Genomic DNA, 57671 nt, shown 5'->3' with positions numbered 1-57671 from the left:
CGCATCGAGCTCGGGGAAGTGGAGGCGGCCCTGGAAGCCCATCGGTCGGTGGCCCAGGCGGCGGTGAAGGTGGTGGACGGGGCAGATGCGGGCGCGCGGCTGGCGGCCTTCCTGGTGCCGGCGGACTCCGAAGAGACCCTGGAAGAGGCGGCTCTGCGTCGGGATCTGGGGGAGCGGCTGCCCGCCTACATGGTGCCGTCGAGCTTCACGGTGCTGGAGGAGCTGCCCCTCACCGCCAACCGCAAGGTGGACCGCCGGCGGCTGCCGGAGCCCGGCGGCGCGGGACTGGCCCGGGCGCCCCACTTGCCGCCCCGCACCCCCGACGAGGAGGCGGTGGCGGCGATCTGGAGCCAGGTGCTGGACCGGGACGAGGTGGGGGCGCTGGACGACTTCTTCCTCCTCGGTGGCCACTCGCTGCTGGCCACCCGGGTGGTGGCCCGGCTGCGGGAGAGCTTGGGCGTCGAGCTACCGGTGGCGACCCTCTTCGACGCCTCGACGGTGGAGGCCCTGGCTCTGCGGGTGGCGGAAGCGCGAGACGAGGCCCGAGAGGGGGGCGGAGCGGGCGGCGAGGAGGAAGTGCCCCTGACCGTGGTGCCGGCGGAGGAGCGTCGGCGCCTGCCGTTGTCCTTCTCCCAGCTGCGCCAATGGTTCCTCGACCAGCTGGAGCCCGGCACCCCGGCCTACAACCTGCCCACCGCCGTGGCCCTGGTAGGAGATCTGGACGAGGCCGCCCTCGAACGGGCCCTCCAGGCTCTGGTGCAGCGCCACGAGATCCTGCGCACCCGCTTCGTGGCGGCGAGCCCGGAGCCGGTGCAGGTGGTGGAGGAAGATTTCGAGCTGCCGCTGCATCGCTTCGACCTGCGGCCGCTGCCGCCGGCGGAGCGGGAGGAGGCCTTCCGGCAACGGGCAGAAGAGGAGAGCGCCCACTCCTTCCGCCTCGACGAGCTGCCGCTGCTGCGGGCGGCGCTGGTGCGCATGGAGGAGCAGGAGTGGCGACTGCTGCTGACGGTGCACCACATGGTCACCGACGGCTGGTCCTTCGGTATCTTGCTGCGGGAGGTGGCGGAGCTCTATGGGGCGATCGTGGAAGCGCAAAACCCCGCCGCGGCGCTGCCCCCGCTGCCGCTTCAATACGGCGACTACGCCAGCTGGCAGCGGCGGCGGTTGCAGGGGGAGCGCCTCGAGGCGGAGCTGGACTTTTGGCGCCGCAGCCTGGCGGACGGCGGCTCGCCGCCCCTGGCCCTGCCCACGGACCATCCCCGGCCGGCGATGCAGAGCTTCCGCGGAGACCAGATCCCCTTCGTGGTGGAAGGGCCGCTGCGGCGCCGCTTGGAGGAGCTGGCCCGCCGCCACGCCGGCAGCCTGCACATGGTGCTCACCGCGACCCTGGAGGCGCTCTTCTACCGCTACACCGGCCAGACCGACCTCACCGTCGGCACCTTCGTCGCCGGCCGCACTCGGCCGGAGCTGGAGGGCCTCATCGGCTTCTTCGTCAACACTCTGGCGCTACGCACCCGCTTCGCCCCGGACGCGCCCTTCGAGGAGCTTCTGACCGGCGTTCGGAGCACCACCCTGGGGGCCTACAACCATCAGCAGATTCCCTTCGAAAAACTCCTGGAGGAGGTGCAGCCGGAGCGGGACATGAGCCGCACGCCCCTCTTCCAGGTCATGTTGGTGCTGCAGAACGTGCCGGTGAGCAAGAGCCTGGAGGTGCCCGGCGTCGAGCTGCGTACCGCCGAGGCGGGGCATCTGGGGCGCGCCAACTTCGATCTCACCTTCTGGATCTTCGAAACCGTGGACGGCCTGCGGGGGCAGCTGGAGTACAACCGCGACCTCTTCGAGCCGGCGAGCGTCGAACGCTTCCTGGCCCACTACCAGGCTCTGCTCACGGCGGTGGCGGAGGAGCCCGGGGCACGGCTCTCCCGCCTGCCGCTGGTGGCGGAGGCGGAGCGGCGCCAGCTGCTGGAGGAGTGGAATCGGCCGCTGGTGCCTCGGGAGCCTGAGGCCGCGTCCGGGACGGTGGTGGAAGCTTGGTTCCGCCGGGTGCAGGAGGCGCCGTCGCTGCCGGCGCTGCGGGAAGGATCTCGGCGGCTGACCTACGGCGAGCTGGCCACCGCAGTGCAGCGGCTGGCGGCGCGTCTCGCCGACGCCGGGGCCGGGCCGGAGACGGTGGTAGCCCTCTCCTTCCCCCGCGGCGTCGAGCAGATGGTGGCGGTGCTGGCGACCCTGGCGGTGGGAGCCGCCTACGCGCCGCTGGACCCGGCGCTGCCACCGCGGCGGTTGGAGGCGATGGTGGAGGATTCCGGCGCGCGGCTGCTGCTGATCGGCGCAGCGCAAGAGCCACCGCTGGCCGCCGACTTCCTCGAAGAGCGGGGGCTCGCGGTGCTGGCAGTGGGGGACGAGGATTCCCGCGAGGTTCCGATGGAGAGGGATTGGCGGCCGGTGGCGCCGGACCCTCAGTCTCTGGCCTACATCATCTTCACCTCCGGCTCCACCGGCCGCCCCAAGCCGGTGGGAATTTCCCACGGCGCCCTCGCCAACCACACCGCCGACGCCGTCGCCACCTATGGTGTGGGAGCGCAGGATCGGCTGCTGCAATTCGCCTCCCTGAGCTTCGACGCCAGCGCCGAAGAGATCTATCCGGCCCTCACCACCGGTGCCGAGCTGGTGCTGCGGGACGAGGAGATGCTGGCGACGCCGGGGGACTTCCTCGCCGCCTGCGGTCGGCTGGGGATTACCGTGCTCAACCTCCCCACCGCTTACTGGCACGCGCTCACCGCCGACGGCGGAACGCTGCCGGAGTGCGTGACGCGGGTGATCATCGGCGGTGAGAAGGCGCGGGTGGATGCCCTGGAGGCCTGGCAGGAGCGCCATGGGGAAAGCTCGGCGCTGTACAACACCTACGGCCCCACCGAGGCGACGGTGGTGGCGGCGCGGTGGCAGGCCGACGGAGACACGGACTTGGCGGCGGAGGTGCCCATCGGCCGGCCGCTGGGCGGCTGCCGCCTCTACGTCCTGGACCGCGACGGCGAGCCCCTACCGGTGGGGGTGCCGGGGGAGCTCTACATCGCCGGCGCCGGCCTTGCCCGGGGGTATTTGGGCCGCCCCGGGGACACCGCTCGGGTCTTCCTGCCGGATCCCTTCGGCGCCGCGGCGGGGGCGCGGCTGTACCGCACCGGCGACCTCGGCCGCTGGCGTCACGACGGCCTGCTGGAATGCCTGGGCCGCCAGGACCACCAGGTCAAGGTGCGGGGCTACCGCATCGAGCTGGGGGAGATCGAAGCCTGCCTGCGGGCGGAGACGGCGGTGGCGGAGGCGGTGGTGGACGTGCGGAGGACGGCGGATTCGAGCCCGGAGGCTGCCTCGGCGCGGCTGGTGGCGTGGGTGGTGCCGGCGCCGGAAGCTTCCCAAGAAACCACCCAGCTCGATGCCGACGCCCTCCGCGAGGCTCTGCGGCAGCAGCTTCCGGAGTACATGCTTCCGGCGGTCTTCGTGCCCTTGGACGAGATGCCCCTGACCACCGCCGGCAAGGTAGATCGCCGGGCGCTGCCGGATCCCGACCCCGCCGCCCGCACCACAGGCCGTGAGTTCGTGGCACCGGAGACGCCGTCGGAGCAGACCCTGGCGGCGATGGTGGAGGAGCTCCTGGGGGTCGAGGGGGTGGGGATCTACGACAGCTTCTTCGACCTCGGCGGCCACTCCATGCTGGCGACTCAGTACCTCTCCCGCATCCGCGACGCCTTCGAGGTGGAGCTGCCCCTGCGCACCCTCTTCGAGGCACCCACCGTGGCCTCCCTGGCGGTGAGCGTGGAGGAGGCGATCCTGGCGGAGCTGGAAGCGCTGGAGGCTCTGCTGGAGGACGAGGAAGACGATGAGGGGATGCAGGGCTGATGAGCTCGCGGGATTCCTCTACGGCGGCACCGACGGCGACCTCCAGCGTCGCCGAGGCGGCCCATGCAGACTGGACCGCCGAGCGGTGGTCCGGGGAGCCGATCCACCAGATCGTAGCTCGCCATGCTCGGGACCGGCCGCGGTCGACGGCGGTGTGCTGGATCGGAGAGGACGGTGCCGAGTACACCTGGACCTACCAGCAGCTGGACCGGTGGTCGACGGCCTTCGCGCGGCATCTGGCTCGAAGCTTCACCGGCGATCCGGAGCCCCGGGTAGGGGTTCTGCTACCGCCGGGACCGGCACGCATCGGTGTTATGCTGGCCATCTGGAAAGCCGGCGGGGTCTTCGTGCCCATGGAGCCGGAGGATCCTCCCCACCGGCTGCGCATGCTGGCTTCGGACGCCGGGGTGCAGACGCTGGTGGTGGACGGCGAGGGGGTTGCTCCGCAGGTCGTCGCTGAGGTCAGCGCCGCCGCTGGGCTGGCTACGGAAGGGGTTCTGGACCTCTCCTCCCTCGAGGTCGCGAAGCTTTTGGACAGGGACGAGCCTGCGGAGAGCAGCGCCGATGCCGCGTTGCCGGAGGAGACCGATCCCGCCCGTCTGGCCTACATTTTCTTCACTTCCGGCTCCACCGGCCGTCCCAAGGGAGTGGCCATTCCCCACGGCGGCATCGCCTGCTATTGCGCGGCGGTGCGCCAGACCTACCCTATGGGCGAGGCGGATCGGGCCCTGATCATGGGCTCCTACTGCTTCGATCTTTTCCTCCAGCAGGCGCTGCCCAAGCTCACCGCCGGGGTCGGGCTGGTCCTGAGCGGGGCGCCGCCCTGGGCTCCGGAGGAGCTCTTGGACCGCGTCATCGAGCACGGCATCACCATCGCGGAGGTGACCACCGCCTATTGGCAGCAGTGGGCTCAATTCCTGCCGCTGATGGAGACAGACGGTGAGTCGGCGGCAGGACGGTCCACGAATCACCCCTTGCGGCTGGTCTCCACCGGCGGCGACGCGATGTCCGCCTCGGCGGCCCGGCGCTGGCACCGGACGGTGCTCCGCGGCGTGCCGGTGGCCAACATCTATGGCCCCACCGAGGCGGTGGTCAGCGCCACCCAATATCCGGTCCGCGCCGAGACCGTCGAGGTGGACTGCGCCGAACGCACTCCCATCGGCAAGCCCTGGCCTCTGCGCAAAGTTCTGCTCCTCGACGAACGGGGGCTGCCGGTGCCTCCGGGAGAAGTGGGGGACATCGGCTTGGGTACCGAATCCGCTCCCGGTCAGCACCTGGCTCGGGGCTATTGGTGCCGGCCCGCCCTCACCGCGGAGCGCTTCCGGCCCGACCCCGAGAGCGAGATCCCCGGAGCTCGGATCTACCTCACCGGCGACCTCGGCAGCTTCCGCTCCGGTGGGCTACTGGACTTCCATGGGCGGCGGGACTTCCAGGTCAAGCTGCGGGGCTTTCGCATCGAGCTGCAGGAGATCGAAGCGGAGCTGATGGAACACCCGGCGGTAGGGGAGGCGGCGGTGCGGGTGTGGTCCCCCGAGTCGAGAGAAGGGTCTGGGAATCGAAGAGAGAGCGGTGAGCTGACCCGAGAGCGGCTGGTGGCCTACGTGGCTCCGGCTCGGGGCCAGGTGCCCCTGGAGGAAGGACTGGCCGAGACACCCGCGGCGGAGGACTCGCTGCTGGTGACTCTGCGTCACCACCTGCTGGAACGGCTGCCGGGGTACATGGTGCCGGCGGTTTTCGTCTTCCTCGACGAGCTGCCTCAGAACAGCGTCGGCAAGCTCGACCGCCGCGCCTTGCCGGATCCGTCGCCGGAGGCGCTACATCGCTCCGGGGCCGGCCAGCGACCTCGGGACAGCGCCGAGGAGTTGGTGGCAGAGATCTTCCGAGACGTGTTGAGTCTGGATGATGTGGCGGTGGACGAAAACTTCTTCGACCTGGGGGGGCATTCGCTGCTGGCGACGCGGGTGATGGCGCGGGTGCAGAGCACCTTCGGCGTCGATATGACCCTGGAGGAGCTCTTCCAGCGGCCGACGGTGGAGGGGTTGGCGCGCACTGCCACCGCCGCCCGCCGCGGCCGCACCCTGCCGCCGCTGGAGCCCGGCCCCTCGGACGAGGGGCTGCGGGACGACGCCCCGCCTCTCTCCTACACCCAGGAGCGCTTCTGGCTGCTGGCCCAGATCCACCGCGGCACCAGTCAATACTGCCTGCCCTACGCTCTGGAGGCCCGGGGTGAGCTGAGCACGCGGGCTTTGGAGGTGGCCCTCGAGCGTCTGCTCCACCGCCACCGGGTGCTGCGGGCGGTGTTCCCGGCGCGGGACGGCAAGCCGGTGCAGCGCATCCGGCCGGCAAGCCCCCTGCGCTTGCCCATCGTCGACCTCTCTCGTCTCGCGGCCGGGATTGAGGATCGAGCCGAAGATCGGGCCGAGGTGGAAGCGCGGGCTCTCGCCGCCGCCAACGCCCGGCTGCCGTTGGACGTGGAAGCTGGCCCCCTGACCCGCTTCGCCGTCCTACGGTTGAACCGCCGGTGTCACGTGGTGCTGCTCAATCAACATCACATCGTCGCCGACGGTTGGAGTCTGGGGGTGATGATCGAAGAGATCTCCGCCGTCTACAACGCCCGGCTCCGGCAGCAGGAACCGGAGCTGCGAGAGCTACCGGTGCAATATGAGGATTACGCCCGCTGGCAGCGCAGCTGGCTCGACGGCGAGGCGTTGGAGAGCGAGCTGGCAGCGTGGCGACAGCTGCTGGGGGAGCAGGTGCCACGGCTCCAGTTGCCGGGCATGGGGGGCGCGCAGGGTTCGGCTCTGGAAGCCTTGGAGCGCTCCGTGCCACAGGAGCTGGAAGCGCGGCTGCAGCGGCTGGGGCAGACCCACGGAACGACCCTCTTCATGACCTGTCTGGCAGCTTTGGGAGCGGTGTTGGGGCGCTGGGGACGGGAGCAGAAGGTGGTGGTGGGGACGCCGGTGGCGAATCGCCAGCGGCAGGAGGTGGAGGGGTTGATGGGCTGCTTCGTCAACACCCTGGTGATGCCGGTGGACTTGCACGGCGATCCGGCGGTGGCGGAGCTGCTGCGCCGGGTGCGTCGCTCCACCCTCACCGCCTATGCCCATCAGGATCTGCCCTTCGAGCGCCTGGTGCAGGCCTACAACCCCGACCGCGGCGATCTCAACCCCCTCTTCCAGGTCTTCTTCACCGTTCAGAGCCTGGAGCTGCCCCAGCTGCGGCTCAGTGGTCTGGAGGTGGAGCCCTTGGGCACCGGCGGTGCCGGCGGCAACGCTCGCTTCGATCTCTGCCTGGTGATCAGCCAGACCGAGGCGCGGACCGCCGCGGTGCTCAGTCACCGCAGCCTGCCGCCGGCGGTGGCGGAGGGGATCTTCGACGACTTCTTCCGGGTCTTGGAAGAGCTGGCGACGGCTGCCGATGAAAAACAGGCTGAGGACTATCTGGAGGAGCTTGCCCTTAGCCGGCTGCCGTTGATTGACGACGAGGAGCTGGAGCGCCTGCACCAGGCGGAGACCGCCGGCGCCGGGTCGGCCGAGGCGAAGCCGGCCCAGTCCGACCAGCTCGCCCAGCCCGCCCAGGAGGCCGACGCCGCGGAGAAGCGGCGGCGGGAAGCGAAGCGGGTGGCGGATCGCCGCAGCAAGCTGGCGGCCAAGCTCGACAAATTGCCGCCGGCTTTGCGGGCGAAATTCGAAAAGCGGCTCCAGGGAGCTCCCGACTCACCCGGCTCACCCGACTCACCCGACTCACCCGACTCACCCACCGTAGCCTCCGGGCCTCGGCGGTCGCAGGAGGTGTCTGAGGAACCCTCCGCTGAGGCCGGAAAGGCTCCCACAGCAGTTCCTCGGGAGGGGGAGATCCCTCGTCGGCAGACCGGCGACCGGGCGCCGCTGAGCTTCGCCCAGGAGCGGCTGTGGTTCCTGGACCGGCTGGAGCCGGGCTCCGCCACCTACAACATTCCCCTGGTGGTGCCGTTTCCCAAGGCTCCGCAGGTGCGGCCTTTGCTGCAGGCCCTGGCCGCGGTGACGGCGCGCCACGAGGTGCTGCGCACGACCTTCTTGTCCCCGCGGGATGCCAGTTCCCAGGCCGAAGGCTCCGGGGCGGCAGACTCCGGGGCAGCGGTGCAGATCATCCACCCCGCCGATGCGGCCCTCCCGAACTTGCCGCTGGTGGATCTCTCCGGGCTGCCCGCCGCTGGGGCGCAGGCGGCGGACCAGGCCTTGCGGCAGGCCGATGCTCTGGGCGCTTTCGATCTCCAGCACGGCCCCCTGCTGCGCGCGCGGCTCCTGCTGCTCCCCGGCGGCGGCGCTGAGCTGCTGATCAACCTGCATCACATCGTCTTCGATGGCTGGTCGTCGCCGATCCTGGCGCGGGAGCTGGAGGCGCTCTACCTGGAGCACGCGGGGGGACCGCCGGCGCGGCTGCCGGAGCTGCCGATTCAATACGGTGACTACGCCGCCTGGCAGCGCCGCTGGCTCCAGGGCGATCGGCTGGAGGCTCAGCTCGGCTATTGGCGGCAGCGCCTGGCGGAAGCACCGCCGGTCCTCGAGCTGCCCACGGACCACCCGAGGCCGCCGGTGCAGACCTACAGCGGATCCCAGGTGCGGGTGGAGCTGCCGGCTTCGGTGGGGCGCGGACTGGCGGCGCTATGGCGGCGCCCCGGGGTCACCGACTTCATGATCCTGCTGGCGGCCACCTACCTCTTCCTCTTCCGCTTGACCCGCCGCCGGGATCTGCTGGTGGGCACCGCCATCGCCGGCCGCAACCGCAGCCAGCTGGAAGCGCTCATCGGCTTCTTCGTCAACACCCTGGTGCTTCGCACCGCGACGGACGGCTCGAAGAGCTTTCAGCAGCTGCTGGATGCGGTGCGGGAGACCACTCTCGGTGCCTACGAGCATCAGGATTTGCCCTTCGCCCGGCTGGTGGAGGAGCTGCAGCCGGAGCGGGATCCGGGCTACTCACCATTCTTCCAGGTGATGCTGGTGGTGGAGGAGGCGGCGGCGCAAGCCGGCATCGAGACGACTTGGATGTTGGCGAAATTCGATCTGACGGTGGTTTTCGAGCACCACCGCGCCGCTGCCGACTCCGACGATGGAGGAGCCGAGAGGTGGTCGCTGATCCTCGACTACAACACCGACCTCTTCGACGCCACCACCGTCACTCGCTGGGCAGGAGGATTGAGCCGGCTGTTGTCTGCGGCGCTGGAGTCTCCCGAGCGCTCTCTCGGCGAGCTGCCGTGGCTCAGCCGGGCTCAGCGGCATCAGCTGCTGGCTGAGTGGAACGACACCGGTGCCGGCGATGGGACGGCGCTGGTGCCGGACCTGGTCGTCGAGCAAGCGCGGCGGCATCCCGACGGGACGGCGCTGGTGTTCGGAGACGAGGCCTGGAGCTACGGTGATCTGGAGCGCTGGAGCCGCCGGTGGGCGCAGGCGATGGCAACCTTGGGAGTGCGCGGCCAGGTGGTGGTGCTGTCGATTCCGCGGACGCCCCTCTTCATGGCCGCGGCGCTGGCGGTATTGCGGGCCGGTGGTTGCTATGCCTTCCTCGACCCCTCGTGGCCCTTCCAGCGGGGCCGGACCCTGGTGGACGACAGCGACTGCCCGTTGGTGCTCACCACCACGGACTTGGCTTCCCGGGTTCCCGAGGGACCGGTCGTCTGGGCGGTGGACGAGCCGGTCCCGTCTCTTTCGGAGTCCTCGGCGGAGAGTGGGGATCTGCCATCCATCGATCCTCGCGACCTGGCCTATGTAATCTACACCTCGGGCTCCACCGGCAAGCCCAAGGGGGTGGCGGTGACCCACGGCGGGCTCGCCAACCTGATGGCCTGGGTTCGCGACCTGCACCGCCTCGAGCCCGGTGAGCGATCGTCCCAGATCGCTTCCTTGAGCTTCGATGTGTCGGTCCTGGAGACCTGGAAGGCGTTGACCTCGGGAGCCGAGATGCACCTGGTGGCGGAGGAGTTGCGGCTGGATCCGGTGGCCCTGTCGAAGTGGGTCGAGAAGCAGGGAATTCACTCCTTCTTCGCCCCGACTCCCATCGCCGAGCAGATCTTCCAGCTGCCGGCCTCGAGCTTGACCTCCGTGCGCATCCTCACCACGGGGGGTGAGCGTCTCGACGGCTGGCCCCAGGTAGGCGCTTCCTACCGTACGGTGGACTACTACGGTCCGGCGGAGGCCGCGGTGGTGACCAGCTCTCGTACCGTCGAGCCCCGAGGCTCCGGTGCGGTGCACAACATCGGCCGGCCTCTGCCGGGGCTGCGCGCCTGGGTGGCGGCGCCGGATCTTCGTCCAATGGCTCCTGGGACGGTTGGAGAGATCGTCGTCTCGGGGATCGGCGTCAGCCGAGGCTACGTCGGCCAGCCCGGTCTCACCGCTGAGCGCTTCGTTCCCGACCCCACGGCTCCAGAGTCTGGTGCCCGCCTCTATCGCACCGGCGACCTGGGCCGGACCATGGTGGACGGTCGCTTGCGCTACGAAGGCCGCCAGGACCACCAGGTCAAGCTGCGCGGACTGCGCATCGAGCTCGGGGAGATCGCCGCCCAGCTGACCGCTCACCCCGCGGTGCTTCAAACGGAGATCTTGCTGTGGGGCGCCGCGGGTCTGGGGGAAGGTGATCTGCGCCAGCTGGTCGCCTATGTGGTGGCCGCCGAGACCGAGGACTTTGCCCAGGCCGAGGATCCGCAACCGTTGATCGCTTGGTTGCGGGAACGATTGCCAGAGTACATGGTGCCCACCGCTTGGGTCTTTCTCGAGGCCCTGCCTCTCACCGTCAACGGCAAAACGGACCGCCGAGCCCTGCCGGCTCCGACGGCTCCCAAGGCTTCCGCCGTCGAGGGCTGGCGCTCACCGGAGGAAGAATTGGTCGCCCAGGTCTGGGAGCAAGTTCTGGGGCGCCCGGTCGTCGATGCCGGCAGTGACTTCTTCACCCTCGGGGGGCACTCCCTGTTGGCGACTCAGGTCGTGGGCCGATTGGAGCAGGTGCTGGGCTGCGAGATGACGCTCCGCCGCTTCTTCGAGGCTCCGACGGTGCGCGGGTTAGCGACGGCGATTCAGGATCTGCGGGCCGCGGGAACGGCTTCCGCGGCGCGGCGGCCTCCGCTGGCTCCCCAGCCTCGGGAAGGCGCAGGCTTCGAAGGCCCTCTCTCCTTCGCCCAGTCGCGGCTTTGGTTCCTCGATCGGTTGGAGGCTCCCGACAGTCCCGGCCGAGCCGCCTACAACATTTCTCTGGCTCAGGATCTGGACGAGACGCCCTCAAATCAAGATCTGGAGCGTGCCTTGAGATGGCTCATCGAACGCCACGAGAGTCTGCGCACCACCTTCGCCGAGCGGGACGGCGAGCCGGCGCAGGTGGTGCATCCGCCGCCGAGCCCAGCCTCGGGATCGGGGCGGCCCTTCCGGCTGCCGGTGGTGGATCTCGGGAGGCTGGGCGAATCTCCCCTCGGTGACCGTGGGGAAGCCGAGGCGCGGCGCCTGGAGGAGCTTGCCGGCACCCTGCCCTTCGATTTGGAGCGCGGCCCGCTGCTGCGAGGGTTGGTCCTACGCCGGCGCCAAGGCTCTCCCCGAAGACTGCTCCTGACCCTGCACCACATCGTCTCCGACGGCTGGTCCATGGGGGTCCTGCAGCGGGAGGTGCAGACTGCTTGCGAGACCTTGGCGGCCCACGGCCGGTTGCCGAAGGAGGGAGAGATTTCTCCGTTGCCGGTCCAATACCCGGATTACGCGCTCTGGCAGCGTAGCTGGCTGCGGGATGAGGAGCTGGAGCGGCAGCTGAGCTTCTGGCGCGACGCGTTGGAGGACGCTCCCGTCGAGTTGGAGCTGCCTCGGGACCGCCCCCGGCCGCCGGTGCAGGACACTCGCGGCGCTGCCATCGAGCGGCGCCTGGGAGGGTCGTCGGCGGATCTCGGTGGCCGCCTGGACGCCGTCGGCCGGCGCTGCGGCGCCACCGCCTTCATGGTGGTGACGGCGGCGGTGGGAGCGCTCTTGGCGCGGGCCGCGGTGCAGCCCGAGGTGGTGTTGGGTACGCCGGTGGCCGGGCGTCGGCACCCGGCGCTGGAAGATCTCATCGGCTTCTTCGTCAACACCCTGGTGCTGCGGATCTCTCCGGCCTCGGCGCGGACCTTCCAGCGACTGGTGGAGCAGGTCCGCCCCCACGCCCTGGACGCCTACGCCCACCAGGACCTGCCGTTCGAGAAGCTGGTGGACGAGCTGGGCATCGAGCGCTCCCTGACCCGGCCTCCGCTCTTCCAGGCGATGGTGGTGTTTGAAGACGGGGGGGAGGAGTCGGAGGACGCACTACAGCCGGCGGGAGGGCGTGTTCTGGCTCCACCGCGGCCGGCGGCGGCCAAATTCGACCTCAGCCTGTCGGTGGAGCGCCGTGGCAAGAGTCTGACCGCCCGCGCCGAATACGCCATCGCCCTCTTCGACCCCACCACCATCCACCGCCTGCTGGGGCAGCTGGACCGGCTGCTGACAGCGGTGCTCGAAAAGCCCGAGGCTGAGCTCTATGACCTGCTGCTGCTGACTCCGGCCCAACGACATCAGCTGGCGGTGGAGTGGGCTCAGGGCGAGCCTTCGAGGCAGATCGAGCCCGGCGATAGCCTGCACCGGCGATTCTTCGCCCAAGCCCGCCGGACCCCCGACGCCGAGGCTGTGGTCTGGAAGACCGAGACCTGGACCTACGACCAGCTGGCCGCCGAGGTCGAGGACCTGGCCCATCGGCTGAAGGCTCTCGGAGTCCACCGCGGCTCCCGGGTGGCGGTGAGCCTGGAGAGGAACCCTCGCCTGGTCGTGGCCCTCCTGGCGACCCTCACCGCCGGCGCAGCCTACGTGCCGGTGGATCCCAGCTATCCCCTGGAACGGCGTCGGCTGATGGTGGCGGATTCGGGGGCGGTGCTGGTGCTGCTGTCGGGCTCTCCGGAAGATGAGAAAGGCGAAAATTCCTACCCGATTCCGGCGCTGTTGATGCCGGAAACCGTTGGAAATAAAGCTCCTTCCAAGGGTGGTACCCACTTGTTGGTTCCGCCCGAGGCGAGGGCTTCAGAAGGTGGTACCCACTTGTTGACGGGCCCCTTTTTGACGGGCCCTGGGACGGGGGTTTCAGAAGGTGGTACCCACTTGTTGGATGGCCCTTCTCAGAGGGGTGGTACCCACTTGTTGGATTCCTCGTTGGGTTCGTTGGGGGTTGAGGCTGGAGAGGGGGATCTGGCCTACCTGATCTACACCTCCGGCTCCACCGGCAAGCCCAAGGGCGTGGCCATCGAGCACGGCAGTGCCCTGGCCATGCTCGATTGGGCGGAGGGAGTTTTTGCGGCGCCGGAGCTGGCCGGGGTGTTGGCCTCGACATCCATCAGTTTCGACCTGTCGGTCTTCGAGCTCTTCCTGCCGCTCACCCGGGGCGGGACGGTGGTGTTGGTGGGGGATGCTCTGGAGTTGGCGGGAGAGGAGACGGTGGCAGGGGAGGTCGAGGTGACGCTGATCAACACCGTGCCTTCGGTGATGGCGGAACTGCTGCGGGTGGGAGCGGTGCCGGCGTCGGTGCGGACGGTGAACCTGGCGGGGGAGCCGCTGCCCCAGCCGCTGGTGGATCAGCTCTTCGCGTTGGGCACCGTGGAGCGGGTATGGAATCTCTATGGACCGTCGGAGGATACGACCTACTCGACCTTCGCTGCGATGCGCGCCGGCGAGGAAGGACCGGTGCCTATCGGGCGGCCGGTGGCGGGAACTCGGGCGGACGTGGTGGGGCCGGACTCTCCAGGCGAAAGCGGAGACCATCTTCCCCTGGGCTCGCCGGGGGAGCTCTATCTCGCCGGGGCCGGGGTGACGCGGGGTTATTGGGGACGGCCACGGTTCACCGCGGAGCGCTTCTTGCCGGACCCGCGGGCCGAGGAGCCGGGAGGACGCCGCTACCGCACCGGGGATCGGGTGTGCTGGAACCGCTGGGGCGAATTGGAGTACTTGGGCCGCCTCGACCACCAGATCAAACTCCGGGGCTTCCGCATCGAGCTAGGGGAGGTCGAGGCCGCCTTGACCTCCCTGCCGGGAGTGGAGGAGGCGGCGGTGACGGTGCGCGGAGAAGGCGGTGGCGCTCGGCTCGTGGCCTATTTTGCCGGCGAGGGAGACGAGGGGGAGCTCCACGGCGCCTTGGCGCAACGTTTGCCGGAGCACATGGTGCCGGCCTCCTGGGTTCACCTGCCGGCGCTGCCCCGCACCTCCAACCGCAAGATCGACCGCCGGGCGCTGGCGGCCATTCCGCTGGCTTCCCAGGAGACGGAGCCCGACACGACCCATCCTCCCCGGGACGAGCTGGAAGCCCGGCTGCTGGAGGTCTGGTGCCGGCTGTTGGAGCGCGACGACCTGGGGGTGCGCTCCGACTTCTTCGCTTCCGGCGGCCATTCCCTGCTGGCGGTGCGGCTGGTGGCCCAGGCGGAGCAGGCCTTCGGGCAACGGCTGCCGCTGACCAGCATCTTTCAGCACCCGACGGTGGAGTCGCTGGCGCAGCGTCTGCGGTCTTCCTCGGGATCCGATAGGTCGGCTCGGGAATCGCTGGTTCCTCTGCAGATTGCCGAGGAGTCTTCCGCTCCACCCCTCTTCTTGGTGCATCCTGTGGGAGGGACGGTGTTCTGCTACCAGCCTCTGGTGCGGGGATTGTCTGACGATTTGCCCGTCTATGGCCTGCAGACTCCGGACGATCTGCTGGTGGAGGAGGGCTCGGGACGGTTGGAGCGCATGGCGGAGCGCTACCTGCAGGAGGTGCATTCGGTGCAGCCCGAGGGGCCGTATCGGCTGGCGGGCTGGTCCATGGGCGGATCGGTGGCCTGGGAGATGGCCCGGCGCCTGCGGGAAGCCGGCGAGGAGGTCGAGTTTCTAGCCCTCCTCGACGTCGGAGCGCCACCCACCGCCGAGAGCCTGCGGGATCCGGAAGAGGCCGAGCTCCTGCGCGCCTTCCTCACCGACCTGGCCGGTGGAACCTTCCCATCGGTTCTCGAGGAGGTGCTGGCGGAGCCCGGCGAGGGCGAACCGTCCTGGCTCGCCCCGCTGCTGGAGCTGGCCCGGGCCGAGAGCCTGCTGCCCCCGGATGCCGGAGAAGCGGAGATCCTCCGACTCTGGCGAATCTTCCAGCACAACTACCGAGCCCTGGCCGGCTATGCTCCGGCTAACCTCGACATCCCGGTGCATCTCCTCACCACCGAGACCACCGCCGCCCAGGAACCCCTGGAGCGCTGGTCCGCCCTCGCCACCGCCGGGCTGCAACGCCACGCCCTCCCTGGCGATCACTACTCGCTGCTGCGGGAGCCGGTGGTGGGGAATCTAGCGCGGCAGCTGCGAGCGCTGCTGCGAGCTGGCTGAAGTGGGCTGAATTAGGAGCTGGTCGCCAGCTCCTCGCGAATGACCCGGCGGAGGGTATCTTCCAGTGGCTCTCGCTTCTGGCTTACATATTCGCGCAAGGCTGCATTGATCAGGGTCTGGTAGTTGCCACCGCCGGCTGCGTGGGTCTGACCTTTGAACCAATCCAGAAGATCCTGATCCAGCCGGATGGTGATGCGGGCTTTGTTCTTCGGTACGGGGACGACCGGTCCCCGCTTTCCTTGGCTGAAGTCGAATTCCTTGCTCATGGCTTGGCCTCGTATTGTCGGCGCTCCTTGCTCGTAGCGCGTCGGGCGGAGATCAATCGAATGCGGTCTCCGCGCCAGGTGAAGATCACCACCAGGAGTCGGCTGGTGTCGTCCATGCCCAGTGTCACATAGCGATCTTCATCATCGAATCGGTCATCTCGGACCGTAAGAGCCAACTCATCTTCTAGTGCCAGAACCGCATCGGCGAAGTCGATGCCATGCTTGCGTAGGTTGGCAGCGGCCTTCTTTGGATCCCATTCGAAGTCCACGGATCAGATTGTATGCACAAACGTGCTCTGCAGCAAGGCTTGAGAATTGGATTGTGACTTATAGCCTTGATCGATTGGAGAGCTCAACTCAACCCCCCCGCTCCCCCGCCACCACCGCTTCCCGCTCCTCCCGGGCCGCCGGGTTCTCGAATAGCGCGCCGTCGTAGTAGACGAGATCGAGCTCGGTGGTCTCGAGGATCTCGGCGGCTTCGCTGAGGCGGGAGACGATGGGCTTGCCCTTGATGTTGAGGGAGGTGTTGAGGAGCACCGCGGGGTGGCCGAGGGCGGCGAGCTCGTCGAGGATCTCGTAGACCAGGGGATTGTGCTCCCGGCGCAGGGTCTGGACCCGGGAGGAGCCGTCGGCGTGGGTGATGCCCGCCAGGGCCTCCCGATGCTCCGGCCGCACGTCGGCGGAGAAGCTCATGTAGGGGGAGTCGGCGGGGAGGTCGAAGTAGCGGTCCACCTGCTCCACCGCCACCACCGGTGCGAAGGGGCGGTAGGGTTCGCGGAACTTCACCTTCTGGTTGAGGGTGTCCTTGATCCCCGGATAGCCCGGCAGCGCCAGAATGCTGCGGTTGCCCAGGGCCCGGGGGCCGTGCTCCGACTTGCCCTGGACCACCCCGATGATGCGGCCGTTCGCCAGCAGCCGGGCCATCTCCGCCGGGTTGGTGGCGCGGTGGGAGAACTTTTCCCGGAAGGCGCCGGCGCCGGCTTCGTCGAGGAGCGGCACGCCGTCCCAGGCGCATTCCTCCACCCGGGTCTGGGGGAAGAGGTCGCACAGGCTCCCCAGGGCGATGCCGCAGTCGTTGGAGTTGGGCGGCACATAGAAGTTGTAGTCGGGGTATTTGCGCGCCAGGTTGCTGTTGCTCAGCACGTTGAGGGCGCAGCCGCCGGTGAGGCAGACATTGCGGGTCTCCAGCAGGTCGCGGTTCTCCCGGAAGACTTCTTCCATCAGCTCTTCCATGGCCAGCTGAACGTTGCACGCCAGATCGCGGCCGGCCTGGCCTTCCAGACAGTCGACCTCGAAGGGAATGCCCGCCTCCCGGGCGAAGGCCTCCAGGTCCGTGGGGTGCTGGAAGGAGCGCATGGCCTTGCGGATGGCTGCCAGGAGCTTTTCGTCCCGCCGGCCGTAGGCGGCCAGGCCCATGAGCTTGCCGGCGATGTCCAGACCGAAGGTGAATTGGAAGGCCTTGCGGGAGCGAATCTCGGCGATGAAATTGCCCAGGAAGCGGTAGCAGCCGCCGAGGTTGGTGTCGATGCGCTTCAACAGCCGTACTCGGCCCTTGCTCCCCTGATAGAGATTGATCCAGCCGTCGTTGCCGCCGCCGTCGATGGAGACGATGAGGCACTCGTCAAAGGGCGAGAGGGCATAGGTGCCGGCGGCGTGGGCGCGGTGGTGGGTGGTCTCGACGAAGCGGCGGGCGGGGACGTGCTCCTGAATCACCGGCTGGTGCTCTTCGGGAATCCAATTGCCGATGCAGAAGTCGAAGCTCTCGACGCCGGTGAGGCGGCCCACGGTCTCCAGCGTGCGGTCGAGCTGAACCCGGAATTCCTCCGGCTCCCGGGAGTAGGCGAAATAGCGCTGGCCGAAAAGGCGCTCACACTCCAGGATCAGCCGAACCTGGTCGTCGACGGAGACCGTCACGTTGGCGTCGTGGCGGGTGTGCAGGGACAGGATGCTCGCCATGGTTCATTCTTCCTTCAAAGCGATCAGAGGATCCACCTGGATGGCCCGCCGCGCCGGGAAATAGCTGGCGACGAGGACTACGGTGGCGATGACAAGGGAAACCAGGAAGTAAGTGGTCAAATCGAAGTGCAGCACGCCTTCCAAGAGATCCGAGAGCACCCGGGCCAGCGCCCAGGCGGCGAAGAGGCCGAGGCCCAGGCCCATCACCAGCAGCACCGCGGCGTTGCCGAAGACCAGCTGGAAGAGCTGGCCCTTCTGGGCGCCGAGGGCGCGCCGGATGCCTAGCTCGTGGGTGCGGCGGGCCACCGAATAGGAGAGGGTGCCGTAGACCCCGAGGATGGTCAGCACCAGCGCCAGGCCGGCGTAGAGCCCCATGAGGGTGGTGCTGAAGCGCTCCTCTTCCTCCTCCGCCCGCAGCCGCTGCTCGATGGTGGCGATGTCGAAGACGGGGATGGACGGACTGATGCTGGTCACCATCTCCCGCAGCTGGCGGGCGACCTCCCCCGGGGGAGCGGAGCTGCGCACCAGCAGGGCGAAGTTGGCCGGACCGAGCTGGGACATGGAAAGCAGGACGGTGGGGTTGGACTCGCCGCTCAGCCGATAGGCCAGGGCCTCCTGGGGATAGACCCCCACCACCGTGGTCCAGGGTGCCTCCACCCGGCCGCGGAAACGCTTGCCGATGGCTTCCTGCCCCGGCCACATGAGCTCGGCGAAGCCGTCGCTGATCACCGCCGCCCGGGTCGCCTGGGTGTCGTCGCCGCTGTTGATCTCCCGGCCCTTGATCAGCGGGATGCCCAGCGCCGCCAGGGCGTCGGCGCTGACCAGGTGCAGATCCGCCTGCAGCCGGCCATCCTCCGGCGATTGTCCCTCGGGATAGACCTCGAGGATGGTGCCGTTGATCCCCGGAATGCCGGGGTACCAGAGCAGGGCGTCTTCGGTGGCGGGGAGGTCCCGGGCGGCCTCCAGGATCTGGCGGTAGCGGGCGAAGACGTTGGACCAATCCGCCACCTCGTCCCCCACCAGCTCCAGGCGCATGGCGGTGAGATTCTCGCTGTCGTAGTTCATGCCCCGCTGGTGCAGATCCTGGAAGCTCTTCCACAGCAGCCCCGCCGCCACCAGCAGCACCACGGCGGTGGCGATCTCCACCACCAGCAGGGGGCGCAGGCTGCGGCTGAGGGCTGAGGAGCCTTGCTCCCGGCCGCCGGCGGGGCGCAGGCTGTCCATCAGCTCCAGGCCGCCCACCCGCAACGCCGCCGGCAGGGTCACCACCAGGCTGGTGAGCAGGGTCAGAGCCGCCAGCACCGCCAGCACCGTCAGGTCCACCTCGACGCTCACCAGCGGCGGCAGGGCCAGGGCGGCGGGCATCACCTGAGCTCCCCACACCGCCAGCAGGCAGCCTACGGCGCCGCCGGCCAGCGCCAGCAGCAGCCCCTCCAGCAGCACCTGGCGCATCAGCTGGCGGCGGCTGGCGCCGAGGGCGGAGCGCAGAGCCAGCTCCCGGTGGCGGTTGTGGGCGCGCACCAGGATCAGGCTGCCGACGTTGATGCAGCCGATGAGCAGCACGAAGAGGGAGCCGGCGAAGAGCAGGTTGAGGGTGCGGTCGAGGTTGCCGAAGACGTACCATTTGAGGCTGTTGACCAGCGCTCCGTACTCCTCGTTGACCGGGTACTCCTGAGCCAGGACTCCGGCGATGCGGTCCATCTCCTCGCGGCTGGCCTCCAGGCTGACGCCGGGCTTCAGCCGGGCCAGGATGCCGCCCATGGACTTCGACATGCGGTCTTCCAGCACGCCGGGTCCGAAGACCTCGGTGGTGGTAGTGAGGGGCATCCACAGATCCACCGGCTGGTGCGGCGCGTGGTCCTCGAAGGAGAGGGGAATGTCCACGTAGTCTTCCGGCAGCACGCCGATGATGGCGTAGGTACCGCCGTCCAGGGAGATGTTCTGCTCCAGGATGTCCTCCGCCTCCCGGAAGCGGTCGCGCCACAGGCGATGGCTGATCAGCGCCACCGCCGCTCCCTGGCGGTCCTCCTCATCGGTCCAGGTGCGGCCCTGGGCGGTCTCCACCCCCAGCAGGCGGAAATACTTCGCCTCGGTGTAATTGACCCGCAGCCGCTCCGCCGCGCTGCCGGTGAACATCACTCGGTAGCGGTAGTGCATGAACGACGCCATCTCCTCGAAGACCTCGTTCTGCTCGTCCCAATCCTGAGCGTTGCGGTAGGACGGGCTGTAGGCCACGCCGCCGCTGGGCAGGTAGGTCTCCTGCAACACCACGAGATCTTCTGCGTCCTCATAGGGCAGGGGATTGATGCCCAGGGCGTTGACCGCGCTGAGCATCAGCGCGCTGCCGCCGATGCACAGGGCAAGGACGGCGACCACGAGGCCGGTGAAGGCCGGCCGGCGGGCCAGCGAACGGAGGGCGTGTTGAAGATCTTTGCTCAGCATTCAGGGACTCCCTGCTCTTTAGACGGATCGAAGCGTCGCATGTTGCGCTGGACGAAGATACCGCGGCGCACCGAAGACTGAGCGCGGCGCTCTAGGACTGTGCTCCGGAGCTTCAACGGCTTGGCTCGCCCGAGTCCGTTGGAGGCTCCGGCGACCGGCCGGCGGCCATCCCCAAGCCCCAGTCTTGGACGACTCGGTACAGGTGTGCCCCTCGGAGCCCAGATTAGGACACGCGCGGGCCGAGAAGCCGATTCCACTGCCGCTGTTGCCGTCAACGCTGCCGCTGGGGAGCGGGGCGGGTATGCTATGCCTCGTCCGCCGCTGGGCTTTCTCTGATTTGTCCGGGTCTGATTTGTATTCGCCTGATCTGTTCTCGACCGTCTTGGGTGGCGCCCCGTGAGAATTCTTCGTTTCCTTCTTCGCCGAGCCCCGGGTCCGCTCTTCGTCGCGGTGCTGGCCGGCTTGCTCAGTGGTTCCAGCAGCGCCGGGCTGCTGGCCATGATCCACTCCATCGTCGAGGAGCCGGAGGCCGCCGCTGGTTCGCTGCGGGTGATTTGGGGCTTCGTCGGCCTGCTGGCGCTGGTGGCGGTGAGCCGGGTGGTCTCCGACGTCCTGTTGGTGCGCCTCGGCCAGCGCCTGGTGCTGGAGCTCCAGGTGCAGCTCACCCGCTCGATCCTCGCCACCCCCCTGGGCCGCCTGGAGCAGCTGGGCAGCCACCGCCTGCTGGCCACCCTCACCCATGACGTCGGCGCCATCAGCGAGGGCATGGTGCAGATCCCCACCTTGAGCGTCGGCAGCTCCATCATCCTCGGCTGTCTGGTCTACCTGGGCTGGCTGTCACCGCCGCTCCTGCTGATGCTGCTGGCGGTGATGGCGGTGGGCATCGTCACCTACCAGCTGCCGCTGCTGGCGGGGGAGCGCCGCTTCGCCCAGGCCCGGGAAGAGCAGGACGTGCTCTTCAACCGCTTCCGCTCCCTCACCGAAGGCATTCAGGAGCTCAAGCTCCACCGCCGCCGCGCCCACGCCTTCGTCGGCCTGGTGGAAGCCTGCAGCCGCGGCCTCTTCCGCCTCCACGTCGCCGCCATGACCATCTTCAGCGCCGCCGCCAGCTGGGGAGCGCTGCTCTTCTTCGTGGTCATCGGCGTCCTGGCCCTGGGCGGCGCCGCCTGGCTGGGCGTCGACAACCGCGCCATCCTCGGCTACACCATCATCCTGCTCTACATGATGAATCCCCTCCAGGGGGTGCTCAACTCGCTGCCCACCTTCGGCCAGGCCTCGGTAGCGTTGCAGAAGGTGGAGCATCTCCAGCTCTCCCTGGAGCAGCCCGTCACCACCGAGAGGCCGCGGGCGGAGTCCTCCCTAGCCTGGGACACGCTGCACCTCCGCGGCGTCAGCTACGACTACGGTGACGCCGACGGCCGCTTTGTGCTGGGGCCTCTCGATCTAACCTTCGAGCCTGGCGAGCTGGTCTTCCTGGTGGGCGGCAACGGCAGCGGCAAGACCACCTTCCTGCGCATCCTGGTGGGCCTCTACCCGCCCAGCGGCGGCGAGCTGCGGCTCGGCGACCGGGCTTTGGATCCGTCGGAGATGGAGGAGTACCGTCAGCTCTTCTCGACGGTCTTCGCCGTCCCCCATCTTTTTGACGCCCTACTCGGTCTCGACGATCCTCATCTGGACGAGAAGGCGGCGGAGTACCTGCGCCAGCTGGAGCTCGAAGGCATCGTCGAAGTCGCCGGCGGCGAGCTCTCCACCACCTCCCTCTCCCAAGGCCAGCGAAAACGCGTCGCCCTCCTCACCGCCTACTTGGAAGACCGCCCGGTCTACGTCTTCGACGAATGGGCCGCCGACCAAGACCCCCACTTCCGCGAGATCTTCTACCGCCGCATCCTCCCGGACCTCCAAAACCGCGGCAAAACCATCTTCGTCATCAGCCACGACGACCGCTACTACAACCTCGCCGACCGCATCCTCAAGCTGGACTACGGCAAGGTGGTGTACGACGGGGGGTACGAAGAGTCCCCCTACGCGTTGGGTGTTGGCTGAACCCCTCGATCACTTTCCCTCTCTCGATGATTCTGCAGGCGAGACTTGATTTCTCGCTGTTAATCTTCTGTTATTGGCTACAATAATTCTTTGCTGTTAATCTTCCCTGGCTGCATTCTTTACTGACATCTCTGGGTTCGGGCTTCCAAGTAAATCGGGTCCGTTCTGCTCATCCCGAGCGGGCGGAGAAGGGAGATTTGCCGATGCGCAGCGAACTCAAATATCTTGCACTAGTGCTCTGTCTACTTTGGTCTGCCCCGAGTCTCTATGGTCAGTCGGATTCACCGAATATCGTTTTCATCATGCTCGACGATCTGGGTTGGGCGGACGTGGGAGTCAACGGAGGCACTAACCCGACGCCGGAGATGGATACTCTGGCATCTCAGGGCTTTAATTTTACGAACTACCACACTATGGGGGCTCGTTGCAGTCCCACGCGAGCTTCAGTCCTTACCGGCCTCGACCCTATTACCTTCGGCATCGACGTAGGAGTTCCGGACGACGCTCCTCGCTCGATCCCCTCCACTATTCCGACCCTTCCTCAAGTTCTAGCGCTGCCGAACATCGACTATGCAACCTGGCATATCGGCAAATGGCACTTGGGCATTCTAGAGCCTCATCATGGGCCCTGCGGCATGGGCTTTGAGCGCTCCCGCCGCTTGATTCGGGATGACCGGACCGATCCGGAGGTCGAATTCGAATGTGCGGTGACTCTAACCTTTCAAGATAGCCACGCCACCCAGGTGCTGACCGACGAAGCGATAGATTTCTTCGAGGACCATTTGATCAACGTAGACCCTCGTCCTTTCTTCCTCAATCTCTGGTACTGGGCTCCCCACACGCCCTTGGACCCGCCCCCGGTCATCACCGCCTCGGTGCCTCCTGAGGATCGGCACAAATATCTGCCGGAATATTGTCCCCCGGGGATCGAGGACCCGCAGGGCGACACTGAGGAACGGCAGAACTTCGACGCTCTCGTCTGTTTTGTCGACTATCAGATCGGTCGCTTGGTGGACAAGCTGGAAGAGCTGGATCTAATGAGCGACACGCTCTTCATCGTTACCAGCGACAACGGCGGGACCCATCAGTCTTGGCATGGCCCCAATGGACCTTTCCGAGGCTCCAAGCCCGAGACCTTCGAGGGAGGAATCCGCGCCCCCCTGATCGTCCGTTGGGATGGGAACTTGGCTGCGAACCAGGAAGACGATTCGCTGCTCTACAGCTTCGATTGGTTCCCGACCTTCTTCGACCTCGGCGGCGGTGACCCTCTGTCCTTGCCCGTTGACGGGCGCAGCTTCGCTTCGCTGCTCAAAGGAGGGACCTATTCTCCCCAATCCATCCCTCGCTTTTGGGAGTCCCGGTTTTCTAAGAGCGAATTCCAGTCGACCAGCAACGTTCTAAACTGGGGCGCGATGCGCCAAGACCAGTGGAAGCTCGTAGTCGAGCCGACTGTGGGAGGGGATCATCATACGTATCTGTTCAATATTGACCTGGATCCTTACGAGCAATCGGACCTTTCGCTTGCCGAGCCGCTCATTACCTCGTGGCTCTATCAGGAATACATGCTGTGGAGAAAGGAGCAGTCGAGGATCCCTTTGACTCCCACCGCTAGCTCGACGAATGCAGGAGTGACGGTGACCACCGATCCCAATTCCGGAGAGGACATCTATCAATTCGACGGCACCGATGGCCTACTTCATCTGACTTACGACGAGCGGAAGAATTTTCATGACACCCACTTCAGCTTCGTGGTCGATGTCAAGCCGGATCAAACCAACGTCAAGCAGATGCTCGCTTCGAGCCAAGGGGCCTGGAAGCTTGTGCTGCGCCCGGATGGCACCGTTGCCCTCAACATTACGGGAGAGAACAACGGGCCGAATACGATTCTCGTCAGCGGTCAGCCCATTGCATCTGGGCAATGGCACCGAGTGGCCTTCACCGTCCGCAACTGGTGGCGAGGTGGTAGTGCTGCGAGTACCGTCCGGCTTTTCGTCGGCAACCAGCCCATCGTCGAGACGAACTTGATCGTCCCGGCGGAAACCAGTCCCCGCCCCGTCAGTTTGGGGGCCAAGCAATTCACCTATGAGTTTCCCTTTGCTGGGGAGATGAAGAATTTCTCGCTCCACACCATGGATCTGTACCCTCAGCAGATCCGCTAACCCGCCCGGGGTTATCCTCGCTCAATCGGCAAGGTCCAACTCTCAACCACCCTGGCCGGGCTGGCCCACTTCGGGCCGCCCGGCCGGATCCTCTTCCCACAGATCCCCCACCTGCAGCGCCAGCTTGCGCACCAGCCCCTTGTAGAGCAACACCGACCGCCCAAAGGCAACCTTCTCCAGGGTCGTGACGGCCACGTAGACCAGGGCGATGAGGGTCACCGCTAGCTGGAAGTCGGTGAAGAAGCCAACGGCTGCCAGCAGTACCCCGAACAGAGTCGCCGCAATGATCACGCTGCGGATCCGCCGGTGGGTGATGGCGTCGTCGAAGCAGCGGCGGAGGAGGTCGTGCTCTTCGTCGGTGAGGTCGAGGGCCGTGGAGTCGAGAGGTTGGTTTGGGTTGGTCATCGTGTCATCCAGTCTCAGTTGTAGCTCCGGATCGAGGGAGGGGGAGTGTGCGAGGAGAAGTGATTTAGGTGCCCGGGCGATCCGTCGGTTCGTAGGCCCGCAGGCGGAACCACCAGCAGGGTACCGCTTCTCGGTACCTCCGAAACGGCGCACCGAACTCGGCTTCCAGGTACCGTTCCTCGATGGGGCGCACGAAGAAGTTCCAGATCATACCGCCCGCCAGCACGTACGCCAGGGTCAGCGGCGAGTGCAGCCAAACGCCGACGCAGGCTCCTTGGGTCAGCCCCGCGACGGTCATGGGGTTGCGGATGTGGGCGTAGGGTCCGGTGGTGACCAGCCGCCGGGCTCCGTCCATCGGTAGGGGCGTTCCCAAGCCCGCTACTGCCATGGTCGCGCCGCTGAGCAGTCCGAGGGTTCCCGCCAGGGCGAACACCGTCCAGGGAATCGCCGGAGGAAGGCTGAAGGAGAGCCGGGGAATGCCCAGCGCCCGCTCGACCTCGATCAGCGCCCACGGCATGACCAGCAGAAAGAAGCTCCAAAAGAGCACCGTCTGCAGCCCCGTCTTCACCAGATTCCGCGCGGCGCTGCCCTGCGCGGCCCTTCGGAAGAAGCGGAGAGGATTGAAGCTAGCCATGGCGAGCGGCGGCGAGGGTCGTCAGGGCGGCCGGTCCGAGCATCAGCAGCGTGGCCAGCCAGGCATCGCCCGTCAGCAGGCTTCGTCCGAGGCAATAGAGCGCCGCGTAGAGCACCGCGCCGGCGGTGAGCCACAGGGCCACTTGGGCGCTGGCGCTGCCCCGGAGCACCAACCAGCCGCAGACCGCCGACCCTCCGACGAAGCTCGCGATTTCGGCGAGCCAAAAGGAAAACAGCACCCCTTCCGGCTCCCCAGCCGCCAGGAAGAAGCCGCGGGACTCAGGCCAGGCGAGCAACATGCCCCACCAGGCGACGCCCAGAATCGCTTGGAGAACAAGGTAGGCGGCCCAGACGGTTCGCTCTGTCACGCCAGGCTCCATCCGGACACCGACTCAGGCCTTCTGCCGAAGGGCCTGGGTGAGACCGCTGTATGCTCGTGGCTCAGCCTACCGGCGATCCTCAAGCTCCCTCTCCACTGCTTCATAAGGCGTACCCTAACCCATGAAGATCCACGACCTCCAAACCCTCTTCGACTACAGCTACTGGGCCAACGAGAAGCTCTTCCGAGTCATCGAGCAGCTCTCCCCCGACGAGTTCACTCGCCCGGTGGCGGGGAGCTACGGCTCCATCCGCAACACCCTGGTGCACGTCCTGAGCACGGAGCGGGGCTGGCTGGAGCGCTGCGGAGGCCCGGCGCGGGGGCCCAAGCTGGAAGCGGCTGCCTATCCCACCGCTGCTTCCCTGATCGAAGAGTGGCGCCGGGTCGAGGGCTCCGTGCGCGAGTTTCTGGCTGAGCTAGACGAAGAAGATCTCCAACGCTCCGCCGAATACCCCGGAGCCGGCGGCGCCATCCGCTCCATGCCGGTAGGCGAGCTCCTGCACCACACCGCCAACCACGCGGTCCACCATCGCGGGCAGGTTGCGGTGCTGCTGCGGGAGTTAGGGTATGCGCCGGGGAATGTGGATCTGCTCTTCTACTTCGCCGAGCAACATGGCGTGAAGGCCTGGTAGCCAAAGTCGCAGGAGGCTGCCAGCTCAACCAGTAGCCTCCTGAACCAGCCCCTGTCACCAACCCCCAGCCCCCCGGAAACTACTCTCCAACAACTCGCTCGGAACAATCTCCCCGGTGCGCCTGCGGGTGCGGCAGGAGAAAGGAGAGGGGATATGTGGGCTCGTCGACTGGCTTGGACGGTGTCTCTGGGGCTCGCTCTGGTCGCGGTGGAGGTGGGGGCGCAGCCGGATCCGCCGAATCTTGTGTTCATCATGCTTGACGACATGGGATGGAGTGATGTGGGGGTGTACGGGGGGAGCAATCCGACGCCGGAGATGGATGCGTTGGCGGCGGAGGGGGTGCAGTTCTTGTCGTACTACACCATGGGGACACGGTGCAGCCCGACGCGGGCTTCGTTCTTGACCGGGCTCGACCCTGCGGCTTTCGGCATGGACGTGGGGGTGCCGAAGGATTCTCCGCGGGGGGTTCCGGGGGGCGTGCGGACTCTGCCGGAGGCGCTGGGGGAGCCGGGGGTGGACTATGCGACCTGGCACGTGGGGAAGTGGCATTTGGGCATCCGGGAGCCCCACCACCGGCCCTGCGGCAAAGGCTTCCAGCGCTCCGTGCGGCTGCTGCGGGAGGATTACATCGATCCGGACGTGGATATCGACTGCAGCGGCATCGCGGTGCCTTCGGAGGGGCATGCGACGCAGGTGCTGACGGATCGGGCCATGGAGCTCATCGGGGAGCATGTGAGCAGCGGGGACTCCCGCAGGTTCTTTTTAAACCTTTGGTATTGGGCGCCGCACACGCCGTTGGAGCCGCCACAGACGGCGCCGATGCCGGGGATGGATCCGCAATATTTGCCCGAACATTGTCCGGAGAGGATCGAGGATCCCCAGAGCGATGCCGACGAGCGGCAGAATTTTGATTCCTTGCTCTGCTTTGCGGACTTCCAGATCGGCCGTCTGGTGGATTTCTTAGAAGAGCTCGGTCTGATGCAGGAGACGCTCGTGGTGGTCACCAGCGACAACGGCGGGACGCACCAGCCGTGGCATGGTCCCAACGGGCCGTATCGGGGGTTCAAGACCGAGACCTTCGAGGGTGGGATTCGGGCGCCGTTGATCATGCGTTGGGATGGAGCCTTGGACCCGGGGGAGGTCAACGATGCGTTGATTTACAGCTTTGATTGGTTCCCCACCTTCTTGGAGCTGGCCGGCGGCGATCCCAGTGGGGAAGCTGTCGAGGGGCGGAGCTTCGCCGTGCTCTTCGATGACTCCACCTACTCGCCGCCGCCCAGGGCGCGGTTTTGGGAGTCGAAGTTTTCGAAGCAGGAGTTTCAGAGCACTACTCACGTGCTCAATTGGGGAGCGCTACGGCGGGGGCAGTGGAAGCTGGTGGTGGAGCCGGTGGAGGATGGGCCGCATCGGGAGCATCTCTTCGACATCGTGGCGGATCCCTTCGAGACGACGGACCGTTCCGGCGACTTTCCCAACCGTACCGCCGCCATGATGGAGGACTATCTGGAGTGGCGGGGCGAGGTCTCGAGGGTTCCCCTGGCTCCCTACACCGAGGGCGGTGCCGGCATCACCACCGGGCCGGGGGGAGAGCTGGAGTATGAGTTCTCCGCCCTCGACCCCGGGCTGGTGCATCTGACCCACGACGATGGGAAGAATTTCCACGCTGCGCACTTCACCTTCGTCGTCGACATCCTGCCGGAGGCGACCAACGTCAAGCAGCTCATCGCCTCCAGCGCCGGAGCCTGGAAGCTGGTGCTGCGGGAGACGGGGATCGTCGCGCTCAACATCACCGGCGAGAACGATGGTCCCAACACCATCCTCGAGGCCACGGTGCCCCTCACCGCCGGGGAATGGCATCGGGTGGCCTTCACGGTGCGATATTGGCGTGGGCCGCTGAGCACGGCGCGGCTCTTCATCGACGATCGCCCGATCATCGAGGCGCCGCTGCTGGCGCCGCCGGAGACCAGCGAGCGGCCGGTGAGTCTGGGGGCGCGCTTCAACCTCGATCACCCCTTCGGTGGCCGCATGACCCGCGCCGCCCTGCACATGCTGGACCTCTATCCCCAGCAGATCCGCTAGCTGCCCCGCCCTGGGAGCGTTGGCCCCGTCGCTGGAGTTGTCGGAAGCCTATGCCGGCTTTTGGCCGGCTTCTGACTGGCTTGAGGACGGCGACCCGAACGCATAGGACTCGCAACGGATTCTGCTCCAGGGTGCGATAGCCCTCCGCTCCGTCCCACTGCTCTGGGTGAAGGCTTGATTTGCCAACCACCCAACCGTCTAGGAGCGCGAGCATGACCACTTTCTACGTTTCACCCCAGGGCAACAATTCCAACTCCGGCACCTCCTGGTCCGCGGCCCGTCAGACCATCGCCAGCGCGCTGTCCAGCGCCGGCAGCGGGGACCAGGTCTGGGTTGCCGCGGGGACCTACCAAGAGTCTCTGACGATGGTCTCCGGGGTCGCCCTCTACGGCGGTTTCCAGGGCACCGAGAGCTCCGTCGATCAGCGCGATCTGAGCTCGGCGAGCAGCACCACCATCATCGACGGCAGCGGGGCCAGCGCGGTGATCACGGTGCCCTCCAACGCTTCCACCTCCACCCGCATCGACGGCTTCACCGTCCAGCACGGTCAGCGGCTGATCCTGTGCAACTCGGGGAGCGCGCCGGTGATCAACGGCAACACCCTCACCGGCCAGAACGATTCCCGCGGCTACTCGTTCTCCAGCGGCGCTGTGTACTGCACAGACGCCTCGCCCACCATCACCAACAACCTCATCGTCAACAACTCGTCCAGCGCCACCATGCCCGGAATGTCGATCAACGCCGGCGGGGTCTACGCCTCCGGTGGCTCGCCGAAGATCGTGGGCAACACCTTCTACCAGAACAAGGTCAACAACATGGACACCGTCGGGCTCCCGAGCCACGGTGGGGCCCTCTACGCCGACAACTCCGACTGCACCTTCGCCGACAACATCGTCGCCAACAACAGCGTCACTGGACTTGGGCGCCAGGGGGGTGGAGTTTGGGTTTCCGGGGGATCCACGGCCCTGTCCACTAACTGCTATTGGTCCAACAGTCCCGCGGATATCTACGGCGCCAGCCTGCAGCCCGGCGATCTCCAGGACGATCCGCAGTTCTACGACCCGGGCTCGGGAGACTTCGAGCTGCAGTCCACCTCGCCATGCATCAACGCCGGCAATTCCACTTTCCTCCCTTCCGGCGACAGCACCGATCGCTACGGCGAGCCACGGATCGTGGATTCGGCGATGGACATGGGGGCCTGCGAGTACCAGGGAACGCCCCGGGTGCTGCCCATCGAGATTACCCCCACCGACGGCATCGCCCCGGTGCGCATCACCATGCAGGGGCAGACCCCGACGGCTTACATCGCCTACACCACCGACGGCTCCGCCCCCACCAGCAACAGCACCCGCTACGACGGCGAGTTCGTGCTCGAAGCGCCGGCGACGGTGAAGGCGGCGGGCTTCCAAGATGGCTGGGATCCCAGCCCGACGGTCAGCGTCGACTTCAGCACCGCGACGGTGATCCGGGTGGCGCAGTGGGGTAGCGATTCGGCTTCCGGCGCCTCCTGGGACCAGGCGAAGCAGACCCTCGGCGGCGCCATTTCCGCCGCCGGTGAGGCCACCGCCATCTGGGTCGCGGCGGGGATCTATTACGAGAAGGTGACGGTGTCGTCGTCGATCTACATCCTCGGCGGCTTCGGCGGCTGGGAGACCACGATCCAGCAGCGGGACCCGGTCAACCACCGGTGCATTCTGGACGGCAAAGGCGGCGGCACGCTGATCACCTTCGGGGCCGGCGCCCAGGCGAACTCCGGCGTCAGCGGCATGATCCTGCGCAACGCCAACCAGGGCGTTCTCTGCCAGTCCGGCTCGGCGCCGACCATCAACGGCAACACCATCCACAACCTGTCCCAGAACAAGGCCGACTGGTCGAACTGGCAGGTTGGTGGCATCGTCCTCAAGTCCAGCAACGCCCTGGTGACGAGCAACTTGATCTACCAGCTGTCCTACAAGGGGAATCCGGTGTCGTCGCTGTGGGCGGGAGGCATCTCGACCAACAGCGGTTCCCCGACGATCCTCGGCAACACCATCGACCGGGTGAGCGGCTCGGCCAATCCCAACGCCAATGCGGTGAGGGCCGCCGGTATCGTCTGCCACAACAGCGACGCGGTGGTGGCCAACAACATCTCCACCAACTGCAACTCGTCCTACGTCTCCGGGTACGGCTCGGCTCCCGGCGGCGGCATCGCCGTCTCCGGCGGCACGGTGTCGGTCTCCTACAACTGCACCTACGGCAACTCGCCCCATGCCTACGACGGAGTTTCGGCGGGCAGCGGAGCGGTGGAAGCGAATCCGCTCTATGTGAGCTGGGGCTCCGGAAACTACCGTCTGCAGTCCGGTTCCCCCTGCCTGCAGGCCGGCTCGCCGGCCGTGCTGCCTCCGGGCCGCACCTTCGACATCCAGGGTCTGGCGCGGGAGGTCTCCGGGCAGGTCGACCTGGGCGCCTATGAGAACCAGCTGTCGAATCCGCCGGTGATGATCCAAGGAGAAGGCATGGTGCCCTCCGTGCTGGCTGCCGAGGCGGGTCCCGGGGCGACGATCCGGTATACCGTCAACGGCAGCACTCCGAGCGTCACCAGCCCGGTCCTTTCCGTGCCGTTGATGGTGACCCAAACCACTGATGCCAAGCTGGTGGCCTTTGCCCCGGACGGCTCCATGAGCCGGGTGGTGGAAGCGCGCTTCGAGCCCCCGCTGGCGACCCTCTACGTCAGTCCCGGCGGCAGCGACAGCGCCAACGGCTCCAGCTGGTCTCAGGCCTTCGCTACGGTCAGCCACGCCCTCTCTGCCGCCGAAGCCGGCACGGCGATCTGGGTGGCGGCGGGCACCTACCAGGAGAAGATCAGCGTGCCGCCGCAGGTCTCCCTCTTCGGCGGTTTCGCCGGTACCGAGACCTCTCTCGAACAGCGCGATTGGGCCACCCACACGAGCATCCTCGACGGTGGCGGCAGCGGCACGGTGGTGAATATCGCCGCGGACGCCCAATCCGACACGGTGGTGGATGGCTTCACCATCCAGAACGGCACCTTCGGCGTCGTCGCCCAGGGGCCGAGCTCGCCGATCATCAGCCACAACATCATCCAGAACCACAGCGGGTCCTGGAACGGCATCCCGAACGTGATCCAGAACGCCGGTGCGGTGCAGCTCCACGGCGGGGCTCCGCTGCTGGCCAACAATCTGATCACCGGCAACTCCTACACCAACGGCTTCACCGGTTCCGGCGTCCGCGCCGGCGGCGTGTGGCTCGCCAGCGGCCGGCCCATGGTGGTCAACAACACCATCGTCGGCAACTCTCTCTCCGCCCCCGGTGCCGTCGCCAGCGGTGCTCTCGGTGCGGGGATCTGGATCAGCGGCGGGGAGCCGGTGCTGATGAACAACATCGTCGCCGACAACAACGCCACCGCCGACGGCGGCGGCGCGGTGGGCGGCATCAGCAAGACCGGCGGCTCTGCGACCCTGGACTACAACTGTGTCTACGGCAACCAGGGTTCCAATTACGCCGGCGTCAGCGCCGGAGCCCACGGCATCTCCGTGGACCCCGCCTTCGCCGACGCCGCCAGTGGCAACTATCAGCTGGCCTCCGGCTCCCCCTGCATCAACGCCGGCTCCAACGGTGCCCCGGCCTTGATGAGCCTCGACCTCTTGGACAAGCCCCGGGTGGTGGGTTCGAGCGTCGACATGGGGGCCTACGAGTCGCAGTCGTAGCCTTCCCTTCACTCGTTCTCCCTGGCTTGTCTTCCCTGGCTCGGGCCGCGACCTTCGGTCGTGGTCCGGGCATTTTTGCTTGGAGAGCTTTAGGTGAATATGACATAATAAAAGATATTTGCCTTCTGAAGGAGTCCACTCCATGCGTTCATGGCCGGCTGACGTCCGACGGTCGTCTCGATTCTGCAGCTTGCTCCTGGGGGTGATTGGGCTCGTTGGAGCTTTCACCGCCCAGGCCGTCACCGTGCAGGACATTCCGGATCCCCGCCCGGATGGTTGGGTGGTGGATTTGACGGGGACTCTCGATCCAGAGCACCGACTTCAGATCGAGACCTCGGCTCAGCGGGTCCAGAGCTACGGAGGCGAGCTGGTGGCGGTGCTGGTGAAGGATCTCTCCGGGGCCGATCCCCGCACCTTCGCTACCGCCTTGGGCAATCGCTGGAATCTCAACCCTCGCGGCGCTCTCTTGCTCGTCGCGACGGAGGCGCGGGCTGCCGAGATCGTCCTTGGGTATCGCGTGGACGGTTCCCGCCAGGTCTCCATCAGCCAGAGGATTATGGACCGCCACATGGTGCCGCGCTTCCGCGAGGGAAATTACGGTGCGGGCTTGCTGGCCGGTGCTCGGGCGGTAGAGCAGAGGATCTTGGCCTCGGAGGCTCCCGCTGATGCACCAAGGGCTGCGTCGCGGGCTCCGGAGGTTCCCACTCGAGCCCGTCCTGGGGAAGCTCCAGGCAACGGCTTCTCGCCCAAGGAGCTGCTGCGCCACCCCTATGCTCCTGCGCTTGGTGGCTTCTTGGCCCTTGGCGGGCTGATCTTCGCCTACGCCTGGCCCCGGCGCCCGCGCAGCTGCGAGCGGTGTGAGGTGCGCAGGGTCAAGCTCGGGGAGGAGGAAGACGACGCCCACCTCTCCCGCCCCGAGCGCATGGAAGAGAATCTCGGCAGCGTCGACTATCTTCTGTGGGCCTGCCCTCGCTGCGGGGACATCCTCAAAGTGCGCCTCCAGAGATTCTTTACCCGCCTCAAGCGGTGCCCGGAATGCAACTACGTGACCATGAGTCGCGTGCGCACCGTGCTGGAGCACGCGACCACCGTCAGCGAGGGGCTGGCGGAAGTGGTCGAGGATTGCGTCCACTGCGACTTCCACTCGGTCTCCCACCACCGGATACCCCGCGTGCCCGAGGATGACGACGACGATAACGGCTGGAGCAGCTTCAGCTCGTCGTCCTCCGGCGGTGGGAGCTTTTCTTCCGGATCCGGGGCGAGCGGTCGGTGGTGAGGGCTCGGGGGCTTTTGGAGCCCTCGCCACCTGACGGACCTACGGCTTATAGGCTCTGCCGCCGCCGGTACCTCCGCACCCGCCGCCGCACTCCGAGCCAATAGACTAGCGAGTACCCGATGATCAGCGCCCCCGCTGCCAACGACCCCGCAATCCCCGCCGCCACCAGCCAGGACTCATCCTCCGGCCGTACCACCAGCGCATTCCAGGCTCGCCAGATCCCGTATCCAAAGCGCCCCACCACCACAAGAATCAACGTCAGCACAAGCCATCGCCGCGCCGTCACGTACAACCCGTCCGCGGTTTCCTCCCACCGGCTGATGGCCAAGCTCAGCCAGCCCAACAAGCCGCCCATCACGAATCCGCCGCCCACGTACGGCAGCGCCCGCGGCTCCCACACACTCGTCACCGCCGCGGTGGCCAAGAGGGTCGACGCCGAAAGCGCAAAGGCGAAGCTATTCGCCAACGCCAAACACCCCCGCGCCTTCCGCCGCGACGTCGCCACCCGATACCGGTTGAAGATGCCCAGCGGGAACAGGATGGCGATGAGCGCCAGGATGGCGAAGAAGAGGGCGATCAGGGCGAAGGGGATGAGGACGACGGGCACGGGGGGAGGTTATGCGGGTTGGTTGGGTGGGGCAAGGAGATTCCCGCTGCGCAAGCGGCCCGTAAGTACGGCTTTATGTTGTGGTAGAATAAAAGAATCTATGTCTTTGTAGTGGAGCGCACTCTCGTTGAACTGTAGACCTCCGGAACCCGAAGGAGGGTAGTTGGAGATGCTGTGTCCTGATTGTGGGAAAGAATATCGAGACGGTTCCGATAAATGCGCTGATTGTGGTACCTCGTTGATCGACAGTCCTTCGAGCGAGGCTCCTTCCAACGAACCAGCTGATCCTCAGGCGTCGTTGGGTCTGGAAACGGTGTTGTCGTCCGGAGATGGCGGCTTGATCACCCTCGCGGAGTCCATCCTGGACGAACACGGGATCGAGTATGCCCAGCGCAACGATAGCCTCCAGGATCTCTTCGCCGGCGGGCGGTTGGGGGCGGGCTTCAACCCGGTCGTTGGTCCCGTCGAGCTGCGAGTGCCGGCGGAGAACGCGGAGGCCGCCCGGCAGGCGCTGGCGGAGCTCCTCAGATCCCAGCACGAGAGGGCTGCCGGGCAGAAGGACTCCGCGGCAGGAGTTGACGACGAGGAGCCCCCGGAGGCCGACGGGGAAGCAGCCGTTGCGCAGAACGAGCAGGAGCCGTCCCAACGAGCCAAGAAGGTCTTCCAGCTGCTGGTCCTGGTGGAGTTTCTGTCCTATGGCATCGGTAGCTTTCTCTATGACGAAATGGTGCTGAGAATTCCTGACCGACTGTGGGAGATGCTCGATGAAGCCTTGCCGCCGGGCTTTCTGACCTTTGCCTCATCCGAGCTTTACACCGTGACCTTCTTCGCCTGGGCGCTGGCCTCTCTTGGAATGCTGCTCTTCTTGCGCCCAGCACGGCTTTTCTATGCTGCGCTGTGGGTTTGGATTCTCGCTCTGGCTGCTTGGAGTACAGCCTCCATCGACTATGGATGGTCTGGATTCTGGAGCCTCTTGGGGCACCTCTTGGGAGGAGCGATCATTGCCCTCTCGTTCTATGGACCGATCAGCGTCGCGTTCAAGAAGGGTATTTCATCGGATGATTCCTGACTCGCCCTTGGAGGTTCTTTCTTGAACGACCACCAGCGAATCCTCGATGCGATCGACGAGGTACTAGGCCGAGGCGAGTTCATGTCCATCGTGGAGGCGGGTCCGGAGGGGACCCTCTTGGGGCAGGTCTCGGGGGACGGTGACGCTTCCATTTGTATAGAGATTCTGCACAACGCGTATCAGAATCCGAGCTTCCACTTTTCGAGGATTCAGCGCGAGCAGTTTCGCTCCCGAGGTTGGAAGGCGGCAGGGAAGGAGTTTTGGACCAGGATCTGGCCCGATGCTTCGACCCCCGAAGCTCGAGCTCAGATTGCATCGGAAGCACTGGACCTTCTCCATCAAGTCTCCGGCGCCGCAGGCGAGATCGAGATCGAGGTCGTCCCGCATATCTTCGAGCCGACTCCTGCAGAGCTCCTCGCTGAGGCTCAGAACCAGCCAGAGTTCCAGGGCGACGGCATCATCACCATCCTGGGATCGGATCCGAAGGGGACTTGTCTCGGACAATTCGTGGTGGCCGACGACGCCGAGATCTGCGCTCAAGTGATCTACAACGCCTACCGACAGCCGGGCTTCCACCTTTCGGAGGAGCACCATGAGGAGCTTCACTCCCGAGGCTGGGCGTTGGAAGGTCGGAACGAGTTCTGGACCCGAATCTGGCCCGACGCTTCCACCCCAGAGGCTCGCTCGGAGATCACGGCGGAAGTCATCGGATTTCTAAGGGAACTCTACGGAACCAAGATCAAGATCGAGTTCGTCTTCCATGTTCCCGATCCGCCGGGGGCAGGCGAGCTCTACCATCGGATGCTGGCGAGCGTGAAGAGCGACTCGTTGGGTTGGACGGTGCTTTGGGTTGTGGTGGCGTTCTTGCTGCTGGTGGGGATGCAGCTTCTGTAGAAGATCCCCTTGGTTTACACTTAGATCTAGAATTCTGAGCTGTCAACGAGGGTTTGCGATTCGATTCAAGACCATAGGGGAATAGTGGTTTGAGCTCTGAAAACGCGCAGTTGGGATATGTCGAGGAGCAAGTCAATCGAGAGATTGACCTCTACACGAAGAGAAAGCGGTTCAATCGCAAGGCAGCCTTTCTATTTACGGTCGTACCAGCAACACTTGCTGCGCTAGCCACCGTCTTTATCGGTGCGTCAGAGATCCTCGATTCCCGGTGGCTGCCTATTCTTGCGATGGTAGCAACTGGTGCTGCCTCGATTCTAAGCACCTGGGAGGCCCTGTTCGCGAACAAGAAGCTTTGGCGAGTCAATAATCGCGCTTTGACGGATCTCTACGAGCTCAAGTCGGACATGGAGTATCGGATGAAGGCCCAAGACTCTCCACTTGAGCTGAGAGAAGCTGATGAGTACTTTGAGCGGCTCAAGCGAGTCCGAGCAAAGGGCGAGAGAGGCTATCAGCGTGCGATGGGTGAAGAGGTTTGATGTGACCTGAAGTCTTGCCGGCGGTGAGGGATCTTCGGTGGTCCGCCACTTCTTCGGTACCGTGAGAACGGTCCACTGCCGATTCGGGGTGCGAGGGGATCAGCGTCAGGTCGTGCGCGGCACGACTGACGCTGCCTTTCTGGTGTTTCTCTTCCTGGTTCTGAACGGTCTATGCTTGTGGGCTCGTCGCCGCTGGTCTCGACGCCGGGTTCGCAATGTGGGCTGGTGCCAGCGCGGCCTGCTGGGGAAGGCAAGGGACTTCAACTTGCACAACACCGTTGGTCTTTGGATGGCTCGGCCGCTGGTGGTGATCGTGGCCAGCGGCGTCGCGAGGCGCTATTGCTGGGCCACTTACTTGGTATGCGGCCTCAGTGGCGGCGAAGCGCCGGCACGGCCGAAACGGTTCCGCGACCACGGAACGTGGCACCGGAGGAGGAGGTATTGTCGGTGGATCTTTGTGGACCCAGATGAGTTCTTCGCTGTGACTGAGGGCCGGTCGTACAATGGCGATCCACCGGCTTCCGACTGTTCCCGTCCGTAAAAGGACCGATGTCCTCTGGGGACCTCGGGAGCGGGCGGATCAGTGCGGTGACTTAGACCTAGACCGCCTCAGTGGGAAAGTGTTGAGTTGGTCGACCTCGAAAGATCACTATCCCTCCGACAGCTTCGCCCACTACTGCCTGCGCTGGTTAGATACTGATGAAATCGGCAGTTTTGGCGAAGATTCCCTCGCTGCCGTTGCCTCCGCCGGTGCTGTGGTCTTGGGCTGGGCCGGCCTATTTCTCACCTGGCGCCGCCCCTTCCCCTGCCGGAAGAAACGCCGAAACGAGTCTCTGGGATCAGACACTCTTGCGGACTCTGTGAAGGATTGGCGCCGTTCTGTCCGAGCGCAGAGCTGACCTCATAATTTGGTGCGGCAGCAGAGACCGTGAATCTGTGGCCATTGAGTGGAGGCTGCCGCTTTGGCTCTGCATACCATCAAATATGCATGGTTACTGATATGCGCGTATCTCCCTTTTTCGGGAGGGCTCTTAGGGTACTAGTAACAGTTGCCACGGATGATCAATTTCTTGTCTCTCTTTGGCATCGTAGTGGAACTAATTCTAGGGATAGGTAAGACATCGGGGCTATCCGTGGAACTGCCAAGCTGACTTAGGAGTCGAGCGCAATCAGTTCAAGACTACTCTGGTGGACAGTATGTTCGGCGAACTGGAGGTACTTGCCGGCTGGTTCTCCTTGGCCGCGCATTTCCCTCTGGCAGCTGGTTGGGTCACAATCAAAGGAGATTCAGTGCTTAGGGCGATTCTAGATTTTGACGACTATGACGAGGTCTTTACTCCTGGTGCACCGATGGAGAATGGGAGATTCTTTTTTGGTCGAGATCAAGAGCTTAGCGACTTGGAAAGGGCGATCAAACGCCGTGGGCACCATCCAATTGTGATCGGTAATAGAGGTGTCGGAAAAACCTCCCTTGTACGGCAAGCCTTCACAAATCAGGGTGTCAAGTCCGTATTTGTGACCTGCAACTCAAGAATCTCCTTCGATGAGTTTGCTCGAAACACTCTTGAGGAGATTGGGTTAGATATTTCTTCCGTTGAGGTGAGGGATTCAGCGGTTAGATCCTTTGAGGGTAAGGGCGCTCCCTTCGGAGTTGGCGCAAGGGCCACCCGAGCCTCAAAGACGGATACTACGAGAAAGCCACTCTGGGCCAATGAGATTGACCCATGGACTTTCTATCGTTTGCTCCGGAAGCACCCAGAGAAAATTGTTATCATTCTTGATGAATATGATGTGGTTGGTTCGAGGAAGAATAGAGAATTTCATGGGGCTACTGCTGAGCTAATAAAGACTCTTGCCGATAATAGTCTTGATTGTGATAGCAGGCTTGTGGTTGTTGGCGTGTCGCACTCTGCTCAAGCTTTGCTTGGGCGCCATGAAAGCATCGAGCGGAGTGCTCGGGAGATATATTTGCGTCCATTACGCCGTGAGGATGTTGCAGATTTTCTCTCGCAGGCCGAGCAGAGTCTCGGTTTTGAATTTCTTCCTCAGGTGAAGAGATCGATAATTATGAACTCAGGGGGTTATCCTTATTTCGTGCACCTGGTTGGTCTGGAGTGCCTTGATGCGATGACTCGGCGGGCCGGGGAAGGCCGGTTGGTTGAGATGGTGGACTACGAGAACGCAATGCGTCGATCCGTGCAGCGAGCTTTTCGATCGGAGCTGCGGAAATATAGAGAGGCTATGCTAAAGCTGGGCGAGGGAGAGATGGCGTTGGTCAGGATGCTGGCTCGAATTAGCATAGATAGGGGGGTCACTCGCGCAGAGCTAAGGAATCGTCTTAAGAAAAATGGCGTAAATCCTGGGGAGTTTAATGACATGCTGTTGAGGCTGCAGCAAGAAAGACACCTGGTCTACATAAGTCGGAATAAGGATGAAGTTAGGTTTGCTGATCCGCTAATGGCCCCTTTCTTAAGGCTTGCGATTTTTCCAAAGAGAGAGTCGCTGGATAGGGACCAGTTGGAGCTTTTTGGCTAGTGCGCATTTTCGTGGACGAGGAACGGAGGGGGGGGGTATTGATCCTTGAGTGGAAGATTTTGTGCAAGGGCAGCAACCAAAGGATCGCGGGCTTCTCTCTGTCTACGCTACACGATGAGCCTTTATTTTGCGTTCGCCGTAGCCCCCCCCAACCACTCCCCAAGCCACCGCACCACCTCCACCGTCGAAGTCACCCGATTCTTCGTGTTCCGGAAGCCGTGCCCTTCGTTGGGGAAGAGGATGTAGCGGACGGGGATGTTGCGGCGTTTGAGGATATCGACGACTTGTTCGGCTTCGACGATGGGGACGTTGGTGTCGTTGGCGCCATGGAGGACGAGGGTGGGGGCGGTGAGTTGGTCGACTTTGTGGATGGGAGAGAGGTGAGGATCAGTCTGCTCGAAGAAGGAGGTGCCCTGCAGGAGACCTTACCGCGGTCCCGGACTGCCCGCTCTGTGGAGGGAAAACTACGGATCGTGGAGCGGATCAGTAACCCGGAAGCTCCCAAGACTCTGACCCGGGAGAGAGCCCCACCGTGCCGAGCTGCTTGAAGTTACCCCGTGCGTTGCGTCGAGAGTTCCGTACTTACGGACGCAAGGAGGACTCCGCCTGTAGCCGCAACTTGCGGTATGATTTCACTATATAACTCGTCAAAGTACCGATTCGCGATCCGGAGGTGGCCGTGAAGCAATACCCGAGAAGAGAGTCGCGAGCCCCTGGCAGGCTCCTGCGACCGCGCGCCCTGCTCTCCGCCTGTCGCAGAGACCCATTGAATCCCCATAGTCGGCCCAGCCGGTCGGGCCGCAGTTTCGTCCAACCGCGCTCTATTTGACATCGGGAGATGGGATGAGTAGAGGGGCAGGAGCGCGGTGATGTCACATAGAGCGCTTAATGTTGTGCGTCGTGGTACGACCCAATGCATGATGGAACTCTACAGCACCTCCGACCTGAAAGATAAAGAATGAAGCTCGCCACGATATCACTGGTGCTTCTTGTTGTGGCCACGTCAGTGGTTGCCGTATTCGTCGGCCTGTCTCTGCGTGACACGGACCCGACCGCCTTCAACATACTAGGGGCCGCCTTCTGCGGCGCTGCTTTCTCCTTCATCTTTGTGCGCGTTGGCCAGATCTTGGATCGCATGGACCGGCTTCAGTCCCGGCATTACAATGCCCTTGTCAAAGCGCAGCACTACCTGAATCAGCTCCTGGTCAGAATCTCGGACAACATCTATCTCGCTAAGGGCTTCATTCAGACCGTTGCCGTTGAGCGAGATGGCACCAATGTGACGATCAGGGCTTCTGCGAATCAATTCCCGCCTTTCCCCCTAGAATCGAATCTCGCACTGGAGTTTTCCGACATTGACCTCGTTAACGATTTCGCCGAACTGCAGATTGATCTCGAGAGACTGAATCAATCGCTTGAAGCTCTAGGCGGTCACTACGCGCAGGCGACTGCAACGGTGCCGGGTTCGAAGCCCGATTACGACACGGTTCGAGGGAACATTGACCGTGTCAAAGAGAACACTGTGGCGCTAATGGGTTTCCTCGAAGAGGCAGAGTCTCGGGCATTCCAACTTCTGACTACGGTCAGGGTGCACGCGAAGTCTAAGCCCATCGCTCTCCGGCTCTTTGGGGCCATAGATCGTTCAACGAAGCGCTCCAAGAAGTTCGAAGCTGCTCTGGTCGAAGAGGAGCGTCTTTTGAAGCAGGAAATCGAGGCATCAGAGGCTAGGAGCCAGGAGACGATCGAGAGAGTCGCCGCGGGGAGAGTAAATCTGAAGTGACCGCAATGCGGCAACAACGCACAACACTTAACTGGAGCGGACGCGCAAGCGCGCCAGCTCAGTTCTCCCGTGCGGCCATAGCCCTAAACCGTCACGTTCTTAGAGGACCCGATGTGTACATGAGCCAAGGTCCGAAGACCAGATACCAGACTCAAACGAGGCTCGCTTGAATGCGTGCCAAGAGTAATGTGCGGAATCTGACTCTGATTCTGATCGCTGGTCTGATCGCTGTTGCGATTGGAATTTGGCGAATCAACAGTGCCGAACTCTCTCGCGCTCAGATCGCCGCCTTCGTCGAGAGCGCGACATCGGCCCTGGATCATCTTGCTAGTCGTGGCCTGCTGGACGATGCTCTCGGCGAGAGCGAAGAGTCGGTGGACCTGAATCAAGTCGGTAAGGAAATTGCTGTAATCCTTCGGGAAGAGATGCAGGACTTCGAAGCATCGCTGCGCCCAAGGCACCGCTGGAACCTGGTTGCTGTGGTGGTGGCCCTAGCAGGCATCTGGCTTGCATTTTCGTATTCAGTATTTACTGGCTCCGCGCAAAGGGCCTTCGACTACTTCTCAGACCTGTTTCAACCCGCCAGCAAGATCGATCTTACGGTGTCGGGTCCCGAGATCGTGACGACGGTCACAAGCCGTCTTGAAAATCGAGCTCAAATCTACCAATTTCAAGCGATCTCTTTCCTTTCACTGTCAATACTGGCCTCGGTCGCCGGCATTGCGCTGTTCCTTTATTCTGGGCATCTGGTGGCCAAGGAAGAGGCTCAGGCCACTGATCTTCTTGAAGAGATGGTCGATGATATGTCAGATGCAAGCTCTTCTCTTGCTTATGGGTTTGAGAGGATCGCTGATGACCTGGCTTGGGGTAGGCTTGAACCGCAGGTAGCAGAGGCCATATCAAAGATTGAGACTGACAAGATCGATTCTCAGATCGCAAACCTGCAGGCGATACCGCTCCAGGTCTCAATGAAGCTCATTGAAGACAAGAGCCGCCTGATCGCAACCACGACGACTAGGATTGGGTCAATTTTGCTCTTGATCTTCCTTGTGAAGGTGTTCGTTTCGGCTTATCGCTACTCTAGCCGCATGTTTAGTTTCTATTCAAGTCGGGTAGATATTATGCTATTGCTAGGCACTGAGTATCCAAGCGACTTAGCATTGCTGGCTCAGGCGCTTGGCGCCGAGCAAGTCTCATTTCCTGAAGAAGGGCCGAACTCCCTAGAGCGGCTGCTGGCGCAGAGGTCTAAAGGTGGCGACTAATGGTGTTTCTGCGGCACTGGCTCATTGGATGCCGCCGCCCAACCCGAGCGATCGAGCGAGCGGCGGGCCGTCGCTCATCGCCTGGCGTTAGGTGCCACTCGTGAGCAAGGCGAAGAGACCGGAGTTAACAGCAGGGGTGATCGCCTGTGGCCACTGCGGCAATCGAACTCTTATGCACGTCATGGCGAGCCACGAAGAGAGCCGGACTCTCATCGATCCGAATGGCCCTCCAGTCGATGTGGGTGAAGACTACGACCTTCTGAAGTGCCCCGCATGCCAGGGAATCAACTTACGTTTGATAGCGTGGGATGACTGGCATGTCGAGGCGATCACGGAGCAGGGCGATGACCCCGAAGGGGTTCTGGGCACGATTGTGTATCCGAGGCCACCGGAGATCCCTGATGGCCTGCCGCCGACGGTACGAAACGCATACCAGGAGGCGTTGATGGTTCGATCTGCGTCCCCCAATGCCTATTCCGTGCTGCTCGGGAGGGTTTTGGAGACGGTGTGCCGGGATCGCAAGGTATCCGGCAAGACACTCTATGAGCAGATCGCGGACCTTGGCTCAAGGGATGAGATTCCTGAGACGATTGTCAGAGTTGCGCAGGGGGTACGAAAGTTCCGCAATGTTGGCGCCCATGCAGGCAGCGGATCGCTCACCGCGGAAGACGTTACTGTTGTCGAGCGACTGGCGCGCGCTGTGCTTGAGTTTGTGTACACAGCGCCGTACCTGGCCAGTCTGGCGGAGAAAAAAATGACACCTAGCCGCCGGCGCCGCCGCTTACCGGCAGAACCGTTCGCCCCCCGCCCACCTCAGCGCCCGGTGGCCGCCGATGCTTGCTCCGATGGCTGCCCCCCGCCCCCAACCACTCCCCAAACCACCGCACAACCTCCACCGTCGAAGTCACCCGATTCTCCGTATCCCGAAAACCGTGCCCTTCGTCCGGAAAGAGGACGTAGCGGACGGGGATGTTGCGGCGTTGGAGGTTGTCGACGACTTGTTCGGCTTCGACGACGGGGACGTTGGTGTCGTTGGCGCCGTGGAGGACGAGGGTGGGGGCGGTGATTTGGTCGACTTTGTGGATCGGGGAGAGGTCGCGGAGGAGGTCGGCTTGGGTGTCGGGGTCGCCGTATTCGATTTTGGAGATGGCGGCGATATAGGGCTCGGTGTGCTCGAAGAAGGTTTCGAAATTCACCACGCCGTAGAGATTGGCGCCGGCGGCGAAGAGGTCCGGGTACCAGGTGAGGCCGGCCATGGTCATGTAGCCGCCGTAGGAGCCGCCCATGATGCCCAGGCGGTCGGCGTCGGCGATGCCGGCTTGGGTGAGGTAGCGGGTACTGGACTCGATGTCGCGGATGGCGTCGAAGCGGAGCTTGCCGTTGTCTAGGTTCACAAAGCGCTTACCGAAGCCGGAGGAGCCTCGGACGTTGGTGCCGAGGACGCCGATGCCTTGGCTGAGGAGGGCCTGGAACGTCGAGCGGAAATAGGGGCGTTCCTGGCCTTCCGGGCCGCCGTGGAAGGCGAGGACGTAGGGGGCGGGGCCGGTGACTCCCGGCGGCCGGTAGAGCCAGGCGGTGAGCTCGAGGCCGTCGTGGGCCGGGTAGCGGACCAGCTCCGGGCGCACCAACTGGTCGAGATCGACGCCGGCGTGGGGGCTGAAGGTGAGCTGGTTTAGGCAGCCGCAGGAGGGGTCGAGGGTCCAGATGTCCGATGGCGCGGCGGCGCCGGAGGCGTTGAAGACCAGGTGGTGGCTGTCCCGGGAGAACTGGACGCCGGAGAGGATCTCCGCCGGGGGTTCGGGGAGGAGAAGCTTGCCGTCCAGCTGGCCGTCGGGGGTGACCTGGAGGAGCTCCCACTGGCTACGCCCGGCCTGATTCCACAGCAGCAGAATGCGCGAGCCGTCGGGGCTGAGGACGAAGGTGTCGAGCTCGGCGTCGTCGCGCTCGGCCAGGATGATCAGCTGGTCCGGCTCCCCGGTCTCGGTGAGGGCCAGGCGCGCGAAGGCCTGGAGGTCGCGGTCCTGGTTGGTGGTGAGATAGACGGCCCGGCCGTCGGGGGTGAGCTGGCCGCCGCCGAAGGATCCGGGGCCCTCGTGGGGAGTGAGGACGATTTCTCGGGCGGAGGCGCTGTCGGGAGCGCTGTCGGGGGTGTCGCTGGAGTCGTCCTCGGCAGCAGCCTCGGGGGAGCCCACAGCGGTGTCGGCGGAACGGTCCACCAGCAGCAGGTCGTTGCTGCTGCGGTTCTCCATCCGCCAGAGCACCGCCCGTTGGCGATCCGGGCTGACGTCGGTGAGGAAGGTGAAGCCGGAGGCTTCGCTGAAGCGCGTCAGCTCGCCGGTGGCGACCTCCAGGAGGTAGGGGTCGGGGGCGCTGGGATCGCGGCGGTTGGAGCTGACCAACAAGTGGGTGCCGTCATCGGTCCAGCCGCTGACCCGGTTGCTGGTGCCGTCCCCTCCCAACAGGCGTTGGGCTTCGGTGCCGTCGGAGCGGACGATCCACACCTCGCCGGCGAGACTGCCGCCGGGGGCGAGGTTGAAGGCAATCCAATCAGAGGTGGGGGACCAGCGGGCGCCCTGGACCTGGGCGTCGAAGGCGGTGATTTGCCGCGGGAAGCCGCCCTCGACGGGTACCTTCCAGATCTGCGGGCTGCCGCTGAGGCCGGTGACGAAGGCCACCCACTGGCCGTCCGGGGAGAAGCTCGGCGAGGCTGCGGAGCCGATGCGCCCCATGCGCTTTACCAGCTCGGAGATCTCCGCGGTGGCAACTTTCTCCGCGCTAGCTTCCACAGCGTTGGCTTCCCTCGAACTGGCTTCCCCCGAACTGGCTTCCCCCGAATTGGCGGTCGCCGGCAGCACGCCGAGGGCGCTCACGAGGAGTAGAGCTGTGCAAACAGAGAAGAGCCTGGACCCGGCCGAGAGGGAGGAGGGAAGGATGCGGAGAAGGTGCATGGGGATCTCCTGGGCGATCATGGCGTGTGAATTTGGATCACTGTAAGGCCATGGACCGTGGTGGTCAATGTGGGGGAAGGCGGTTCGGTGCGGTCCTGGGACTCGCTATACTTCGAGGGGCGAAAGTGGAGGGGAGTTTGGAACTCGATGCAAGCATGATGGCCTTCCCGCGGCGGCGCGGGATGGATGGAGGATCAGGATGAGCAGCAAAGCCTTCTTATTTTTGGGCTGTGGAGCCTTCGTGATGATCGGCCTGGTGGTGGGCTTTTTGATGATGGTGGGAGGCCACAACCAGCTGATCACCCACCAGCAGAACGTCGGGGCCGCCTGGGCCCAGGTGCAGAACGCCTACCAGCGGCGGGCGGATCTGGTGCCCAATCTGGTGGCGACGGTGAAGGGCGCCGCGGACTTCCAGAGCGAGACCCTGCAGGCGGTGGTGGACGCGCGCTCGCGGGTGGGCAACATCCAGATCGAGGGCGCTCCCACGGAGCAGATGCTCGAATCCTTCGAGGCGGCCCAGGGCGAGCTGAGCTCGGCGCTGTCGCGGCTGTTGGTGGTGGTGGAGAACTATCCGGAGCTGACGGCGACGGAGAATTTCCGCGATCTGCAGAGCCAGCTGGAGGGCACGGAGAACCGCATCTCCGTCGAGCGCCGGCGCTTCAACGAGGCGGTGCGGGAGTACAACACCCTGCGGGGTAAGATCCCGATGAATCTGATCGCCAACGTCATGGGCTTCGAAGAAAAGCCCTACTTCGCCGCCGATGCGGGGGCGGAGAAGGCGCCGGAAGTGCAGTTCTAGGAAGAGTCTGAGGAGCGATTCGTGGCCCGAGGCATCCAGCGCCTGTTCAGCGAAGACGACCGCGCCGCCATCCGAGCGGCGACCGGGGCGGCGGAGGAGCGCACCTCCGGGGAGATCGTCCCCTACGTGGTGGAGCGCTGCGATCCTTACGAGGAGGCGGGCTGGAAGCTCGCCACCTTGGGCGGGCTGACGGCGGCGGTGTTCTCCGGGCTGATCCACTACCAGGGCGCCTTCTGGGGTGGCCTGGGAGTGCTGTGGGTGACCCTGCCGGTGGTGGCGGCGGCCATCGTGGGGTATCTGCTGCCGCTGTGGATTCCCTCCCTGCGGCGGCGGTTGATTTCCTCCGACGTCATCGAGCGGCGGGTGGCCCAGCGGGCGGTGGAGGCCTTCGTGGAAGAAGAGGTCTTCGCCACCCGGGACCGCACCGGTGTGCTGATCTTCCTCGCCCTTTTCGAGCATCAGGTGGTGGTCTTGGGGGATAGTGGCATCAACGCCCAGGTGGAGCCGGGGGATTGGAGCGGCATCGCGGCGCGGTTGGCGGTAGGAATTCGTCAGGGACGGGCGGCGGAGGCCCTGATCGAGGCCATCGACGCGGTGGGAGAGCTGCTGGAGGAGAAGGGGGTCGCCATCCAGCCCGACGATGAAGACGAGCTGTCGGACCATCTGCGGGTGCGGGATGACTAGCGGGATCCTCAGGCGCGCTGCTTTGGAGCGGCTGGCGCTGCTGTGGCTGTTGCTCGGGGTCTTCTGCCTCGGGGCGCTGACCCTCGCCGCGGAGGAGGAGGTGCCCTTCCTCACCGGGCGGGTCAACGACTACGCCCAGATGCTTTCCGAGGACGTGGAGGCCCGCATCACCACCCAGCTGAAAGCGCTGGAAGAGAGCACCGGCGCTCAGGTGGTGGTGCTGACGGTGGACAGCCTGGACGGCGAGGATATCGAGGGCTATAGCTGGCGAGTGGCGGAGACCTGGGGGCTGGGCCGGGGCGAGGTGGACGACGGCATTCTCTTCGTGGTGGCCCAGAATGACCGCAAGATGCGCCTGGAGGTGGGCTATGGCCTCGAACCCATGGTCACCGACGCCCTGAGCAGCCGCATTCTCAATGAGATCGTGGCACCGCGTTTCCGCGCCGGCGACTTCGGTGGTGGGGTGGAGAAGGGGGTGAGCGCGGTGGTGGGGCTGGTGGAAGGGCGCTCCGACGCACTGCCGGAACGGGTGGCGGACTTCCCGGGGCTGCGGGGCGGCGCTCAGATCGGTGGCCTACTGGTCTTCCTGCTCACCGTCGGCACTTTTTCTCTCTCGGCGATTTTCTCCCGCGGCTGCGCGGCGGTGGTGCTCTTCTTCTTCCTCATGCCTTTCTGGTACTTCTTCCCGCAGGCTCTCCTCGGCCCACCGGCGGGGCTCATCGCATTGGTGGCGTGGCTGTTGGTCTTCCCGGTGCTCTGGCTCTGGTTCCATAAGACCGGCGCCGGCAAGCGCTTTGCGGACAAGGGGGCCTGGAGCGGTCCTTTCATCTCCGGCGGCGGTTGGTCCAGCGGCGGCGGTGGGTGGTCCAGCGGAGGAGGCGGCGGCTTTTCCGGCGGTGGCGGCAGCTTTGGGGGCGGCGGGGCGTCCAGCAGCTGGTGACCCCCGGCAGAGGCCTGCCGGATCCTCCCGACGTTTTCCTGATGCTTCTCGCAGTATCCTGAATCGCTGAACAGCGTTTATTCTGAGCCCGTTGCGAACATCTGTGCCGGGCTCGCAGGGAGGCAAGATGTTTTCAGGGTTCCACCGCTTCGCTCCAACCATTCTTCAGATGTCCCGCGCTGCCGCCGTCCTCGCCGGAGCGTGGCTGCTCGCCATGCTGCCGGCGACGACGGCGGCGGCCATCGAACCCTCCCATCCCGGCGCCAGCTCCGACGGCGTTTTTCAGGGACTGCGGGGGGACGGTGCGGGGCTGGGGGGCGCGGTGCTCAATGTCGATACGGCGATGAGCTTCCCGACTATCCAGGACGCCATCAACGCCGCCGTCGCCGGGCAGACCTTGGAGGTGACGGTGCCCAGCCTGGTCGAGGGGCAGATTTTGGTGGATCGTAGCCTGACCCTGCGGGGGGCCACCGGCACCGAGGAGGTGTTGATGGCGGTGGACACCGGCAGCGCCGGCGACGCCCGGGCCTGGTTTTTGGTGGAGACCGGAGTCGACCTGACGGTCGAGGGACTGACCTTCGACGGCAACGGCTTCATGGTGCACCAGGCCTTCCGTCACCGCGGCACCGGCAGCTTCGCAGATTGCGCCTTCCGGGACATCCAATTCAACCCCTCGGGACCGACCTACGCCGGCACCGCCATCGTCGCCTTCGGTGGCGCCGTGGACGTGCGGCGGTGCAGCTTCGAGACCGTGGGCCGAGTGGGCATTCTGCTCTTCGGCGCTGGAGTCAGCGGTGCGGTGGTGGAGGACAGCGTGTTCACCGGCAAGGGGGACGGCGATTTCCTCGATTACGGCGTCGAGGTGGGGGCCGGGGCTGTCGCCACGGTGCAGCGCAACCGCTTCACCGATGCCCGCGGCGTCGCCAGCTCCGACGGCTCCCGGTCGGCGGGGATGTTGGTCACCACCTTCTTCGGTCCCGGCACCGCAGCGACGGTGGAGGAGAACGACTTCGAGGACAACGACCGCGGCCTGCAAGTGGGCTTCGACGGCGACACCTCGGCGGTGACCGCCTCTTTCAACCGCTTCTTCAACAACAACTTCGGCATGGGCAGCACCGCGCCGGGGGTGCTGGCGGAGAACAATTGGTGGTGCTGCAACGGTGGGCCCTTGGACATGGCCTGCGACACCTTCAAGGGGCCGGAGGATCCGGATTTCGACCCGTGGCTGGTGCTCGAAGTGAGCGCCGACCCGCCCTCTGCCCCCGGCGGCACCAGCTCACTGATCACCGCAGATCTGACCATGAACTCCGACGGCATGGACACTTCCGGCCTGGGCCACGTGCCCAACGACATCCCGGTGCTCTTCAGCGCCACCCTCGGCATCGTCAATCCGAGCATGGTGGGGACGATGGACGGCATCGCCGAAGCGAGCTTCGTGGCCGGCCCCAACCCCGGACCCGCCGACGTCGACGCGACGGTGGATTGCGAAACCGTCACCGCCGCCGTCGAAGTGCTCCCCGGCGGCGTCGCCATTCCCGCCCTAGGCCCCGCTGGATTGGCCCTGCTGGCGCTCCTCATCGCCTGCGCGGCGGTCGTCCTGCGGCGTCGCCGAGTGGCCTCTTAGCGCCGCTTCGAAGGCGGCGCCCAGGGTTCTCGAAGCCTGTCGCATTCGTGTGTCGGCGAAACTTAGTTCTGGACAAGCACCGAAAAGCTCGTGCTATAGTTTCTTCAATTCACGGATGCTGTGAGTCGAGCCTCACGGGATTTCGCAATTCCTGAGCGGGACGCAAGTCTCCAGGGGAGCTTTCCCGGGTCAGGGCGCCTCACACTCCGAGAAGTACAATTTGCGGCCTCCTTTGGGGCTGCCTGTTTGTCTCACCGAGCCTGACGACAAACGAATCCAGGATCAGCGATGGGCGCTGGTGCTGTGATTCATCCAGGAACGGGAACGACAAATGGGGAGCCACCAGGGTGACTGCCAACACTTCCGCGCTTTCCCTCTACAACGCTGACGACGGCCCCGAGGCCGCTACCGTCACCATCCCTCGTGACGCCCTCGATCCTTTGGTGGGTCTGCTGGGGGAGGTGGCCGGGTTGCTGGTCCTGGACGGTGATTCGTACACCGTCCAGCTGGACTGGTTCGAGAACCCGGTGGCCTCGCTGCAGGATCTGCCCCACGATCCGGAGCAGCGGCAGCGGCTGCTGCAGCTCTTCGGCGAGGTCATGGGCCAGGTCACCGGCGACTCCCTGGGCATTCCGAACCAGGTGGAAGGCCGTCAGTGGTATCCCATCGACAATCCGTTGAAGGAGGAGGAAGGCGACGGCGACAGCTCCTCCGACAGTGCCACCGGGCTCTATCTGGTGAGCGAGGAGAAGGGCGAGGGCGACGAGCAGATCACCATCCTCGGCCTCGGCGCCATGCACGCCTTCCTGGTGGAAGGGGTGGAGATTCGCCCCTACATCTACTTCCCGCTGCTGATCATGCCGCCGGTGGACGGCCAGACCTTCGTGTTGGGAGACCCGGCGTTTCCGGTGGAGCTGGGGGTGGACGTGCTCAAGGCGGACGGCGTCTTCGGCACCGGGGAGATCACCTTCGACGGCATCAAGGTCGCCTCCACCGTCAGCTTCTCGGACGATCCCTTCAGCCTCGACATCCTGCTGCTCAACCTCAAGCTGCCGCGGCAGGAGGCCAAGGACACCAGCGTCGGCGCGCTGCTGGGGGCGCCGGCGGATCAGTGGGTGTCCATCGCCAGCTACCTGCTGGTCTCGCAGATCGTGCAGCTGGCGCCGGAGCCCAATCGGGAGCGCTTCCGCAACATGGGCGACGCCCTGCTGGGCACCCTCGGGCTGATCGGCGACGTGCCGCCGGTGGATTGGAATCAGCTGGTGGCGGACGCCTCCCAGGCGCCGGAGATCTTTGCCAGCTGGCTGCGCACCGTGGCCTCCGACCTGGGCACTTTCCGCACCTGGTTGGGGGATTGGTACGCATTCTTCCAGGGCATCGACCCGGCTCAGGGAGCGGACCACATCACCGGTCAGGGCACCCGCACCGACCCCTTCGCCATCCCGCTGCTCACCGTCGCTGACAACGGCGTCGGCATCGCCTTCACCTTCGCCACCAAGGTGCAGGAATCGAATAAGGATCTGCTGGTCTTTCCCGGGCTGCGGCTGACGCCCAAGGCCTTCCAGCCGCTGGACGACAAGCCGGCGGTGGAGGTGCGCCTCGACGCCGTCACAGAGCTCATGCGCCTCAAGCTGCCCGGCGCCGGAGGGGCGCCGCCGGCACCCAAGGCCTTCCCGTCCTTCAGCGCCCTGGTGGTGTTGGCCAATCCCACCGCCGCCTTCACCGCGAGCGGCGATCCGGCGGAGACCACGGACGTGGTGTCCATCGGCAGCTTCCAGGCAGGCTTCAGCTATCGCAAGCCGGAAGGAGGGGACGGCGAAGAGGGCATTTATCCCACCTTCATGGCCACCGAGGTCCAGACTCCCTACGGCTCCTGGGACGCCATCGACTTCACCAATTTCGACGACTTGATGAAGAACGCCGGCGAGGTCATGGCGAGCCTGGTGCAGACCCAGCTCGACGCCTTCTTCGCCGCCACCGGCGACTCGGTGCCGGCGAAGATGTCCAAGGGCATGGCCGCCACCCTGGGGGTCACCGTGCCGCCGGGGTATACCTCTGCAACCTGGCCGGTGGATCTGCTGCTCTTCGGCCCCGGGGGCATCGAGGCGATCATCGCCGACCCCCTGTCCGCCCTCGGCGGCTATTTCACCCGCTGTCTGTCCACCGAGGTGGACGGCAAGACCGCCTGGCAGCAGCTGCTGCCGCAGGTGGCGGTGGTGTTGGGAGATCCCAGCGCCCAGGACCGCAAGGCCACCGGTACCGGTACCGAGGCGGATCCGTGGGAGATCCAGATGTTCTCCACGGACCCCTCGACGCCGTCTCCCTACCTGCAGTCGTGGGTGGTCCTCGATCCCGGCGCCGACCTCGAGATCGGCGACAAACCCATCGTGGCCATGGCGCTGACCTTCAAGGTGCCGCTGCCGGTGAGCGCGGTGGATCTGGGCTTCCAGCTGCGCGCCGACCTGCTTCAGATGGCCCTGCCGGACGCGGCGGGGAAGGGCTCCCTGGGCACCCTGTGGCTGCCCGGGGCGCGGGCAGACTTCCATCTCTCCGGCCCCGGCGGCACTGCGCTACGCACGCCCAACCTCGGCGGCGTCGCCATCGAGGCGAAGGAGATCACCGCCAATCTGGGCTGGAATCGGGTGCCGCCGCCGGCGCAGAATGACCAGCTGCCGCAGAATCCGTTCTACAACCACGTCACCGTGGCGGCGGTGAAGCTCTACGCCAACGAGGCGTTGGTGGACGAGCTGGGGGATATCCGCTTCAGCTTCCTCACCACCGAGTGGACCGACGAGGTGCTGGGCCAGCTCACCCGCGGCGTATTCGACGCCGCCGGCATATGGATGCTCTCCCACGGCGGATCCTTCGGCGTCGCCCTCACCGCCGCCTTCGGTCTGCTGCCGGACCTCTCCAAGGTGTTCAACGATCCCCCCGCCGGGGGCTACCCCTTCGCCCTGCCGGAGGGTCTCACCCTGCCGCCCAACTGGCCGCGGCTGGCGGTGTCCGACGAGGCCGACGGCGGCTTCTTCGTCAATCCGTGGGATTCGCTGCGCCAGCAGCTGGCGGCGGTTTACGGCGATGCCGCCACCGCGGTGCCGTGGATGCGCATGCTCGGCTGGGCGGTGGACGAAACGCTGCCGCCGGTGCCCGATCCGCAGCCGGAGGGCACCTACGCGGACCCGTGGTGGGTGGAGCTGGACCGCTTCTGGCAGCTTCAGCCATTGATTTGGATGGCCGGGGAGGGCGCCTCCCAGGCCCTGGGTTTCGGCGTTCGCCGGACCATGCTCTCGGAGAGCTCTTCCGCCGTCGGGGTGAAGCTCGAGGTCACGGCGCGGGTGGACCTCCAGGAGGTCTCGGTGGCCTCCGGCGCCGCGGTACTGGGGACGCCGGGGGTGGAGCTGCCCCGGGGCACCCTGGTGGCGACCCTCACCAACCCCACCGCCGGCCAGCCGCTGGTGCAGGCCAACGGGCTGGTGGTGGGCAGCGCGGAGGTGGGCTTCTTCGTCGACGCCGGCGGCGTCACCCCCATCGTCAATCTCTACGATTCCCGCTTCAGCGCCGGCGAGCCCCTCCAGACCTTCGACCTGACGGTAGCCCTCAGCGGCGACGAGCAGGAGCAGGTGCTGGAGACCCTGCTCTACGCCACCATGACCAAGCTCACCGAGGCGCTGAGCGCGGTGCCGGCAATCCAGCCCCTGCTGGCGGTGCTGGAGGATCTCACCCTGGTGGAGGCGCCGGAGAGCGAGGGCGAGCCCTACGGCATCAACCTGGGCTCCTGGCGCGCCATGGTGGCGGATCCGGTAGCCTTCCTCGGCGGCCGCATGCAGCTGGTGCTCCAGGACGGCGAGCTGCTCTCCCGCTTCTACAACGACCTGGCGCAGCTGTTGGGCTTCGAGAGCGCCGAGCTGCCGGCGGCGCTGGCGGGGCTGCCGGATCTGCTGGTGGCCCTGGGGCTGGCGGAGAAGCAAGCCGGCGGCTATGGCCTGCGGCTGACCCAATGGGTGCAGCTGATCCAGCACCCGGTGGCCTTCCTTTCGGAGCAGGGCCGGGCGCTCCTGGATCCGGCGGATCCCGGACTGCGCCAGGCGCTGGTGAGCGCTTTGAGCCAGCTGCCGGCGCCGCCACCGCCGCTCTCCGACGCGCCGCTGACCATTTCCGAGAACACCCTCATCACGTTGCGCATCCCGGCGGACAAGCTGCTCAACATCGGCGAGTACCTGCAGGTGGACGCGAGCCTGACCCTCAACCTCCAGGCTCTGACTCTTACCGCGTCGGTGGTGCTGACGTCGATCCAGGCGCGGGCGGACCTGCGCTTCGACATGATCTTCAATCTGGCGGAGGCCCGGGCGGCCCGCGCCCGCGGGCGGCAGCTGGCGTTGGCGAGCATCGACCCTCAGTGGGCCTTGAGCCTTTCCGGTGCCGAGATCAACGGCGTGCCCTCGCCCTTCGAGCCCATCGCTTTCTATCCGCTGCCGGATCAGACCTCGGTGCAGGAGTACCTGGCCCAGCTGGGGCTCCAGGTGCCGGTGCTGCTGGCGTCCTCCATCGGCAGCCAGCTGATCAACGACTTCGCCATCGGCGACGGTCAGCAGGCGAAGTACCCGGTGATTTACCGCATCCTCCAGGGCCTGGGGCTCACCGTGCCCAGCGCCAACGGCGGCCTGGATCAGGTGCAGAGCCTGGCGGGGATCTTCCTTCACCCCATCGATTGGATCTTGAGCGAGCCGGTGCTGGGCAACGGCCAGGGCGGCTTCGACCTGGCGAAGGTGGGCCAGGCGCTCTACGCCGTCCCCGGTCCCGACGGCGTCGCCGGTCCGGGCAGCATCCGCCTGGAGCAGGAGTCCAAGGGCGACCTGGCGGGCATGGCGCTCACCGGCCTGCCCTACGGCACCTCCATGAGCTTCACCTCCGGCGATCCGGGCATCGCCTTCGGCATGGGGCTGAGCTATACCTTCAGCGGTGACGGCCTGGACGAGCTGACCATGGTGCGGGCGGCGGAGGTGGAGATCACGCCGAGCATCGAGATGAGCGGTCAGCTGCTCTTTGGCAAGGGCTCCGGAGTGAAGGTCAGCGGCGAGATCATTCCCAGCTTCCTCTTCGACTCCGAAGGGCCCACCACCTTGAGCGTCCGCACCGCCTACGACGCCGGCTTCGAGCTCGGGCTGTGGGGTACGTTGAACGGCACTCGCTTCCCACCGGAGGAGGGTCAGTGGGTCGAGCTGGTGCCTTTCGGAGGCTTGAGCCAGTTCCAGGCGGGGATCACCGCGATTCTGGACTACGCCACCGGCCAGCTGGTGACGCTCTACGACGACTTCAAGACCGAGCATCCCCAGTCGCCGGTGGTGACCATCACCGACAACGTCATGGGGGTGGTGAATTTCTTCGGCATCACCAGCGTCCAGACCCTCCACGACACCTTCCAGCTGGTGTCCACCGATCCCCTGGATTGGCTGATCAGCTTCTTCCGCGACGACAAGCTGCCGGCGACCCTGGAGCAGATCGACAAGCTGATGAGCCCGGACTACCTCAACCTGCCGGGCTTCAGCTACCAGCAGGGAGCCACGGTGATCACCTACACGCCGGCCTTCCCGGCGGCGCTGGGGGAGATGTCGGTGGATCTGGGATCCAAGGACGGCGTCTTCGGCGTCTTCGTGGCGCCGAAGGTGACCCGGGATTGGGCGTTGCTCCAGGGCTCCGCGGGCATCGGCTTCGAGACTCCACTGCAGGTGGGGGCGCCGCTGCGCTTCGACCTGCAGGTGGACATCGGAGTGGCGAAGGACGCCGAGATCCTGCCGGCGCAGCTGCCGGGGGCGCCGGTGCTGCTCTTCGGCCTGGACGTCGGCACCGCCTCCGATCTGCAATATTTCCTCCGCTTCTATCCCCTCGGAGAGGGCAGCGCCAAGACTGATCTGCTCATCGGCCTGCTGCCACCACCGCCCTACCTGGCCTACGGCGACAATCCGACCCAGCCGGTGCCGGCGACGGATTGGTTGCTCACCTTCACCACCTACTTCCTGGTGCCCTTCCTGGCGGACATGGTGCTGTCCACGGAGCAGGTGGCGGGGTGGCTCAACGCGCCGCTGCTGCCCAGCGATGCGACCTCGCCGCCGCCGGGACCGATCCTGGCCTCTTGGGGTCTGCTGGTTCAGGACGGCGATCCCCCCGACGCCAAGTTCACTCTCCACGACCTGATCACCATCTGGACCAATCAAGACGGTGAGCGGCTGAGCCCGTTGCAGATCGTCGAGCGCCTCTTCCTGGCGGTGCTGGAGGGTCTGTCGGGCAAACGGGTACTGGCCATCGGCGAGAACGGCGGCATCTACATCGAGGCCCAGGACGCCGAGGGTGGAGCGAAGAAGGATTACGGTCTGCGGGTGACCATCCCGGACATCGTGGTCATCGGCTCCGCCGCCAACGGGGAGGACTCCGCCGGCACCGTCCAGGTGCTGATCCAGCTGGGCAAATTCCTCTCGGTGGACGAGCGCAGCTCCACCAATTGGATTCAGGCTTCCGATCCGGCGGTGAAATTCGACGCCGCCGGCGCGTATTTCTTCCTGGTGCGCAACCCCACCGCCGGTGAGCCCAAACCGGAGTTCCATCCGCGGGTGCAGCTGGTGAGCCTCGGCCTCGACGTGCGCCGGGCCAACGGCGAGCCGCTGGTGGACTACAGGGGATTGCTGATGGGGAGCATCGAGCCCCGCACCTACCTCTCGCTGGACTTCGCTTCGCTCTCCGACACGTCGGTGGGCGGTGCGATCCAGGTGGGGGGCATCGGCGTGCCGCTGGGCAAGGACACCATCGACGGCGTGACCGGCAACACCAACCCGGTGGCGGAGAATCTGCTGGCCACCGGCGAGGCGCCGGACGACGACAGCACCCAGGCCACCAACCCCACCTTCTCCATGGCCATGGGCTATGTCCATGATCCGAAGAACGACACCAACCTCTTCGTGCGGCTGTGCGACGACGACGCCACCAGCTGCGACGACAACTTCATCTGGCTGGCCATGCAGCGAGCCTTCGGACCGGTGCACTGCCGGCAAATCGGCTTCGGCTGGGAGGGACCGGAGAAGCGGCTGCTGGCGGGCTTCGACGGCAACGTCTCGCTCCTCGGGTTGGCCCTGACGCTGATTCGCCTGAAGGTGGGCATCCCGGTCACCACTCCGCTGGACTACAAGAACTACACCCTCGATCTGGAAGGCATCGACCTGAGCTTCAAGGGCGGCCCGGTGGAGATCAGCGGCGGCTTCCTCAAGACCACCAAGGAGGTGGGCGGCGAGGAGGTCATCGTCTACACCGGTCTGGGGATGATCAAGGCGTCGAAGTTCGCCCTCACCGCCATCGGTTCCTACGGCCTCATCGGGCAGAACACGCCGTCGCTGTTCATCTTCGCCGCCCTCAGCGTCCCCATCGGCGGGCCGCCGTACTTCTTCGTCAAGGGCTTGGCCGGGGGCTTCGGCTTCAACCGCAACCTGGACACCCCCCGGCGGGCGGCGGACATCTTCGACTTCCCCTTCGTCAAGGGGGTGGTGGATCCCAGCTACTTCTCCGGCAACAACGCCGACGTGGCCCTGGAGCGGCTGTCCACGGTCTCCGAGCCGGAGCGCGGTGCTTACTGGCTGGCGGCGGGGATCGAGTTCAGCTCGTTCCAGATGATCAACGCCTTCGCCTTGCTGACGGTGACCTTCGGCGTCGACTTCGAGCTCAATCTCTTGGGCATGGCCACCATCGAGCTGCCGGTGACGGTGGACGGCGGCGACAGCTACAGCCCCATCGCTCGCGCCGAGCTGGCGCTGCTGGTGGCCTTCCGGCCCAGCGAGGGGCTGCTGGCGGTGGAGGCGGCCCTCTCCGCCAATTCCTACGTCATCGACAAGGCGGCGCGGCTCACCGGCGGTTTCGCCTTCTTCATTTGGTATCCCCCCAGCCCCCACGCCGGCGAGTTCGTCATCACCCTCGGTGGCTATCATCCGCGCTTCGACCCGCCGGAGTACTACCCCGACGAGCCACGGCTGGGCTTCTCCTGGCTGCTGCCTCAATACGGCGTCACCATCGAGGGCGGGGCCTATTTCGCCCTGGTGCCCACGGCGGTGATGGCCGGCGGCTTCCTGCGGGCTCAATACAAGGCGGGAAATCTCAAGGCTTGGTTCAACGCCCAGGCGGATATGTTGATCAGCTGGAAGCCTTTCTACTTCGATGTCTTCATCGGCATCCGGGTGGGGGCGTCCTACAAGGTCGACCTGCTCTTCGTCTCCAAGACCTTCAGCGTCGAGCTTGGCGCTGAGCTCAATCTGTGGGGACCGCCCACCGGCGGCAAGGTGCGGGTGAGCTGGTGGGTGCTCTCCTTCACCATCAGCTTCGGCCCCGGCCGGGAGAGCAAGCGGCCTCTGGGCTGGCCGGAGTTCGATCAGAGCTTCCTGCCTCAGCCACAGGAGGATCGGGTCGCCGCCGCCCGCCTGGGGACCCTGCCGCCACGGGATCCGCGGTTGGAGGCAAGGGTGCCCCGGGGGCTGGTGCAGAGCATCATCGACGAGGCCACCGGCGAGGTGCTGCGCTGGATCATCAATCCCCAGGATCTGGAGCTGGAGACCGCCCTCCAGGTGCCCGCCGTCGCCGCAGAGTTCAACGGCGCGCCGGTGGCGACGGTGCTGGTGCCGATCCCGGGCTCCGATCCGGTGGAGTACCAGGAGGTGCCCTTCGCCCAGGCCACCACCGATTTGGGCATCGTGCCCATGAAGGTCTCCGGTCTCAACACCGACCACCGCTTGACCCTGAGCAAGAACACCGCC

The 57671-nt window shown here is 65.6% G+C and carries 30 protein-coding genes (1 of these 30 running past the window's edge); 20 read left to right on the top strand and 10 right to left on the bottom strand.

Annotated elements, in window-relative coordinates; all coding sequences use genetic code 11:
• Together SX243_05460 and SX243_05455 are read left to right on the top strand one after the other, a co-directional pair.
• A protein-coding gene (locus SX243_05460; protein ID MDY7092407.1) for an amino acid adenylation domain-containing protein crosses the window boundary here: on the top strand, positions 1-3891 show its 3' portion. Its footprint begins 2376 nt before the window's first position; only the last 3891 of its 6267 coding nucleotides appear in the window; its start codon lies off the left edge, out of view; the stop codon is at positions 3889-3891.
• Positions 3891-15233 carry an amino acid adenylation domain-containing protein gene (locus SX243_05455; protein ID MDY7092406.1) on the top strand — a complete coding sequence of 3781 codons (11343 nt, stop codon included), beginning with the start codon at positions 3891-3893 and terminating at the stop codon, positions 15231-15233. Before SX243_05460 ends, SX243_05455 begins: the two co-directional genes overlap by 1 nt.
• 11 nt (positions 15234-15244) lie before the next feature.
• Here SX243_05455 and SX243_05450 read toward each other — a convergent pair whose 3' ends face one another.
• From SX243_05450 to SX243_05435, 4 genes are all read right to left on the bottom strand, one after another.
• Positions 15245-15499, bottom strand: a complete 255-nt coding sequence (locus SX243_05450) for a BrnA antitoxin family protein (GenBank protein ID MDY7092405.1) — start codon at positions 15497-15499, stop codon at positions 15245-15247.
• Positions 15496-15768, bottom strand: coding sequence for a BrnT family toxin (locus tag SX243_05445; protein MDY7092404.1), 273 nt, complete (start codon positions 15766-15768; stop codon positions 15496-15498). The genes SX243_05450 and SX243_05445 overlap by 4 nt, the downstream gene beginning before the upstream one ends.
• Positions 15769-15856: 88 nt before the next feature.
• Positions 15857-17455 (bottom strand): carbamoyltransferase C-terminal domain-containing protein, encoded by a 1599-nt coding sequence (locus tag SX243_05440; GenBank protein MDY7092403.1) that lies wholly within the window; start codon positions 17453-17455, stop codon positions 15857-15859.
• Between the two features lie 3 nt (positions 17456-17458).
• Positions 17459-19897 (bottom strand): ADOP family duplicated permease, encoded by a 2439-nt coding sequence (locus SX243_05435; protein ID MDY7092402.1) that lies wholly within the window; start codon positions 19895-19897, stop codon positions 17459-17461.
• 396 nt (positions 19898-20293) lie between these two features.
• Here SX243_05435 and SX243_05430 point away from each other — a divergent pair, with 396 nt between their 5' ends.
• Both SX243_05430 and SX243_05425 read left to right on the top strand, forming a co-directional pair.
• A complete protein-coding gene (locus tag SX243_05430) occupies positions 20294-21940 on the top strand; it encodes a cyclic peptide export ABC transporter (GenBank protein MDY7092401.1) in 1647 nt (548 codons plus the stop codon).
• A 203-nt stretch (positions 21941-22143) separates the two neighbouring features.
• The gene (locus SX243_05425; protein MDY7092400.1) at positions 22144-24099 is read left to right on the top strand and encodes a sulfatase-like hydrolase/transferase; all 1956 of its coding nucleotides are present in this window, start codon (positions 22144-22146) and stop codon (positions 24097-24099) included.
• A 42-nt stretch (positions 24100-24141) separates the two neighbouring features.
• Here the strand turns inward: SX243_05425 and SX243_05420 are convergent, their stop codons facing one another.
• From SX243_05420 to SX243_05410, 3 genes are all read right to left on the bottom strand, one after another.
• The gene (locus tag SX243_05420; GenBank protein MDY7092399.1) at positions 24142-24504 is read right to left on the bottom strand and encodes a hypothetical protein; all 363 of its coding nucleotides are present in this window, start codon (positions 24502-24504) and stop codon (positions 24142-24144) included.
• Positions 24505-24568: 64 nt separating this feature from the next.
• The gene (locus SX243_05415) at positions 24569-25072 is read right to left on the bottom strand and encodes an isoprenylcysteine carboxylmethyltransferase family protein (protein ID MDY7092398.1); all 504 of its coding nucleotides are present in this window, start codon (positions 25070-25072) and stop codon (positions 24569-24571) included.
• 58 nt (positions 25073-25130) lie between these two features.
• Positions 25131-25505 carry a hypothetical protein gene (locus SX243_05410; GenBank protein MDY7092397.1) on the bottom strand — a complete coding sequence of 125 codons (375 nt, stop codon included), beginning with the start codon at positions 25503-25505 and terminating at the stop codon, positions 25131-25133.
• Between the two features lie 133 nt (positions 25506-25638).
• Here SX243_05410 and SX243_05405 point away from each other — a divergent pair, with 133 nt between their 5' ends.
• The 4 genes from SX243_05405 (at position 25639) to SX243_05390 (ending at position 33207) form a co-directional block, all read left to right on the top strand.
• Positions 25639-26148, top strand: coding sequence for a DinB family protein (locus SX243_05405; GenBank protein ID MDY7092396.1), 510 nt, complete (start codon positions 25639-25641; stop codon positions 26146-26148).
• Positions 26149-26301: 153 nt separating this feature from the next.
• Positions 26302-28227 carry a sulfatase-like hydrolase/transferase gene (locus SX243_05400; protein ID MDY7092395.1) on the top strand — a complete coding sequence of 642 codons (1926 nt, stop codon included), beginning with the start codon at positions 26302-26304 and terminating at the stop codon, positions 28225-28227.
• A gap of 212 nt (positions 28228-28439) precedes the next feature.
• Entirely contained in the window at positions 28440-31931 is a 3492-nt protein-coding gene (locus SX243_05395; GenBank protein ID MDY7092394.1) for a choice-of-anchor Q domain-containing protein, read from the top strand.
• A gap of 142 nt (positions 31932-32073) precedes the next feature.
• Positions 32074-33207: a TPM domain-containing protein gene (locus SX243_05390; protein ID MDY7092393.1), complete on the top strand. Its 1134-nt coding sequence runs from the start codon at positions 32074-32076 to the stop codon at positions 33205-33207.
• Positions 33208-33253: 46 nt separating this feature from the next.
• Here SX243_05390 and SX243_05385 read toward each other — a convergent pair whose 3' ends face one another.
• Complete coding sequence (locus SX243_05385) at positions 33254-33814, bottom strand: hypothetical protein (protein ID MDY7092392.1); 561 nt, start codon at positions 33812-33814, stop codon at positions 33254-33256.
• Positions 33815-33983: 169 nt separating this feature from the next.
• Between SX243_05385 and SX243_05380 the strand changes: the two genes are divergently transcribed.
• From SX243_05380 to SX243_05360, 5 genes are all read left to right on the top strand, one after another.
• Positions 33984-34883: a DUF2007 domain-containing protein gene (locus tag SX243_05380; GenBank protein ID MDY7092391.1), complete on the top strand. Its 900-nt coding sequence runs from the start codon at positions 33984-33986 to the stop codon at positions 34881-34883.
• 21 nt (positions 34884-34904) lie between these two features.
• Positions 34905-35777 carry a hypothetical protein gene (locus SX243_05375; protein MDY7092390.1) on the top strand — a complete coding sequence of 291 codons (873 nt, stop codon included), beginning with the start codon at positions 34905-34907 and terminating at the stop codon, positions 35775-35777.
• Positions 35778-35866: 89 nt separating this feature from the next.
• Positions 35867-36313, top strand: coding sequence for a DUF4231 domain-containing protein (locus SX243_05370; GenBank protein MDY7092389.1), 447 nt, complete (start codon positions 35867-35869; stop codon positions 36311-36313).
• A 37-nt stretch (positions 36314-36350) separates the two neighbouring features.
• Positions 36351-36854 (top strand): PepSY domain-containing protein, encoded by a 504-nt coding sequence (locus SX243_05365; protein ID MDY7092388.1) that lies wholly within the window; start codon positions 36351-36353, stop codon positions 36852-36854.
• A 656-nt stretch (positions 36855-37510) separates the two neighbouring features.
• Positions 37511-38848: an ATP-binding protein gene (locus SX243_05360; protein MDY7092387.1), complete on the top strand. Its 1338-nt coding sequence runs from the start codon at positions 37511-37513 to the stop codon at positions 38846-38848.
• 122 nt (positions 38849-38970) lie between these two features.
• On the opposite strand, the gene SX243_05355 is transcribed toward SX243_05360, so the two are convergent.
• Positions 38971-39219, bottom strand: a complete 249-nt coding sequence (locus SX243_05355; protein ID MDY7092386.1) for a prolyl oligopeptidase family serine peptidase — start codon at positions 39217-39219, stop codon at positions 38971-38973.
• A 587-nt stretch (positions 39220-39806) separates the two neighbouring features.
• On the opposite strand from SX243_05355, the gene SX243_05350 reads away from it, so the two are divergent.
• Both SX243_05350 and SX243_05345 read left to right on the top strand, forming a co-directional pair.
• Positions 39807-40628 (top strand): hypothetical protein, encoded by an 822-nt coding sequence (locus SX243_05350; GenBank protein ID MDY7092385.1) that lies wholly within the window; start codon positions 39807-39809, stop codon positions 40626-40628.
• 170 nt (positions 40629-40798) lie between these two features.
• A complete protein-coding gene (locus SX243_05345) occupies positions 40799-41890 on the top strand; it encodes a hypothetical protein (GenBank protein ID MDY7092384.1) in 1092 nt (363 codons plus the stop codon).
• Between the two features lie 761 nt (positions 41891-42651).
• On the opposite strand, the gene SX243_05340 is transcribed toward SX243_05345, so the two are convergent.
• Complete coding sequence (locus SX243_05340; protein ID MDY7092383.1) at positions 42652-44676, bottom strand: S9 family peptidase; 2025 nt, start codon at positions 44674-44676, stop codon at positions 42652-42654.
• 361 nt (positions 44677-45037) lie between these two features.
• Between SX243_05340 and SX243_05335 the strand changes: the two genes are divergently transcribed.
• From SX243_05335 to SX243_05315, 5 genes are all read left to right on the top strand, one after another.
• A complete protein-coding gene (locus tag SX243_05335; GenBank protein ID MDY7092382.1) occupies positions 45038-45637 on the top strand; it encodes a LemA family protein in 600 nt (199 codons plus the stop codon).
• A gap of 21 nt (positions 45638-45658) precedes the next feature.
• On the top strand, positions 45659-46321 hold the full coding sequence (locus SX243_05330) for a hypothetical protein (protein MDY7092381.1): 663 nt from the start codon (positions 45659-45661) through the stop codon (positions 46319-46321).
• Entirely contained in the window at positions 46314-47261 is a 948-nt protein-coding gene (locus SX243_05325) for a TPM domain-containing protein (protein ID MDY7092380.1), read from the top strand. The genes SX243_05330 and SX243_05325 overlap by 8 nt, the downstream gene beginning before the upstream one ends.
• A gap of 127 nt (positions 47262-47388) precedes the next feature.
• Entirely contained in the window at positions 47389-48885 is a 1497-nt protein-coding gene (locus SX243_05320) for a right-handed parallel beta-helix repeat-containing protein (GenBank protein MDY7092379.1), read from the top strand.
• Positions 48886-49232: 347 nt separating this feature from the next.
• Positions 49233-57671 (top strand): DUF6603 domain-containing protein (locus SX243_05315; protein MDY7092378.1); only part of this gene is annotated, 8439 nt, incomplete at its 3' end.

This window comes from Acidobacteriota bacterium (assembly GCA_034211275.1).
Taxonomy (GTDB): domain Bacteria; phylum Acidobacteriota; class Thermoanaerobaculia; order Multivoradales; family JAHZIX01; genus JAGQSE01.
Note: the sequence above shows the minus strand (reverse complement) of the source record. Positions and strands in the feature narration are given on the sequence as shown.

Excerpts from the sequence above, each read along its gene's own strand:
- SX243_05350 (MDY7092385.1), top strand. The coding sequence starts at position 39,807 with ATGAAGCTCGCCACGATATCACTGGTGCTTCTTGTTGTGGCCACGTCA.
- SX243_05405 (MDY7092396.1), top strand. The coding sequence starts at position 25,639 with ATGAAGATCCACGACCTCCAAACCCTCTTCGACTACAGCTACTGGGCC.
- SX243_05435 (MDY7092402.1), bottom strand. The coding sequence starts at position 19,897 with ATGCTGAGCAAAGATCTTCAACACGCCCTCCGTTCGCTGGCCCGCCGG.
- SX243_05360 (MDY7092387.1), top strand. The coding sequence starts at position 37,511 with ATGTTCGGCGAACTGGAGGTACTTGCCGGCTGGTTCTCCTTGGCCGCG.
- SX243_05320 (MDY7092379.1), top strand. The coding sequence starts at position 47,389 with ATGTTTTCAGGGTTCCACCGCTTCGCTCCAACCATTCTTCAGATGTCC.
- SX243_05325 (MDY7092380.1), top strand. The coding sequence starts at position 46,314 with ATGACTAGCGGGATCCTCAGGCGCGCTGCTTTGGAGCGGCTGGCGCTG.
- SX243_05390 (MDY7092393.1), top strand. The coding sequence starts at position 32,074 with ATGCGTTCATGGCCGGCTGACGTCCGACGGTCGTCTCGATTCTGCAGC.
- SX243_05335 (MDY7092382.1), top strand. The coding sequence starts at position 45,038 with ATGAGCAGCAAAGCCTTCTTATTTTTGGGCTGTGGAGCCTTCGTGATG.
- SX243_05400 (MDY7092395.1), top strand. The coding sequence starts at position 26,302 with ATGTGGGCTCGTCGACTGGCTTGGACGGTGTCTCTGGGGCTCGCTCTG.
- SX243_05440 (MDY7092403.1), bottom strand. The coding sequence starts at position 17,455 with ATGGCGAGCATCCTGTCCCTGCACACCCGCCACGACGCCAACGTGACG.
- SX243_05345 (MDY7092384.1), top strand. The coding sequence starts at position 40,799 with ATGCGTGCCAAGAGTAATGTGCGGAATCTGACTCTGATTCTGATCGCT.
- SX243_05425 (MDY7092400.1), top strand. The coding sequence starts at position 22,144 with ATGCGCAGCGAACTCAAATATCTTGCACTAGTGCTCTGTCTACTTTGG.
- SX243_05450 (MDY7092405.1), bottom strand. The coding sequence starts at position 15,499 with ATGAGCAAGGAATTCGACTTCAGCCAAGGAAAGCGGGGACCGGTCGTC.
- SX243_05420 (MDY7092399.1), bottom strand. The coding sequence starts at position 24,504 with ATGACCAACCCAAACCAACCTCTCGACTCCACGGCCCTCGACCTCACC.
- SX243_05395 (MDY7092394.1), top strand. The coding sequence starts at position 28,440 with ATGACCACTTTCTACGTTTCACCCCAGGGCAACAATTCCAACTCCGGC.
- SX243_05380 (MDY7092391.1), top strand. The coding sequence starts at position 33,984 with ATGCTGTGTCCTGATTGTGGGAAAGAATATCGAGACGGTTCCGATAAA.
- SX243_05455 (MDY7092406.1), top strand. The coding sequence starts at position 3,891 with ATGAGCTCGCGGGATTCCTCTACGGCGGCACCGACGGCGACCTCCAGC.